Source organism: Rhizobacter sp. P5_C2 (genome assembly GCF_054049715.1).
This window is the reverse complement of record NZ_JBFULV010000004.1, coordinates 1-54,190: the sequence shown is the minus strand read 5'-3', so window position 1 is coordinate 54,190 and position 54,190 is coordinate 1. Positions and strand designations below refer to the sequence as shown.

Sequence of the window (54,190 nt, the reverse complement as noted above, 5' to 3'; positions counted from 1 at the left end):
GTCGGGTCGGCCGGGTTCGCGTACTTCGCCTTGCGCTCTTCGCCGGGGGCCGACGGCGTCTTGACGGCCTTCGCGGGCAGGTAGGGCTTCAGGGCCTCGATCCCTTCGGCGATGCTGAAGCCGCCCATCTGCAGCTTCTTGGCGTAGCCGTCGGCCAAGACCTTCAGCTCCTCGGTGCGCTTGCTCGCCAGGGCGGCTTCGGTTTCTTCCAGCAGAGCGCGGAGCTCGGCGTACGACATACCCTTCAATTCGGTCATCTCGGTGGTCCTGGACGTGGATCGGAAAAGCGATGACCGGTAGTCTATGTGCGGCGTGGCCGTTTTTGGGCGCGGAGCCTCAACGGCGTCCGCCGGCCGCAACGGCCCCCGGAATCGGGATTTCCCGGATCGTGCCGGGCCCGAACGTGACAAGGGTGTTTCGCGCCCGATCGAGCAAACGCGCGGTGAAACCTGGCAATGCGCTCACCTGCGCACGCGTCGCGATGTCCCACACCGTGGTTCCTGTTTCGGTGGCGACGAACAGGCGCGCAGCATCGCTGAACAGGTCGACCACCTTTTCCGTCTGGGCTTCCATCGGCCACAGCTCATTTGCCGATGATTCAGCCGCAGTCACATCGACGATGCGCACCCCGAGTCCTTGCCCTGCTTCCGCGAACTCGTGCACATCCCAATCGGCCAGGCCCCAGAGTGCAAGGCGATGCTCGCTGATCCAGCATGCCGGCTTCGTCCAATCCTCGGCCGCCACCAGATCCACGATCGACGGACCGTCTTCGCTCTCCCAAGGATTGGCATTCAACCAGCGGGTGACTGACCAGACCCGCGGGATCGAGAGCGGATGCCAGACCCACCCGTCGTCGAACAGCAGACCGCCCTCCGGGCTGGGCCGAAGCTGTCCGTGGAAGTAGTCCAGGTAGTGCTCAGGCGGCTCGCCGGCAGTCTTGTACGGCGCGATGGCACGCCGGGTCAGTGATTCGCCGGTGGCTGGGTCCGCGACATCGAGGCGGTTCCAGGCGGTGCGATGGACGAATACCTCGCGCCCTTCAAAGCGGAGAAAGCACGCGCTGAAGGGAACCGTTTCTTCGTGATAGTCGCCTCCATCGAGGCGCATCGTGACCGCGCCGGACCGGGTTTCGACGACCAACCCGTGGCGCCCTTTGTCGACGACGATGGCGGCATGCCGGCCGTCTGAAGAAGCGTGCAACCGATGCGCGGCCGCTCCGAAGAACGAGTTCGTATCAGCCGGCGCGAGTTCAGGAAGCTCGACGCTGCACAGCCACACGATCGACCTCACATCGACATCGACGCCGTGCAAGGCGCCGTCGGTCGTCAACACGAGCAAATGGCCGAAGTCGGCGCGAACGGCGCAAACATCCAGGATCGGAGCCCCGATCCAGTCGATGGTCCTCGTCATGGGAATTGGCGAATGACCTCGATGAGTCCGACGATGTTGTCGTTGAACTCTTCGAGCTCCTCGGCAGGCGCCCACCACTCGGTGTGCTCAGCCCCGCCCACCTTTTCCACCTTGAACCTCGCCATGTAGTCGGCACGCACCTGGAACCGCGTGACGAAGCCCTGCCCACTCGCACCGACATTCCAGTCGCGGGCGATCTGCACCGCATACGTTTCATTGGTGACGGGATAAAAAATGGGCTGCTCGGGCAGCCTTGGCGGCCAGCGTTTGAATCCGCTCTCACGGACCAACTCAAGTTCCTTCGGCCCTGTCGGGCGGTACATCGTGATGGTTTCGGTCATGGTGACGGAGCTTCATGCTGTCATTGCACCGACATTCTCCCCTGCGCGTGCGCTACGCGATCGACCGCCAGTGGCACCCGGCCTTCGGTATCGACAACCTGAAAACTGCCCCGACCGGAACTTCCGCTCGTACCGGCGCGGGTTTGATTTGCAGCCCGGATGCCAATCCGGGGGGGGCCGCTCCCGGATTGGCATCCGGGCTACGAGTTGCGGACGGAGCGCATCACCTTCATCGGCCGCTCCTGCGCGCCCAGGCCCAGCAGCGAGGCGGCCACCGTCGGCACGGTGATCGCATCCTGCAGCGTCATCGCATCGAGCTCCGCCATGAAGGCATCGACCGCCCGGGCCAGCCCGCGCTTCAGGTTGCAGGCCGGGAAGATCTGGCAGCCGTGCGGCACCGCAGCGTCGTGGCAGGCGACGACCGCGAAGTCCTTCTCGGCCATGCGCACGATGTCGCCGATCGAGATTTCGTTCGGCGGGCGCGCCAGCGTGGCACCACCGGCGCGGCCGCGCGTCGTCACGATGAAGCCGTTCAGCCCCAGCTCGTGGACGATCTTGGTCAGGTGGCTGCGCGAGATGCCGTAGGCGCCGGCAATCTCGTCGATGGTCGCGACGCGGCCCGTCGGCCACGCCACCGCGAGGTACATCATCGCGCGCAGCGTGTAGTCGGTGTAGACGGTCAGGCGCACGGGACGCTCCAGCAAACAGGCAGTGCGGAGTTTACTTTGGGGTGGGACAAAGTGGCATAGCTTCTTACTTGCCATGGTGCGATCGTCGGCATTAAGATGCATCATAAATACATCAATAAACCCACGCCATGTCCGCCCCCAGCGCCTCTTCGTTCCGCCCCATCCGCGTCGCCATCCCGTCGCCCCGGGCGAAGCCACCGGCGCCCCGCGGGTGGCCACTGCTGCGGCTGGGCTTCCGCCCGTTCTACCTGGGCGCGGCGAGCGCCGCGGTCGCGCTGATGGCCGCATGGTTCTTCGTCTTCACCGGCCGCCTCGCGCTGCCCGGCACGCTCGCCCCCGCGCTGTGGCATGCGCACGAGATGATCTTCGGCGTCGTCGGCGCGGTGGTCACCGGCTTCCTGCTGACCGCGGGCCGGCTGTGGACGCAACTGCCGACGCCGCGCGGCGGCCTGCTCGGTGCCTTGGCCACGCTGTGGCTGGCGGCCCGCGTGGCCGGGCTGTGCGCGCCCTACCCCGTGTTCTTCCTGCTCGACGTCATGCTGCTGCCACTCGTGGCCGCGCTGTTCGCCGACCTGATCATCCGCTCGCGCAACGTTCGCAACGCCGGCATCGCGCTGCTGCTCACGCTGCTGGGCCTGGCGAACCTGGGCTTCCACCTGGCGGCGAGCGGTGCGCTGCAGATCGATGCGATGGCACCGCTGCATGCCGGCCTCGCGCTGATCGTCGTGCTGGAGACCGTGATGGGTGGCCGCGTGATCCCCGCCTTCACGATGAACGCGACGCCCGGCTTGCAGGTGCGCGCGTCGCCGCTGCGCGACCGCATCGCGCTGGTCGCCACCGCCGGTGGGCTGGCGCTGTGGGTGATGGCTGCCGCACCGCGCCTGGCCGCCGCACTGCTGGCCGCTGCCGCCTTGCTGCACGCCTGGCGCGCGCTGTCGTGGGCGCCGTGGCGCACGCTGCGGCGGCCGCTGCTGTGGGTGCTGCACGGGGCCTATGCCTGGATCCCGATCGGGCTGGGCTTGCTGGCGGCCGCGCTCGCACTCGGCCAGTCGGCATCACCGGCCATCCACGCATTGGCGATCGGCGCCACCGGTGGCCTGGTGATCGGCATGATCACGCGCACCGCACGCGGCCACACCGGCCGGCCCCTGGAGCCGACGCGGCGCGAGGCCGTCGCCTATGCACTGGTGATGGTCGCGGCACTGCTGCGCGTCGGCGTGCCGCTGCTGTGGCCCGCCGCCTACGGACCGGCGCTGCTCATGGCCGGCGGCGCCTGGATCGCCGCCTTCACGCTCTACCTCAGCCTCTACCTGCCGTGGCTGTGCTCACCGCGCCTCGACGGCCAGGACGGTTGAATGAAACACTCACCGCCGATTGAAACAACAACATGCCGGAGGGGTTCCCCATGAGCACCGTCGCCATCCTGCTGTCCGCGTTCGTGCTGTCCGTGGTCGCGCTGCTGGTCTTCATCTGGAGCCAGCGCAGCGGCTTGCTGGACAAGAGCACCCGGGGCGCCGAAGTGATCTTCGCACCCGGCGAGATCGGCAAGCCCGAAGACCCGTCGTTGAGCGCCGCGCAGCGCGCACGCATCGACAACACCCCCACCGCCGACTCCGCACTGCCCGAGCTGGCCGACCGCCTGAAGGCCGATGCCTCGACCGCGCCGCTGGTGTTCTTCTTTTTCTGCTGCGCCTTTGCGTGGCTGCTGGTCGCGTCAGCCGCCGGCCTCACCGCATCGATCAAGCTGCACGAGCCCGACTGGCTGGTGTCGCAGGCCTGGCTCACCTTCGGCCGCATCCGCACCATCCACCTGAACGCGGTGGCCTATGGCTGGGCGCCGATGGCCGGCCTCGGCATCGCGCTGTTCGTGATCCCGCGGCTGCTGAAGACCGAGCTGGTCGGCGCGCGCTACGCCTTCCTCGGCGCGGCGCTGTGGAACGCCGCGCTGATCGCCGGCCTCGGCAGCATCGCGGTGGGTGTCAGCGACGGCCTCGAATGGCTCGAGATCCCGTGGCAGATCGACATGCTGTTCGTCGCCGGCGGCGCGCTGGTCGGCGTGCCGCTGGTGCTGACGCTGCTGCGCCGGCGCGTCGACCACCTGTACGTCTCGGTCTGGTACATGGGCTGCGCGCTGTTCTGGTTCCCGGTGCTGTTCTTCGTCGCCAACTTTCCCGGTCTGCACCATGGCGTCGAGCAGGCGACGATGAACTGGTGGTTCGGCCACAACGTGCTCGGGCTGTTCTACACACCGCTCGCGCTGGCCTCGGTGTACTACTTCCTGCCGAAGATCATCGGCCGGCCGGTGCAGTCGTACAACCTGTCGCTGCTGGGCTTCTGGGGCCTCGCATTCTTCTACGGCCAGGTCGGCGGCCACCACCTGATCGGCGGGCCGGTGCCGGGCTGGATGGTCACGCTGTCGATCGTGCAGAGCGTGATGATGGTGGTGCCGGTGGTGGCCTTCACCGTCAACCAGCACCAGACGCTGAAGGGCCACCTGCAGGCCCTGCGCTGGTCGCCGACGCTGCGCTTCATCGGCTTCGGCGGGCTGATGTACACCGCCAGCTCGATCCAGGGTTCGTACGAGGCGCTGCGCAGCATCAACGTCGTCACGCACTTCACGCACTACACGGTGGCGCATGCGCACCTCGGGCTGTACGGCTTCGTCACGATGGTGTTCTTCGGCGCGATCTACTTCATCGTGCCGCGCATCACCGCGAAGGAATGGCCGTCACCGGCGCTGATCGCGGCGCACTTCTGGCTGTCGGCGATCGGCATCACGGTGTACTTCGTGTCGCTCAGCATCGGCGGCTGGCTGCAGGGCAAGGCGATGCTCGACGCGAGCCGGCCGTTCATGGAATCGGTGGCACTGACGCTGCCTTACCTGAAGGGCCGCAGCATCGGCGGCGCGCTGATGGTGGCCGGCCACCTGGTGTTCGTGCTGCACTTCGTGAGGCTGCTGCTCGACCGGGCACCCCAGCGCGATGCGCCCCGCCTGAAGATCGTCTGACGCCGCCACCGAACTGCCGGGACCGACCATGAAGAACGAAATCAGTTTGCTCGCCGGCGGCATGACGATGCTCGGCATCGCGACCAGCGCGCTGGTGGTGATCCCGTACATGACGGTGCGCGACGCGCCGCCGATCGCCGGGCTGAAGCCCTACACCAGCGCGCAGCTGCGCGGCCGCGAGGAATACATCCGCAACGGCTGCGTCTACTGCCACTCGCAGCAGCCGCGCACCCGCGAGTTCGCGCCCGACTTCCAGCGCGGCTGGGGCCGCGCGACGGTGGCCGGCGACTACGCCTACGACGCGCCGCACCTGCTGGGCACGATGCGCACCGGCCCCGACCTGATGAACATCGGCGTGCGCCAGCCGAGCGACCAGTGGCACCTGGGGCACCTGTTCCAGCCGCGCGCCTACGTGAAGGGCAGCATCATGCCGAGCTACCCGTTCATGTTCGAGCTGAAGGAGAAGGCCGAGCCGGGCGATGTCGAGGTGCGCGTGCCGGCCGGCTACGCGCCGGGCGGCAAGGCGGTGATCGCGAGCAAGGAGGCACTCGACCTGGTGGCCTACCTGAAGTCGCTGGACCGCAGCTACCCGGTGCTCGCGGCGCAGGCGCCTGCGTCCGCACCGGCGACCACCCGCTGACGAGGAGGACAGCGCCATGGATTCGAACACCCCGAGCCAGCCCCCTCGTCAACAGCAACGCGAGAACCCCGACCCGCACGAAGAGCGCAACCCGATCCCGTGGCCGCTGCTGATCCTGGTCGCGCTGCTGGTCGGCTTCGGCATCGTCTACATCGCGTATGCCCACATCGACACGCCGTCGTCCTGGGGCGATGGCCGCAGCCGCGCCGACCTCGAAGGCGAGGTCAAGACCGCCGGCGCCGCGGTGGATGGCGGCGCGCTCTATGCCTCGCTGTGCGCCGCCTGCCACCAGCCGACCGGCCTCGGCCTGCCGGGCGTCTTCCCGCCGCTGGCCGGCAGCGAGTGGGTGGCCGGCAAGGAAACGACGGCCGCCGCCATCGTGCTGCACGGCATCACCGGCGCGGTCACGGTGAAGGGCACGGTCTACAACGGCGCGATGCCCGCCTTCAAGGCCCAGCTGAGCGACGAGCAGATCGCCGCGGTGCTGAGCCACGTGCGCAGCCAGTGGGGCAACAGCGCGCCGGCCGTGACGGCGGCCACCGTGGCCCAGGTGCGCGACCAGACGAAAGCCCGCAGCGAGAGCTTCGCGGGCGACAAGGAGCTGCCCCCGCATGAGTGAGCAAGTCACTGCCCCGGCCCTGGACCGCGCCGGCATCGAGACCTTGGTGCACGACTTCTACGCCGACGTGCGGCGCGACGACCTGCTCGCGCCCGTGTTCAACCGGGTCATCGGCGACGACTGGAGCGTGCACCTGGCACGGCTGGTCGAGTTCTGGAGCACCGTGATGCTGGGCACGCGCACCTTCCGCGGCAACGTGTACGGCAAGCACATGGTGATCGACGGCGTGCGCCCCGAGCACTTCCTGCGCTGGATCACGCTGTGGCATCGGCACACCGACCGGCTGTTCTCCGGCGAGGTCGCCGAGGAGTTCCAGCGCACCGCGCACGGCATCGGCCGCAACCTGTTCCACGGCTTCTTCGGCGAGTTCCCGCGCTTCGTGATGCGCAACGGCGTGGCCGTCGGGCATGAGCCGGACGTGTGGGTCGCGCCCTGAGCTGCCAGTGAACGGCGCCACCGCTTCCGCTGCTCCGCGCCGGCCGCTGTGGCCGACGCTGCTGTGCTGCAGCGTGCTGCTGGCCCTGTTCGCCGCAGCCGTCGCGCGCATCAGCAACGGCTTCGAGCTGTGGACCTTCGAATCGCTGCGGCGCGCGCAGGCGCAGCAGGGCCTGCTGCAGGCCTCGCCGCTCGCCGCGACGCTGAGCGACGGCAGCCGGCGCGTGCTGTGGGCGCAAGGCCCGACGCCGCGCGCCTTCCTCGTCGATTTCATCTACACGCGCTGCACCAGCGTGTGCCAGGCGCTCGGCTCGGAGTACCAGCGCATGCAGGCCGAGCTGGCGCGCAGTGCCGCACCGGTGCAACTGCTGTCGCTGTCGTTCGACCCCGCGCACGACGACGTGCCCGCGCTGGCCGGCTACGCCACGCTGCACCACGCCGCGCCTGCGCAGTGGTGGATCGCGGTGCCAGCCGCGGACGATTCGCAGCGCCTGCTCGGCGAGCTGGGCGTGGTCGCCGTGCCCGACGGCGTCGGCGGCTACGTGCACAACGGGGCGATCCACCTGATCGACGGCCAAGGCCGGCTGCGCGAGGTGTTCGACTACGACGACTGGCCGCAGGCGCTCGCGGCGGCGCGACGCCTGGCGGGAGCCGCACCGTGAAGCCTGCGCAGAAGCTCGTGCGCATCGCGGTGCTCGCCGTGGCCCTGCCGCTGCTGCTGGTGCCGCCACTGCGCCACCTGCTCGAAGCGAGCATGGCGCTGCACATGCTGGTGGAGTTCCCGCTGCTGCTCGCGGCAGGCTGGGCCGCGGCTTCGCTGTGGCCGCGGCCGGCCGGCGGCGATTCGTGCTGGGATGCCGAAGGCTTGTCGAGCGCGTTGCTGGTGATGCTCACCACCGCGTTCTGGATGCTGCCGGTGGCGCTCGACCTCGCGCTGCTGAGTCCTTGGATCGCCCTCGCGAAGGCGTTGAACTGGCTCGTGGCCGGCGCGGTGCTGGCGCGTGCACTGCAGCGCTGGCGCCGCGAGCTGCGGCTCTTCGTGCTGTTCAACCTGGCCTGGATGATGGCAACCGCCGGGCTGCTGTACCGCGAGAGCGAGAGCCGGCTGTGCGTGAACTACCTCGTCGACCAGCAAGCGTGGGCCGGCGCAGGCCTGCTGGGCCTCGCGCTGCTGCTCGGCGCGCTGGCGATCCGCATGGCGATGGACGAGCCGGTGAGCGCTGCGGACGCCGATCACCGCGGCACATCGCGAACGGCGTAACGAAGACGGAGCCAGGCGGCACAATGCCGCCGCATGAGTGAGCTTCCGACGAGCCAGGACCCCGAGCTGCTGCGCCGCCTGCTGCGCGCGAAGGACCGCATGGACGCCGCGTCGCACGAGGCCTGGCCGGTGGAGCGGCTGGCGCGCGTCAGCGAGGTCTCCGAAGCGCACTTCGCGCGCTCGTTCAAGCAGGCCTTCGGCACACCGCCGCACCGCTACCTGCTGACGCGGCGCATCGAGCGGGCGACCGCGCTGCTGCGCGAGACCGAGCTGCCGATCACCGAGATCGCGTTCCAGACCGGCTGGGAGAGCCTGGGCACCTTCGGGCGCACCTTCCGCGACATCACGGGCGAGAGCCCGAGCGCGGTGCGCTCGCGCGCGCGGGCGGCGCTGCAGGAGCCCGGCCGCGTGCCCGCCTGCGTGCTGGGTGCGGCGCATCGGCCGGACCTGACGATCGCAGTTTCGGAGAAGCGGCGGCGGGAGGTGGCCGCTATAAACGACGCCTTCAGCAACAGCTCCGGCAAGAAGGAGGTTCCATGACCCAAGGCATCGAAGTCGTCAGCCTGTACGTGCGCGACCAGGATGAAGCGCTCGCGTTCTATGTCGACAAGGTCGGCTTTCGCGTCCACACCGACGTGCGCAACGGCGACTACCGCTGGCTCACCGTGCAGCACCCGGACCAGCCGTCGTTCCAGCTGGGCTTGAGCGTGCCCGGCGCGCCGGTGCACGACGCCGAGACCGCGCAGGCGCTGCGCGCGATCGTCGCCAAGGGCGGCATGCCGCCGCTGGTGCTGAAGGTGGACGATTGCCGCGCCGCGCACGCGCGGATGCTGGCCCGCGGCGTGGAGTTCACGCAGGAGCCGACCGAGCGCTACTGCACGGTGGATGCGGGCTTTCGCGATCCGTCGGGGAACGGGTGGAAGATGATCGAGGCGCGGCACTGAGTGCTCATGGCGAGGTCCGGACACCGGGACGCTCGCGCGCTTCGATCACGGATACGGCGTGCCATCCTTGCGCACGAATCGGCCATCGGCATTCGAACTCTTCAGATCGATGTCCGAACAGGTCGTGAGGTCATCGGGCTGGCGTGAGCCCACTTCCAGGTAGACGGCCACGGCGGACGACAGGTTCTTCAGGTGATGGCCGTTGCCGCTGCCTTTGGGAAAGGCCGCGCACTCGCCTGCACACACCAAGGTCTGGCCATCGTCTTCGACGAGCGTCAGTTCGCCCTCGAGAACGAAGACGAATTCGTCCTCGTCGCTGTGCCAGTGACGCTGGCTGGACCAGCCGCCAGGGGGCAGCGTCATCAGGTTCACGCCGAAGTCTTGCAACCCACCCGCATCGCCCAGGCGGCGGCGGGTGCGCGCGGCGCAAGGCGCATCGAACGGCGACGGGTAGCCGGAGCCCGCATGCACGCGAACACCGGAGAGATCAATCTTGGGCATGCGTTGATCCTTTCGTGCAGTCCGCTTCGCGGCGCATGTCGACGACTTCGAAACGCATCTCGGAAGCACCGCGGACGAAGAACGATGAGTCGACAGCGATGAATCCGTGCTTCTCGTAGAAGCCCTGCGAGTTCCGGGTGGCCACGACGGTGAGTGGCCCTTCGTGGCCCGCCTCGGCACTTGCGACCGCGAGCGTGAACAGCCGGCTGCCCAAGCCGGAGCCGGCGGCTTCCGGACGAACGAACAACAGCGTGATCTCGCCTGGCACGAATCCAAAGAAACCAAGGACCCTGCCCTGCTGCTCGGCGAGCACGATCTGCCCGGACTCGATGGCCGGGTGGTGGATCTCGTGCGTGCGACCTTCAAACCAGGCCTCGAGTTGAACCGGCGTGTAGGCGCCTGAGCAGAGGTTCAGAACCGAGTCTTGGTGGGCGTCGAAGACCGCTGGCGAATCCTCCAGGACAGCGGGACGGATGGTGATCACGATGGCACGCCGCGGACCAGTTTGAGCCACGACTTGCCATCTTGCGAAACACCCGACGGGACGACCTTGAAAACCGCGTCTGACGCCAGGATCGGTTGCCGGCTCGCGACCGGCGTGAAGTCGCCGTTCAAGCGACGGTGCCTGGCATAGCGAACCACCTGCGTGCCGGAGACGAACGCCAGGCTCATGACGCCGTCGTCCATCGATTCGAAGGGAACGATGCGCTCGCACTGCCGGGCCTCGACACCCAAGACCTCGCAGATGTGTGCACGCGGCGCATACGGCCCGAACAGGTACACCTTCTCCCATTCGAAATCCGTGAGGGCTGCGATGCGGATCTCCAGCGCGTGCTTCTCGCGAACGGCGTCGCCGATGGCGGCCGACACGCGGTCATCGACCGATGAGCACGCCGAGGTGAGAAGCGCCATCACGATGGCAAGTGTCTGAGGTGTTTTCATGAGTCTCTGATGGCAATGAACCGTGCTCTCACCGTCCTTGCAAGATGCCGAACTCGACAGCCAGTTCGCTGAGCATGATGAATTCAGGCGTGGCGTTGGCGTCGTCTCCTTGTGGCAGCCCGGCGAGGGCCCGCGAGACCGCCAGCTCCCATTCACCGTGGGCGGACAAGGACTCGCAACTGCGAAGAACTTCAGGGCTGAGGACTGACTGCACGGATGACAGCGCCGAGGCGAGGCGCTCCTGGGGGTCGTAATCCGGCCCCTCCGCAAAACGGGCGACCACACCCGATGCGGCCAGTTCGACCACCAGCGCTCTCGCGGCGGCGGCCGACGGCAGCGACACCGTGGGGTACTGCTGGTCCAGCAGTGCGTCGGTGATGTCCTTGGCCGCTGCCAGCCCGAGACCGCAGTGAGCCTGCAATGTCTTCGTGCAGCTGACCTTCCTCATGCCGTTCTCGGCAGTGAGGAGTTCGACCACGGTCGGTTGCGGCATGAGCACGTGAACTGCTTTCGGTTGATCGTGGGAGCCGCGCATTTTCATTCGACCCGCATCGTGCCGATGAAGTCCACGAAGGCGCGCAACGGTGCCGGCAGATAGCGGCGGCTCGGATAGTAGAGGAAGGGCCCGGTGAACGAGGGCCACCACGCTTGCAGCACCGGCTCGAGCGCACCGCTGTCGAGCATCGGCCGCAGCCAGTCCTCGAACAGGTAGATCACGCCGGTGCCGGCCACCGCGGCATCGACGGCCAGGTCGACGGCCGCGCCCAGGCTCACGATCAGCGGCCCGGTCGGGTCCACCTTCACGACCTCGCCATCGCGTTCGAACTCCCAGGCCGGCATCGCGCCGCTGCTGAAGCGCCCGCGCAGGCACGCATGGTCGAGCAACTCGCGCGGATGATCGGGGCGGCCGTGGCGGTCGAGGTACGCGGGCGACGCCGCCGTCGCGAAGCGCTGCTCGCGCGGGCCGATCGGGATCGCGATCATGTCCTGCTCGAGCCGCTCGTCATAGCGGATGCCGGCATCGCAGCCCGCCGCGAGCATGTCGACGAAGCTGTCCTCGGCCACGATGTCGAGGCGGATGTCGGGATAGGCCGCCAGAAACGCCGGCACGATGTGCGGCAGCACCAGGCGCACCGCGCTGACCGGCACGTTGAGCCGCAAGGTGCCCGCGGGCCGGTCACGGAAACCGTTGACCACGTCGAGCGCGGCCTCCACCTCAACCAGCGCCGGCCCCAGCCGCTCGAGCAGCCGCGCACCGGCTTCGGTGGGCGCGACGCTGCGCGTGGTGCGGTGAAGCAGCCGCACGCCGAGCCGGGTTTCGAGCCGGCGGACGGCTTCGCTGAGGCTCGAGGCGCTGCCACCGGTGGCGCGCGCCGCATCGCGGAAGCCCCCTGCGCGCGCGACGGCGAGCAAGGCCGTGAGATCACCGAGGTCGACCGCCATTGTTCTAGATTCCGTACAGCCTGTGCCGATTGAGGCATCTTATCGTTGGAGTCGATGGCCGATAGATTCGTGGTCACACGACAGGAGCTCTCATGATCGACATCAACAAGGCAGGAACATTCAAGCTCGGCACGCGCACCGTCACCCGCCTGGGCTACGGCGCGATGCAGCTCGCCGGCAAGGGCGTCTTCGGTCCGCCGACCGACCGCGCCGGCGCGGTCGCGGTGCTGCGCGCCGCGGTGGACAGCGGTGTGAACCACATCGACACCAGCGACTTCTACGGCCCGCACATCACCAACCAGATCATTCGCGAGGCGCTGCACCCGTACCGCGACGACCTGGTCATCGTCACCAAGATCGGCGCGTTGCGCGGCGAAGACGGCTCGTGGAACAAGGCCTTCTCGCGCCAGCAGCTGACGCAGGCGGTGCACGACAACCTGCGCAACCTCGGCCTCGACGTGCTGGAGGTCGTCAACCTGCGGAGCATGTTCGACGTGCACGGGCCGGCCGAGGGCTCGCTCGAAGAGCCGCTCAGCGCGCTGGCCGAACTGCAGCACCAGGGCCTGGTGCGCCACATCGGCCTGAGCAACGTGACGCGGACGCAGGTGGCCGACGGCCGCCGGATCTGCCCGATCGTCTGCGTGCAGAACCTGTACAACCTCGCGCACCGCGACGACGACGCGCTGATCGACGAGCTCGCGCGGCACGGTACCGCCTACGTGCCGTTCTTCCCGCTCGGCGGCTTCAGCCCGCTGCAGTCGACGGCGCTGTCGGAGGTCGCGGACGCGCTTGGTGCAACGCCGATGCAGGTGGCGCTCGCGTGGCTGCTGCAACGCGCGCCGAACCTGTTGCTGATTCCCGGCACGTCGTCAGTGGGACACCTGCGCGAGAACCTGGCGGCCGCCGAACTGAGCCTGCCGAGCGATGCAGTGGCAACGCTCGACCGGATCGCGGCCGGGGCTTGAAGCGTCAGTAGAGTCGCACGACACGGTTCGGGTGCGTCATGCTGATGCCTTTGCCAGTGTGCGAACGACGGTCATCGCCGCGTCGAAGTCTTTCGCCTTGCCGGTGACGCGCGCCGAGACCAACGCGCCCTGGCAGGCCGCGAAAACGGCCGCCGCGAGGGCCGAGGCTTCGGCCGATGTGCGTTGCGTGTCCTGCGCCTTGAAGACGCGGGTGAGCCAGTCGATCTGGTCGGCGCGAAGCTTGCGCACCGCGGATTTCAACTCGTCGCCGACGCAATCCCAGCCCGCGGCGAACGAGCCGCCGGGGCACACCGCCTGGCCGGCGGACAGCGTGTTGCGGTACATCGCGACGAAGGCGTCCAGCGCGGCTCCGGGTGCCTCGGGTGCCGACTCGCGCCACTCCACGAAGCGCTGCGCCGCGGCGGCGAGCAGTTCGAGCCCCAGGGCTTCCTTCGACGGGAAGTGGTGGTGCAGGCTGGCCTTGCTGATGCCGATCTCCTGCGCGATGTCGTTGAAGCTGAACCCGAGGTAGGAACAGGTTCGAAGCATCCGGGCCGCGGCCTCGAACACCCGTTCCCGCGTCTCGCCGAGGCCTGCGATCGAAGCACCCATGGAGAATCCTTGTCTACCTACCAGTAGACAGTATCCCACATGGTGCCCTCAGCCGAACAGCCCTGCCGCGGTGTACGCCGCAATGACCTGGTCGAAGGACTTCAGGTCGGCGCGCCCTCGCGCGATCAACTGAGCGCCTTCGATGGCGGCGAAGATGGCCAGCGCCTGCGATTCCAGGGCCTTCGGCTTCATCTGCGGCCGGCGCTCGGCCAGCACTTCCATCAGCCAGCGCGTGTTGACCGCGGTGAACCGGTCGACCTGCACCCGCACTGCGGCCGGCAGGTCGTCGTACTCGGCCGACATGATCCCGCACAGGCACATGCGGTTGTCGTTCTCCAGCGCCCGGCGAAAGACTGCGGTGTAGGTCGCCATGCGCTGCGCGTGATCTTGCGTCGACGCGCGCAATGCGTCGAAGAACGCGGCGGCCTCGTCGGTGTACTGGCTCGCCAAGGCGGCGGCCAAGTCGCCCTTGGTCGGGAAGTGGTAATGCACGCTCGCGCTCTTGATGCCGACCTCTTTCGCGAGTTCACGAAAGCTCAGTGCGTTGTAGCCGTGTGACTGCACCGCGGCGCGGGCGGCCTGCATGATGGTTTCGCGCGTGTCTGTGCTCATCTGGCCACTCTAGCACACTAGCTATCGGTAGATCAGATTGACGGATTCGGCGAACTTCGCCTACAGTTCGCCACTTACCTATCGACCGATAGGTAATCAATCAACCTGATGTTCAACCTGAATCCGACCATGAAGATCCACGACCGCCCCGGCTTCCCCAACCCTGCCCGCATCCGCATCGTGCTGGCCGAGAAAGGGCTCGACTCGCAGGTCGAGTTCCTGCCGGTCGACCTGATCGGTGCCGAGCACAAGCAGCCTGCGTTTCTTGCCCTGAATCCGTCGGGCGTGCTGCCGGTGCTCGAGCTCGACGATGGCACTTTCATCTCGGAAAGCACCGCCATCACCGAGTACCTCGACAACCTCGACGGCAAGCCGACGCTGACCGGCCGCACCCCGCGCGAGAAGGCCTTGATCCACATGATGCAGCGGCGTGCCGAGGCGTACGTGCTGGACCCGGTGGGCGTCTACTTCCACCACGCCACGCCGGGGCTCGGCAGCGCATTGCAGGCCTTCAAAAGCCCCGACTGGCAGGGCCGTGCCGAGATGGGCCAGCGCGAAGGCGCGAAGGCCGTGGCCGGCATGAAGTATTTCAACGAGGTGCTGGAAGGCCAGCCCTTCGTGGCCGGCGACGCCTTCTCGATGGCCGACATCACCTTGTTCGCCGGGTTGATGTTCGCGGATGCCGCCGGGCTCGGGGTGGCCGCAGGGAACACCGCGCTGCTGCAATGGCGCGAGCGCGTCGCGCAGCTTCCCAGTGTGAAGAACCGCAGCGGCCAGGCCTTCCTGCCGGTCGACCTGAAGCGCATGGGGTTCTGAGCACCAACCGCCGCTGCCCTATCGCTTCGCTGGCCTGGTCAGCGTGATCCAAGCCGGCGCATGGTCGCTGGCCTTGGGCCATCCACGCAACTCGCGGTTCACCCCGACCGCCTTCAGGCGCTTTGCCGCCACAGCGTTCAGCAGCAGGTGATCGATCCGCAGCCCGGCGTTGCGCTGCCAGTGCTGGCGGAAGTAGTCCCAGAAGGTGTACAGCGGTTCCGGCGAACGCTTGCTGGCGAGCGCATCGCGCCAGCCCTGCTCCAGCAGGCGGCGGTACGCAGCGCGGCTTTCGGGCTGCAGCAGCGCGTCCTTCAGCCACGAGCGGGTGTTGTAGATGTCCTTCACATCGTCGGTGGGCACGACGTTGTAGTCGCCGGCGATGACCACCGGCTCCGGCCGATCGACCAGCGACGCGGCATGCCGGATCAGCCGCTCGAACCAGGCCAGCTTGTAGTCGAACTTCGGCCCGGGCTGCGGGTTGCCGTTCGGCAGGTAGAGGCAAGCCACCAGCACCCCGTTCACTGCTGCCTCGATGTAGCGGCTCTGCAGGTCCTTCGGGTCGCCCGGCAGGCCGCGTCGGATCTCGATCGGCTCGGCGCCCTTCGCGAGGATCGCCACACCGTTGTAGGCCTTCTCTCCGCTCCAGATCGCACCATAGCCGGCCGCTTCGATCTCGGCGCGCGGGAAGGTCGCCTGCGAGGTCTTCAGTTCCTGAAGGCAGACGACGTCCGGCTGGTCGGACGCCAGCCACGCCAGCAACGAACGGAGACGCCCGCGCACGCCGTTGATGTTGTAGGTGGCGATCTTCATCGTGGCAGTCTTGCGCGGCGTTCGGCCCGCGGCTGTCGGAGCACGGACCATCGGTCTGTCGGACGATGCCTGCCGACGATTGCGGCCCCGTCCGGCACAACGGAGCTTCATGCGTGCCGACCATGCAGGCAATGCTCAGGCACCCGGCTCGGGCAGATTCAGGAGAACACGATGGCTGACGACAAGAACAAGGCAGGCGGCCAGGACCGCACCCGCATCAACGTCAACGAAGACTACGAGCTCCGCGACTGGGCGAAGAAGTTCAACGTGAGCCCCGACCGGCTGAAGGCCGCGGTGAAGGAAGTCGGCACGGCTGCCAAGGATGTCGAGAAGCACCTGGGCACGAAGCCTCGCTGATCCCAGGGCGCACCGCCATGTCACAGCAGATCATGATCATTCGCCATGCCGAGAAGCCCAGGCCCGGCGGTGACGACATCGCGATCGACGGCCACGGCGTGGCCGATCCCGGCGGCCTGTCGGTGCGCGGCTGGCAACGCGCCGGCGCGCTGGTGCCCTACTTCGCGTCGAGAACGAGTTCGTCGCGGCAGCCCGGCATCAGCCCGCCGGCGTACATCTTTGCCGCGGCCTCGCACGGGCGCACCAAGCGCCCGGCGCTGACGGTCGCGCCGCTCGCAGCGGCGCTCCAGATCCAGGTGCAGGCCGAGCACCGCTCGGAAGGCGGTGAAGCCGAAGTGATCCGCCGCAGCCTCGCGGCCGCGGGGCCGGTGCTGATCTGCTGGCGGCATGAGCAGATCCCTGCGCTGGCAGCCGCGCTCGGCGTGGCCGAGGCGGCATCGCGCCGCTGGGATGAAGACTGCTTCGACGAGGTCTGGGTGTTCGCCCGCGAGGACGACCACGGCTGGCGCTGGTCGGTGCAGCATCAGTCGCTGCTCGCGGGCGACGCGTAGGCTAGCGGGCGGCGTTGCGCTTGCGCGTGGCGGCCGCCTTCTTCGCCGAGGCCGATCGCTCGGCTGCCGTGCGGCTGGCCGATGCCTGCCCGCCGATGCGGCCCCCCTTGCGCGACGGCTCGTGGTTCTCCGCCTTGCCGCGGCCGGAGCCGGACTTCTTGCCGCCACCCGTTTCCTTGTTCACCGTGGCCCAGGCCCGGCGTTCGGCCTCGTCCTTGGCGACACCCTGATGCTCGTAGCCCTTCTCGATGTGCTCGGCCTGGCGTTGCTGCTTGTCGGTGTACGACGACTTGTCACCTCTCGGCATGATCGCTCCTTGAAGTCCAGGGCCTGACGATGCCGCGAGCAAGCGACCTCGTCAGCCGGACAGCGGTGCAAGCGCATGTCAGTCGATTCGCACACGACTTTCGAGGCACGGCGCCCACCTCGGCCTCGCCTGCTCAGGCCTGCGTCGTGCCCGCCTGTGACTCGGTAGCCGGCACGGCGATGCCCAGGGCCAGCGCCGTGCTCAGGAACCACAGGATCTCGAAGGCCGAGAGCCGGCCCGCCGCGGCCGCTTCGCCAACGCCCATGGCGCGCTGCGTCCAGGCGGTCACCAGCCGCGGCGTGCTCGGGCGCGCGAGGGCCGCAGGCTCGGGCGACCGTGTGAGCTGGTAGCGGCCATTGATGGTGCGGGGCGAGACGCCCTGGTCGATGAGGACGTGCGTCAGGCCCCACAGCAAGGTCGACAGCCGCAAGGTGTGGGTCGCACCCGGCCACGAAACGGCGTCGGGCGCGCGTTGCGGGTCGGCCAGATGCAACGGCCGCACCAGCAGCTCGGCCTGCGGCAGCGAGCTCGTGATGTCACCCGTGCGGAAGTCGACGACCAGGCCGTGCCCGTCACCCACGCCGAACAGCGTTCGTCGACGCTCGCCGGCGAGCAGTGCCCCGACCAGCAGGTCCCGCAAGGCGTACAGCGCCATGCGGGCGTGCTCGCGCTGCACGGCGCCGCGCGCCAGCTCGTAGAGCGCTGCGGCGGCTTCGAGCACACCGGTCATCTCGCTGACCCGCAGCGGCGAGGCCACCGACAGGCCGCGCGGCGAGTCGGCCGGCGTCGCGCCGCGTGGCGTGAGCCGAACCAGCACCCGCGGTGGCGAGACGTACTGCGACCAGTCGTGCGGCACGAAGAGCGTGGTGCAGGCGGTGGCGTCTTCTACCCAGCGCAGGCGCAGGCCCGCCTGGCCGTCGAGCATGCGCGTCATCGAGACCAGCACGGCACGATCGCGTGCATCGAGGCCCAGTGCGGCGATGCCGAGCGCACGCCCCGGCGGCGATGTGCTCGCAGAGGCGGGGCCGGCAGCAGGGGGGCCGAGGTGTTCGGATGATTCAGGCATCGGGCGGGTCGAGTGCTCGCAGAGTGCACCGACGGTCAGTCTAGCGACTCAACAGATCGTCGAAGGCTGGCGGAGCCCTTCATAATCAAAACCTGACCCCCGCTTGTTCGAGATGCCGATCTTTCATCATGGATAAATTCTTGCTGCAGCAGCAAGTGCTGGAACGGCTCGCCGAAGACCTGCTGCAAGCCGAACAGGCAATGCGGGCGGCCCATGAAACGGCGACTCACGAAGAAAACGTCGCCGAAAACAAATACGACACATTGGGACTCGAAGCCGCCTACCTGGCCACCGGCCAAGCTCGTCGCGCCGAAGCCATCCGCCAGACGATGGCCCATTGGCGCCAATTCCGCCCGCGCCCCTACGACGCCAGCAAAGGCATACAGCTCGGCGCGCTGGTCTGCCTGGTCGATTCCGACGACAAGCAGCAACAGCTCTTTCTCGGCCCGGATGGAGGCAGCATGAAGTTGGTCAGCGGCGGTCAGCTCGTTCAGGTCATCAGCAGCGAAGCCCCTTTGGGCAGGGCCATGCTGGGCAAATGCGAGGGTGATGAGGTGTCGATACAGGTCGCTCCAATCCGACAGCAGTTTGAGGTGCTGCGGGTTCATTGAGCCGCTCCTGCGAGTTGCGCGTCACCTGCCCCAGAAACTGATCCTCGCTGACGCCTGCGGTGAGCCATCTGCGGGCGCGAGCCAACCGTGTCCATGGTGCCGGCGGCGGGACTTGAACCCGCATCTCCGTGAAGAGGAGGGATTTTAAGTCCCTTGCGTATACCGATTTCGCCACGCCGGCAGCGGGCACATCGAGCGGCGATTATCAATGCATGCGTCGAGGTCGGGCGGCCTCGGCCATGATCCATACCTCCCTCTTCCTCCGACACGCCCATGCCCGCGACCCGCCTCGAACACGACAGCCTCGGCGACATCGCCGTCCCCGCCGACGCCCTCTACGGCGCGCAGACCCAGCGCGCGGTGCTCAACTTCCCGGTCAGCGGCGGCCGGCTGCCGGCTGCCTTCATCCGCGCACTGATCCAGCTGAAGCTCGCCGCCGCCCGCGCCAATGCGCGCCTGGGCACGATCGAGCCCGACACCGCGCAGGCGATCGAGGCAGCCTGCCGCGAGCTGCTCGATGGCGACTTCATGCCGCACTTCCCGCTCGACGTGTTCCAGACCGGCTCGGGCACCAGCTCCAACATGAACGCCAACGAGGTGATCGCGACGCTCGCGACGCGCCGCCTCGGCCGCCCGGTCTCGGCGAATGACCACGTGAACCACGGCCAGAGCAGCAACGACGTGATCCCGAGCGCGATCCACGTCAGCGCCGGCGTCGTGCTCGCCGAACAGCTGCTGCCCGCGCTGCACCACCTGTCGAAGGTGACGCGCGACAAGGCCCGCAGCGTGCACGACCATGTGAAGACCGGCCGCACCCACCTGATGGACGCGATGCCGGTGCGGCTGAGCCAAGTGCTCGGCGGCTGGGCCTCGCAGGTCGACGCGCAGATCGCGCGGCTCGAGGCGCTGCGCGCCGACCTGGCCCAGCTCGCGCTCGGCGGCACCGCCGTCGGCACCGGCGTCAATGCGCACCCCGATTTCGCGCGGCTGGCCTGCGAAGAACTCACCGGCCTCACGCGCCAGGTGTTCCGCCCGGGCGACGACTACTTCGCGCTGATGGGTGCGCAGGACACCGCCGTCGCCGTCTCCGGCCAGCTCAAGGGCCTGGCCGCGAGCCTGATGAAGATCGCCAACGACTTGCGCTGGATGAACTCCGGCCCGCTGGCCGGCCTCGGCGAGATCGAGCTCCAGGCGCTGCAGCCCGGCTCGTCGATCATGCCCGGCAAGGTCAACCCGGTGATCCCGGAGGCGACCACGATGGTCGCCGCCCAGGTGATCGGCAACGACGCGGCCATCACCATCGCCGGCCAGTCCGGCAACTTCGAGCTGAACGTGATGCTGCCACTGGTCGCGCGCAACCTGGTCGAGAGCCTGGAGCTGCTGGCCAACGTCAGCCGCCTGCTGGCCGACAAGTCGATCGCCGGCTTCAAGGTACGGGGCGATCGTTTGCGCGATGCGTTGTCGCGCAACCCGATCCTGGTGACCGCGTTGAACCCGCTGATCGGCTATGCGCGCGCCGCCGAGATCGCGAAGCAGGCCTACCGCGAAGGCCGCCCGATCATTGATGTGGCCAACGAACAAACCGAGCTCGGCCGCGCCGAACTCGAGCGCTTGCTCGACCCGTCGCGCCTGGCCGATGGCGAGGGCGAAGGCGGGGGTGGCGGCTGAACGCGCCGAGGTCACACGAGGAAACACTCATGCAACTAAAAAGGCATGTCGTCCTACAAATTGAGGGTGCCGACAGCGTTAGAGTGCCGATCACGGAGCCGCAGTTACCTCCTCCCTCCTCCCAATGACACTGCGGCTTCTTCAGGCGGATGGTGCTTGCACCATCCGCTTTTTCTTTGGGGAGGCAGCTTCAACAATGCGCCAGCCGCGACGGCTCGGTGTGCGCGATCTCCCGACCCACCGACACCGCATACGACAGCGCAGCATTGCGCGAGATCCAGCGGTGGCCGCCGGCCAGGCAGGTGTCGCGATACACCTCGCAAGGGGTGTTCACCGCGCCGCGCACGCGGCTCACGACGACCGCGGCGGTGTAGCCGCGGCCCCGGCCGCTGTCTGCCGCGGCCACGTAGATCCGGAAATCACCCTCGTTGAACTGCTGATCGAACTGCATCTCGCACTCCACGCCGGCAACCGCTGCCGCGAGGCGAGACTATGTTCGATGCGTCCCGGCGAATCCATCCACCTGATTGATGCCCTCTTCCGGGGGCGGTGTCGGATCGCGGCTTCAGGTCAAAGCGACTGCAGGATCTCCTTGCGCTTCTGCTTGTACTCGTCGTCGGTGATCAGGCCCTTGTCGCGCAGCTGCTTCAGCGCGTTCAGGCGGCGTTCGATCTCGTCGGCCTTGGCATCGGCCGGCTGGACGATCGGCGCGGCCGGTGCCGGCACCGGTGCCGCGACCACCGGCGGCGCGGCCGGCGGTGTCGCAAACGTGGTGGCGGCCGCAGGCGGCGGGGCCACCAGCACCATCGGCGGCGGGGGCGGCTGCACCGGTGCGGTGGTGGCCTGGGTCAGCGACACCGTCAGCCAATCGGCGCGGCGGTTGCTCGCGCCGGCACTGGCCAGCTTCACATCCGACGCCTTGCCGCGCGTGCCGTAGATGAAGTTCGGCGACATGCTGGTCGAGCGCACGATGTGCACGAAATCGAAGCCGGTGTCGTGGGCGATGAAGTTCAGGTTGCCGCCTTCGATGAACAGCCGGGCAGTGACGGCCGTCGGAGGCGCCAGGAAGCCCTCGCGCCGCGCGCTCGACACCAGCAGCACGTCATCGCCGGGCTCGGCGTTGGCGAAGGCCTGGGCGATCGGCTCGCTGATCTCGACCAGCTCTTCGGCATCGAACAGCGCCTGCTGCTTGCCGCGCATGTCGACCGACTTGAACTGGCCCAGCGCCAGCCGCAGCGCGTCGACGTTCAGCTTCACCGGGTGCTGGTTCTCCGGGGCACCCGCCTCACGGGCCAGCAGTTGCACGGTGCTGAATTCGCGGATGCGCCAGATGCGCCGCTTGGCCTGCGCACCGTTCGAATCGGCCTGCGCAGCCTCGCGGCCCCGGATCGACTCGAACAGGCCGGCGGCCTGTGCCGATCCCACATTGCTTGCGACGATGGCTGACACGACACCCAGCTTCAGCCAGAGAGATGCTCGTTTCACGGTAGGTCGGTCCTCGGAATGCGGGGGAAATCGGCGCGTTGCCGGCGTGTTGCACCAGCGACGCGGGTCGCATTGTAGTTTTGCAACACGGCCCCGCACCTACGCGTTTGTCCGCGTCCCCGCCAGGGATTCCAGCGACTGCAGCCGCCGCTGCGCCCGCCCGTCCGCATCGAACACGTGCAGCGCCTGCGCCGGCGCGCGCCAGGCGGCCCGGTCGCCGGGTCGGGCGCGGCTCAGCGCGCTGCCGCGCATCACCAGCTCTTCGCCGCCATCGGTGCGCATGTAGACCAGGTGCGATTCGCCGAGCTGCTCCACCAGCACCACGTCACCCTCGAAGCGCACGCCGTCGCCGTCCTGCGCGGCAGCGGCCATCGCATTGGGCACGACGCTCGTGAAGTGCTCCGGCCGGATGCCGATTTCCACCGCCTGGCCGATGCGCAGCGCCGCGGCATCGACCTGCGCCCTCGCCTGCGCGCCGCGCGCCAGCGCCAGCACCAGGCCGTCGTCGCCGCTGGCCGACACCGTCGCCGGCAGCAGGTTGATCGACGGCGAGCCGATGAAGGTCGCGACGAAGCGGTTCGCCGGCTGCTCGTACAGCTCGACCGGCGTGCCGGCCTGCTGCACCCGGCCTTCGTGCATCACGACGATCTTGTCGCCCAGCGTCATCGCCTCGACCTGGTCGTGCGTCACGTAGACCATCGTCGCCTTCAGCTCGCGGTGCAGCCGTGCCAGCTCGACGCGCGTCTTCACGCGCAGCGAGGCATCGAGGTTCGACAGCGGTTCGTCGAACAGGAAGAGCTTCGGGTTGCGCACGATCGCGCGGCCGATCGCCACGCGCTGGCGCTGCCCGCCCGAGAGTTCGCGCGGCAGCCGCTGCAGCAGGTGGTCGATGTGCAGCGCCTTGGCGGCCGCCTCGATGCGCCGCTTGCGCTCGGCCCGGTCGGCGCCGTGCAGCTTCAGGCCGAAGGCCATGTTGTCGAACACGCTCATGTGCGGGTACAGCGCGTAGCTCTGGAACACCATCGCGATGCCGCGCTGCGCCGGCGGCAGGTGGTTGACGACCACGCCGTCGATCGACAGCTCGCCGCCGGTGATCTCCTCCAGCCCGCACATCATGCGCAGCAGCGTGGTCTTGCCGCAGCCGCTCGGGCCCACCAGCACGACGAACTCGCCGTCGGCGATCTGGAGGTTCACGCCCTGCAGCACGACGGTGTCGCCATAGGACTTCGAGACGTTGGTCAGCGTGACTTGGGTCATGGGAACTTCAGGTTCATTTCAACGCGCCGGCCGTGATGCCGCGGATCAGCTGCCGCGACAGCAGCGCATACACCACCAGCACCGGCAGCACCGCCAGCGACAGCGCGGCCAGCACGGCGTTCCAGTCGGTCGCGAACTGGCCGATGAACTGCTGCACGCCGAGCGTCAGCGTCTGCGTGCCTTCCGACGGCGCGAGGATCAGCGGGAACCACAGGTCGTTCCAGATCGGCACCATCGTGAACACGCCGACCGTCGCGACCGCCGGCCGCACCAGCGGCAGCACGATGCGCAGGAAGATCACGTACTCGCTGACGCCGTCGCAGCGCGCCGCGTCCTTCAGCTCGCCAGGCACCTGGCGGATGAACTCCGACAGGATCAGGATCGCCAGCGGCAGCCCCTGCGCCACGTACACCAGCACCAGCGCGGTCAGCGTGTTGACGAGGTCCAGCGCCACCATGGTCTGCAGGATCGACACCGAACCGAGCCGGATCGGCACCATGATCCCGAACGCGAGGAACAGCGCCAGCAGCCGGTTGCCGGGAAAGCGGTACTCGGTCAGCGCCCACGCGGCCATCGCGCCGAACAACAGGATCAGCCCCAGCGAGCAGCCGGTCACGATGACGCTGTTGGCGAACATGCTGCCGATGGCAGCATTGCCCAGCACCTTGCCGTAGCCCACGACGCTCAGCGTCGCGGCGGTCGGCAGCCCGAGCGGGTCGTCGAAGATCGCGCGCCGCGTCTTGAACGAGTTGACCAGCACGATCACGATCGGGAACAGCACCAGCAGCGCGTAGCCGCCGAGCGTCAGGTGCACGAAGAGCGAGCGCAGCAGGCGACTCACAGCGCATACCTCCGCAGCCGCCGCTGCACGATGAACAGGTACAGCGCCACGCCGGCCAGGATCACCAGGAACATCAGCGTGGCCAGGGCCGCGCCCATCGTCGCGCTGCCGGGCTGCGACTGGTAGCCGAAGAAGGTGCGGTAGAACAGCGTGCCCAGCAGGTCGGTGGAAAAATTGGGCCCGGCCGAAGCGCCTTTCACCGCATAGATGAGGTCAAAGGCATTGAAGTTGCCGACGAAGGTGAGGATGTTCACCAGCCCGAGCGTCGGCAGGATCAGCGGCAGCCGGATCGCCCAGAAGATGCGCCACGGCCCGGYGCCCTCGACGGTGGCGGCCTCGACGATGTCCTCCGGGATCGCGATCAAGGCCGCGTAGATCAGCATCATCGGGATGCCGACGAACTGCCACACCGACATCAGCGTCAGCGTCGGCAACGCGGTTTCTTCCATGCCGAGCCAGGGCTCGAACCAGTGCTGCAGCCCGACGAAGCCGAGCAGCTTCTCGCTGACGCCCCACAGCGGCGACAGGATCAGCTGCCAGCTGAAGCCGATGATCACCACCGACAGCAGCGTCGGCAGGAACAGCACCGTGCGATAGGCGGCTGCCCCGCGCACGCCGCGCAGCGACAGCAGCGCCGCCAGCACCAGCGCGACCGGGTTCTGCACCAGCGAGTGGATGACGAAGAACTTGACGTTGTTCAGCAGCGCGTTGCGAAAGCTCTCGAACCACTGCGCATCGAACAGCAGCGTGCGGAAGTTGGCCAGGCCGACGTAGCTGACCACGCCGTCGGCATCGGTGCCGTAGGCGCTGAGGCGCAGCGTGTCGACCAGCGGCCAGGCGCTGAACGCGGTGTAGACCAGCACGGCCGGTGCGAGGAACACCAGCACATGCCAGGGGAAGCGAGACCTCATCGAATCACTTCTGGGGTGCGTACCACTTGGCGAAACCGGATTGGATGCGCTGCGCGGCATCCTTCGGCGCGAGCTTGCCGTTGATGACCTGCGAGTTCACCGTCCACAGCTCGTTCTCCATGCTCGGCTCGCCACGGCTCATCACCTGCGCGTTCAGCCGGATGGTCGACTTGCATTGCGCGCGCCAACCGATCATCTGCCGCGCCACCGGGTCCTTCACGTCGACCGCGTGCTTGGCCAGCGAGAAGAAGCCGGTCGCCTTGTTGGTGTACAGCTCGGCGAACTCCTTCGACGCGAGCCAGGTCAGGAACACCTTGGCATCCGCGGGGTTCTTGCCGGCCTTGTTGATGCCCATGCCGATGTCGGTGTGGTCCGAGATGTAGCAGGCGTCGCCGGCCTTGCGCACTGGCGGCGGGAAGGCGCCGAACTCGAAACCGGGCTCCTTCTCGAAGTACGCGATGTCCCACGAGCCGGTCGGGTAGATCGCGGCCTTGCCGGACGCGAACAGGTTCTGCGAATCGCCGTAGGTCTCGGCCTGGTAGCCCTTGGGCAGGTAGGCCGCCCACTTGGCCATCGTGGCCCACACGTCGACGAACTCGGGGTCGGTGAACTTCTTCTTGCCGGCGATCAACGCGCGCCGGCCTTCTTCGCCCTTCCAGTAGTTCGGACCGATCCCGGTGAAGACGATCTGGCTGGTCTCCCACTGGTCGGCGGTGCCGAGCGCGATCGGCGCGACCTTGCCTTGTGCCTTGATCTTGTCGAGCACCGCGAAGAACTCGGCCTCGGTGGCAGGTGGCGTGACGCCGGCGTCCGCGAAGATCTTCTTGTTGTAGAAGAAGCCGTGGATCACCGAGGCCATCGGCATGCAGTAGGTGTCCTTGCCGTCGTCGGTCTGCCACGCGACCTTGGCCGAATCGGGGAAGTTCGCGAGGCCGGGCTCGCCGTCGAGCTTCGCGAGGCGGCCCTTCTTGTACAGGTCGAGCGCCACGTCGAACGGGCGGCAGGTGATCAGGTCGCCGGCGCTGCCGGCCGAGAGGCGCGCGCTCAGCACCGAGTTGTATTCCGGCGGTGCGGTCGGCGAGAACTTCACCGTGATGCCGGGGTGGGCCTTCGTGAAGGCCGGCAGCAGCACCTCGTCCCACAGCGCCTTGTCGTCGGTGCGCCAGCTTTCGATGACGAGCGAGCCGGCCTGGGCGCTCGCGGTCAGGGCAAGTGCGGCGCAAGCCAGTGCGGTGCGAACGGGGTGGTTCATGGGCGGTCTCCTTCGGTAGGTGGGCGGGGCGCAAGGTACCATCGGCCGCCGTGTGACACGAGGCCTGCACAAGGGTCCGCGCCCGGCCGGGCCATACGCGGCCAAGTGCTTGTCATTCCAGGGATTTCCGACCATGAGGCGACCGGCCCCACTCACCGTTCCTTACGCTGCCCTGCGCGCCCGCGCAGGTGCCGCGAAGGAACGTGCCGCGGCCCTCGCCTTACACAACATTGCAATTCGCAGGGATTCGAAAGACGCGTGGCGCGGGTTTGCCCTGGGTCTCCTGCTGGCCGGCGCGGCGGTCGGCGCGCCAGCGCAGACGCTCGACGTGCTGCACTGGTGGACCTCGGCCGGCGAGCGCCGTGCGGTCGAGCAGCTGGTGCTGCAGCTGGAGAAGCGCGGCATCGGCTGGAACGACGCCGCGATCCCCGGCGGCGGCGGTGGCGGCGCGATGAAGGTGCTGAACAGCCGCGTGCTGGCGCGCGACCCGCCCGACGCCGCGCAGGTGATCGGCCGCACGCTGGCCGACTGGTCGGACCTCGGCCTGGTGCTGCCGCTCGACGAGGTGGCGCAGCGCAACCGCTGGGCCCAGTCGCTGTTCCCGGTGGTGCAGCGCGTGATCACGCACCGCGGCCGCATCGTCGCAGCGCCGCTCGGCGTGCACCGCATCAACACGCTGTTCTACAACCAGCGGGTGTGGTTGCGGCTGAAGCTCAATGCCCCGAAGACCTGGAGCGACGTCGAGCAGGCGGCCGCGACCTTGCGCGGTGCCGGCATCGCACCGTTCGCATGGAGCGACGAGCCGTGGCAGATCGCGACCGTGTTCGAGACGCTGCTGCTCTCCGAGGCCGGGCCGGCGCTGTATGCCGAGCTGGCCGCCACGCAGCGCTGGCAGGCCTGGCAGGATCCGCGCGTCGCGAAGGCGCTGGAGCGGCTGCGCTGGCTGCGGCGGCTGAACGGCGAGACGGCCATCGAGCAACGCTGGACCGCGTCGGCGCGCCAGCTCTTCACCGGCGACGCCGGCATGCTGATCATGGGCGACTGGACGGGGGGCGAGCTGACGGCCTGGGGCGCGCAGGCCGGCCGCGACTACGGCTGCGCGCCGGTGCCCGGCACGGCCGGCATGCACCTGTACAGCATCGACACGCTGGCGATGCTGGTCGGCACGAAGAAGCGCGAGGCCGAGCAGGAGCGCATGGCCGAGGTGGTGGTGTCGCCGGCAGCGCAGCTCGCGTACAACCAGGCCAAGGGCTCGGTGCCGGTGCGCGACGACATCGACCCCACGCAGCTCGACGAGTGCGCGCGCGATTCGTGGCAGACGCTGAAGCGCACCGACAGCCCGCAGCTGCCGAGCATCGCGCACCGGATGGCGGCCGACGAGGCCACCAAGGATGCGCTGGCCGATGCGCTGCACCGCTACGTGAAGGACCCTGCCGTCACGCCCGGCCGGGCGCAGGAGCGCTTGGTGGCGCTGATCCGCAGCGCGGCCCGGTCGACCAGCTCTCCATGAATCTCTCGCCATGACCCTCGCCCGCAAGCGCACCATCCTCGCCGTCGACGACGACCAGAAGACCCGTCAGCTGCTGAAGCTGTACCTGGAGAAGCACCAGTACGTGGTGCAACTCGCGGCCGACGGCGCGAGCTTTCGCAGCGGCTTCGAGCGCTACCGCGACGACCTCAGTTTGGTGATCCTCGATGTGATGCTGCCCGACACCGACGGCTTCGCGCTGTGCCAGATGGTGCGGCAGCGCGCGCCGACGCTGCCGATCATCATGCTGACCGCGAGCGCGGACGACACCGAGCGCATCGTCGGCCTGGAGCTCGGTGCCGACGACTACATCGGCAAGCCCTACAACCCGCGCGAGCTGCTGGCGCGCATCAAGGCGATCCACCGGCGCGCCGGGCAGACCGAGGGCGGCGCGACGGCGCGCTACCTGCGCTTCGCCGGGTTCCGGCTCGATCGGCTGGAGCGCACGGTGACCGGGCCGGACGGCCAGCCGCTGGCGCTGACCGCGATGGATTTCGACCTGCTGCGTTTGCTGGCCGAGCATGCCGGCGAGGTGATGGAGCGGGCGCGCTTGATGGAGCAGACGCGCGGCCGCGACCTCGGCCCGGCCGACCGCTCGCTCGACGTGCAGGTGAGCCGGCTGCGGCAGCGGCTGGGCGACGACGGCAAGCAGCCGGCGCTGATCAAGACGGTGCGCAGCAGCGGCTACGTGTTCTCGGTCGAGGTGCTGGCGTCGCATGATTGACTGGCGAGCTTCGTCGCAGCGGCTGCTGCCGCGCACGCTGCGCGGCCGGATCATGCTGATGATGGTGGCCGGCGTGCTGCTGAGCCAGTTGCTGGGCACCGCGATCTGGGCCTGGCAGCTGCGCGCGAACGCGTTGCGCGATGCACGCGATGCGGCGCAGCAGACCGCGCAGAGCGCGGCCGGCGCGATCCGCTTCTTTCGCGATTTGCCGCCGCAATACCGGCCGCTGCTGATCGAGCAGTTGCGCACGATGGGCGGCACGCGCTTCTTCGTCAACGTGAACCATGCGCGCGTGCCGACCGGTGCGTTCGCGCCGTCGCGGCTGTCGGAGACGGTGGTGCGCGGCGTGCGCGAGCGGCTGCTGGCGCAGGTGGGCGACACCACCTCGTTCGAGGCCTCCTTCGCCTGGCCCGACACGCTGGTGGTGGCCGATGACGGCCGCACGCTGCGCGAGCTGCCGGAGAGCTGGGTCGAAGCCTCGCTGCTGCTGCGTCCGCGGCCGGCGCCGCTGCTGGTGATCCAGGCCGAGATCGAGGCGGGCGGCTGGCTGTTGCTGGCGACGACCCTGCCCGATCCCTACTTCCTCGACAACGCGAACCCGCTGAGCAGCGACCGGCTGCTGCTGCAGGGCGCGACGCTGGTGACGGTGCTGTTGCTGGTGCTGCTGGTGGCGCGCAGCCTGACGCGGCCGTTGTCGCGGCTGGCGCAGGCGGCGAGCGAGTTCGGCAACGCGATGCACCCGAACCAGGTGCCCGAGACCGGCACGGTGGAGCTGCAGCGCACGGCGCGCGCCTTCAACGAGATGCAGGCGCGCATCCAGCGTTTCGTCGAGGACCGGGAGCGGCTGTTCGGCAGCATCTCGCACGATCTGAAGACGCCGATCATGCGATTGAAGCTGCGCACCGAGCTGCTGGACGACGATGCGGTGCGGGCCGATTTCCATGAAGACCTGGACGAGCTGGACATGATGGTCAAGGGCGCGTTGCAGAGCGTGAAGGACAGCGACGTGCACGAGAACCTGGCCGAGGTGCGGCTGGACCGGCTGGTCGAGCGGCTGACCTCGGCGGCGCTGGCCTCGGGCGCGAAGATCACCGTGTCATTGCCGCCGATCGCGGTGACGGGCCGGCCGCTGGCGCTGAAGCGTGCGTTGGGCAACCTGATCGACAACGGCCTGCGCTACGGCCGCGAGATCGAGGTCGGTGCCGAGCTGGGCGACGGCAAGTGCTCGGTGCTGGTGCGCGACCACGGGCCGGGGCTGCCGGAGGATTCGCTCGAGGAGATCTTCGAGCCCTATGTGCGGCTCGAGCATGGTCGGCAGATGCATGCCGACGGGTCCGGGCTCGGGCTGTCGATCGCGCGCCGCATTGCGCGCGAGCATGGCGGGGATGTGCGGCTGCGCAATCATCCGGATGGCGGGCTGGTGGCAGCGTTGAGCTTGCCGGCTTGAGCCGCGAACACTGGCATCATGCCGATCCCATGAACCGCCCATCGATCGCCACAGACACGCGCCCCCTGTGGCGCATCTTCCTCGCCTTCCTCGGCCCGATGATCGTCGGCAACGTGCTGCAGGGCCTGTCGGGCACCTTCAACGCGGTGTTCGTCGGCCAGATGCTCGGCACACGTGCCTTGGCTGCCACAGCCGCCGTCTTCCCGATCGTGTTCTTCTTCATCACGTTGGTGATCGGCATCGGCGCCGGCGGCTCGGTGCTGATCGGCCAGGCCTGGGGCGCGAAGGAGACGCACAAGGTCAAGGCGATCGCCGGCACGGCCATCACGCTCGGCTTCGGGGTGGGCCTCGTGATCGCGCTGTTCGGCGGCGTGTTCACCGAGCACCTGCTGCATGCGCTCGGCACGCCCGCCGACGTGGTCGACGATGCCATCGGCTATGCCCGGCTGATGATGCTCGCGATGCCCGGGCTGATGGTGTTCATCCTGATCACGCAGCTGCTGCGCGGCGTCGGCGATACCGTCACGCCGCTCTACGCCTTGCTGCTGTCGACCATCGTTTCGTGCGTGATGACGCCCGCGTTCATCCGCGGCTGGGGTGGCCTGCCGCAGCTCGGCGTCACCAGCGCGGCGGCGGCCTCCATCGTGTCGTTCATCGCCGCGCTGCTCTACCTCGGCGTGCACCTGAAGCGCGCAAAGCACCCGCTGTCGCCCGACCGCGAACTGCTGCGCTCGCTGCGCATCCAGCCGCAACTGCTCAGGCTGGTGCTGAAGATCGGCATGCCCACCGGCATCCAGATGGTCGTCATCTCGCTGGCCGAGATCGCGCTGCTGGCCCTCGTCAACCGCTTCGGCTCGGACGCCACCGCGGCCTATGGTGCCGTCAACCAGGTCGTCAACTACGTGCAGTTTCCGGCGCTGTCGATCGCGATCACCGCGTCGATCCTCGGTGCCCAGGCCATCGGCGCCGGCCGCACCGACAAGCTCGGCGCGATCACCCGCACCGGCATCATCCTCAACCTCGTGATCACCGGCACGCTGGTCGTCATCGGCTACCTGTTCTCGCGCCACCTGATCGCGCTCTTCATCACCAGCCAGCCGGTCATCGAACTCGCGCAGACGCTGCTGCACATCATGCTGTGGAGCAGCGTCGTGTTCGGCTGCGCGTCGGTCGTCAGCGGCGTGATGCGCGCCTCGGGCACCGTGCTCGTGCCGATGTCGATCTCGATCTTCTGCATCGTCGCGATCGAGGTACCGGCCGCCTACGGGCTGTCGCAACGCATCGGCCTCGAAGGCGTCTGGTGGTCGTACCCGATCGCGTTCGTCTCGATGCTGGTGCTGCAGTCGGCGTTCTACCGGCTGGTGTGGCGCAAGACGAAGATCGAGCGGCTGGTCTAGGGCCGGTTCGCCACGCGCTTCGCGATCGACTGCACCATCGGGTGCGCGTCGAAATGCGCGAGCAGGCGCGACTTCTGCAAGCTCGTCAGCGCCGACGCCTCGATCAGGCCGCGCCACTGCCCGACTGCCGCACGCACCGCCTCGCGGATCGCGGTGGCCGCCGGCTTCTCCGGGATGCGCAACGCCGCGCAGAACGCCCGCACCACCGCCGGCGACAGCTGCTGCTGCCGCAGCCGTCCCGCCACAGGGGCTAGCGCCGCCGGCAGCAAGGCCAGCGCGTGGCCCTGGTGGCGGCTGTAGGCGGCATAGGCCACCACGTCGTAGGCCGGCGCGAAACGCGGCGCCACGCCATCCGGATAGACCAGGCCCATGTTCTTCAGGTGCATGTCGGGGTTGCCCAGCATCTCGTTGACGACCAGCCGGCGCAGCAGTTCGTGCACCGCCGACTCGCCCAGGCTGTCGAAGCCCAGCAGCACGGCCGCGACATCGACATAGCTGCGCGCCGCATCACCCGCCACACCGCCGTACTTGTCCTCCGGCATCACGCCCAGCACCTGCGCGAAATCCTCGTTGTGGACGCGGCCCGCCGGGCTGCGGTCGAAACGGCGCACGGCCAGGAAGCGCGTCTGCGCATCGCTGTCGCCGAGGTCGTAGCCATGCAGGATGGACAGCTTGGCCAAGGGCTCCAGCCAGGCCTCGCACACCTCGACGCCCGCTGCCGCCGCCAGGCGCAGCGACAGATCCTCCACCTCCGGCAGCCGCGGCTGCGCCACCACCGGCAGCTTCGCGATGATGTGGGTGTCATGGTCGCGCGTGCGGGCGACGTAGCGCTCGCCGTCGCGGATCGCGCCCACCTTCGGTTGCACGCCCGACAGCGACACCCCGTCTTCCAGCGGGTCGGCGGTGACCGACATCTCCAGCGCGTCCTGGTGCTGCGTCACGTAGCGGGCCAGCTCGTCGCGCGACAGCGCCACCGGCAGTGCATACAGGTTGCCCGGCAGGTCGCGGCCGCATGCCGCCAGCATCTCGAAGTGATCATGCGGATCGCAGCCGCGCAGCTCGGCCACGCGGTCGCGGAACACGCCCTCGGGCAGCAGGTTCTGGAAGAAGGCCGGCAGCAGCCAGCCGTTGCGGCTGGAGTGGCGGCCGTTGAAGGCCACCGAGCGCACGTCGCGCCACAAGGCCTGCTGCTGCAGCGGCGATTCGGCCAGCCAAGCAGCCGACACCGTCGGCTGCGGCATCGACTGCACGAAGGCCTCGTCGGCCACGAAGCGCGTCACGACCGTGTCGGCCGCGAGTTCGTAGCGGAACAGCACGCCGATGCGGCGCCGTTCGCCCAGCAGGATCGCCAGCGCCTCAACGTTCATCGCCGTCGCGCGGGCGCACCGCCTCCAGCGCCGCCACCACGCGCGACCGGACCTGCGGCGGCGCCGTCTGCCCGGCGTCGACCGCGGCCGCCGCGCCCTTGGGCACCAGCAGCAGCTCCAGGCCCAGCCGGTCGGCCAGGGCCAGCAAAGTGCTGAGCTTGAAGTCCTCGGTGCCGCTGAGCACGTTGGTCAAGGTGCGCTGCGACACGCCGGCCTGGGCCCGCAGTTCGGCCTGCGTCAAGCCGGCAAGCGCCAGCGACGAGCGCAGCAGGCCGGCGACTTCCTTCGTGGTGTTCATGGCAATGAAGTGCTATTGATGGTCAATAGACTACTTCATTGCCATTCGATGGGCAAGAAAAATGGCACCAAAGTGCCATTTTTCTGGTTTACGCTACTTTGTTGCCATCAGCGCTGGTACACCCGCACGTAGTCCACGTCCATGCGCTGCGGGAAGGTCGTGGCGCCGTTCGGCGCGCCCGGCCAGTTGCCGCCGACCGCGACGTTCAGCAGGATGTGGAAGCGCTTGTCGAACGGTGCCGGGAACGCGCCGCCACTCGACCACCACTGCGTCTGCGTGTTGTACAGCGTGCCGTCGACGTAATGGCGGATGACACCCGGCTCCCACTCCACCGCGTAGGTGTGGAAGTCGTTGAGGATGCTGCTCGCCGGCACGAAGGGCTTGCCCGAGTTGGTGTTGTTCGGCCAGGTGCCGCCGTAGTGCAGCGTGCCGTAGACGGTGTTGCCGCCCGCCGCGCCGGCGTTCACCGCTTCCATGATGTCGATCTCGCCGCTGGCCGCCCAGCCGCCATAGACCGAATCGGACGGCAGCATCCAGAAGGCCGGCCACAGGCCCTGCCCGCCCGGCAGCTTGATGCGGGCTTCCATGCGGCCGTACAGCCAGTCGCCCTTGTTCAGCGTGCGCAGCCGTGCCGAGGTGTAGTCGCGGCAGCCGTCGGTCGAGCAGAAGCGCTCCTTCAGCGCCTTGATGCTCAGCACGCCGTTGGCGACCGATGCGTTCTCGGCCCGCGCGGTGTAGTACTGCAGCTCGTTGTTGCCGCCGCCACCGCCGTTCACCTCGAAGCCCCACTTGTTGCCGTCGATCGCGCTGCCGTTGAACTCGTCCTGCCACACCAGGCGCCAGCCCGCGGGCGGCTGGGTCGGCGGCTGGGTCGGTGTCGTCGTGTCGCCGCTGCCGGCCGAGAAGGCCCAGCGCTGGTTGGCCTGCGTGCCGGTGCAATCCCATTGCTGCAGCTTGCCGCCCGACGCGGTGCTCCACTCGGCGACGTCCAGGCACTTGCCGCTGTGACGCGCGACGACCTGGTAGCCGTCGGGCGTCGCGTTGACGAGGAAGCGCTGGTTGTCGCCGGCGGTGTCGGCCCACTGGGTCAGCAGCGCGCCGCTGGCAGTCGAGACTCCGGCGATGTCGAGCGACTGGTGCGTCTGCGCGTTCGAGAAACGGTAGGCGCCGCCTTGCTCCGGCAGCACGTCGAACTTCTGCGTCTGCGCGCTGCTGCAGGTGGCCTGCACCGCGGGCGCACCGGCGGCCGCGCTGCCGCCCTGGATGTCGACGCACAGGTGCGAGTGGTTCGAACTGATCGTGTACTGCCCGACCGGCAGCGTGCCGCGGCCGGTCGCCGTCAGCGGGTAGAAGTGGTACTGCTGCGCGCCGCTGCCGTTGCAGCTCCATTGCTGGATGTTGGCGCCGTCATTGAGCGACGCGCTCGCGACGTCGACGCACTTGCTGCTGTTGACGTTGGTCAGCACGTAGCGGTTGCCCTGCACGCGCTCGATGCGAAAGCGCTGCGCGTTGGTGCCGTTGTCGGCCCACTGCTGCATGTTCGCGCCGTCGCCGGTGCCGGCCGACGCGACATCGACCGCCTTGCCGCTGCCGACGTTGATCAGCTTGTAGACGCCAGCCGACGGCTGCGAGACGTCGAAGGCCTGCGCCATGTTGGCGTTGCAGGTGGCCTGCTGGATGTTGCCGCCGTCGGCGGTGCTGGCCGCGGCCACGTCGACGCACTTGCCGCTGAGCGCATTGACGATCACGTAGCGGCCGACCGGCAGCGTCGCGGTGGACATGCCCGCCGCGGCCTCGCGGCCAGCGCCTTGCGCGGCGGCGTTGGCATTGGCGGACGACGACGCGCTGTCATCCCCGCTGCCGCAGGCCGCGACAAGCGCCGCCGCGGCGATCGCCAGCGGCAGCAACGAGATGTGGCCCGCCGTGCGGGCCGTGCTGTGAATTGTCATGAACGTGCTCTCCCCCTGTGAATGCAGGCGGATTCTGGAGGGGCACCGCACGAGCGCGAACGGGGTCATTGCAACAAGCCGAAACCCGCTTGTGCCGACCGAAGGCGCACCGTTCCAGCAGGCGATCGATGTCCGGGTGCGTCGCGTCGATTGCGCCGTGTTACGTAACAGCCCGGGGAAACTGGAAACGCTTTCAGTCAGTCGAGAAAACGCCGGTGCCAAGCCCGCGTGGCCTCTTGGTCGGCCGTGATGCCGTCAGCTTCGAAGAAGTAGGCCAGCTCCGGCATCTGGAGTTGCGGCGCGAGAAGCCTCGCCACGTCGCGGTAGGGTTGCAGGCGATCCTGCCGATTGACGTCGCCGACCAACGGCTCGCTGCTCATCCGGAGTTCGACCTTGCCCTGCGCCAGGCTCGTCACCGACGCGACGTGCGGCAACACGGCGGCAAGCCCCGGAGCAGCCGCCATCTTCTCCGCGAGTTCGCGGCCGAGGTACGACAGCCAGTAGACACCGGCCATTCGGTCGCCAATGCCGGTCGCCGCGGCTCCCGGCTTCAGAACGTCGAATCCCGGGTACCGCCGTGCCACGCGCGCCGCCGGCGTGGCGTCGTGAAGGTAGGCCACGCAAGGGCTCGCGTAGGCGAAGGAAAAGGGGACCCCCTCGGCCAGCGTGCGCACGAATACGGACACGGCTTCGGTGCCCCGCTGCTCGAAGATCTCGCGCGACAGGCGGAAGCTGAAGACGTTGCGCCAGTCCGGTCGTGTCTCGCTCGGCTTGGCCTGCCCGTAGTAGTAAAGGTCGCGGCCGGTCACGTCGACATCGTCACCGATCAGGCTGATGCCGCCCTCGCCTTCCCCGGCCGATTCACGCAGCGTGGCCACCAGCGATTGCAGGCCGGTACCCGTCACGGGCAGCGTGTCGCCGTCGTCGTCCACCTGGTACCGAAACGCCGCCGGCCCCGCGAACGCCACCACCTGCTCGACGGCATCCGCGATGCGGCCGGCGCAGGCCTCGTGCACCTCGTCGACGAAGAACACCACGGTGAACGCATCGACCGCGATGACACGGCCTTCGTCGTCACGAACTTCAAGGGGCGGCCACATCATCGGTCCTTCGCATCAGCTTGGCTTGTATCAGGCATTCGCATCATGGATAGACCAGCACCGGCTCGACCTTGAACATCTCGCGGTACTTCTCGGCCTGACCCTTGCTCCACTGTCCGGTCTTCTTCTGCTCGGATGGACAGGGAAACTTCAGGTCGACGACCCCGGTGACCTTGCTCCTGTCGACCACTCCGGTGGCCGTGTCCACGCAGCCCTCGCTCGTCAGCAGCAAGTCCGGCCGCGACCCGCCCTTGACGGGGTGCGATTTCGAATTGCCGTCTTTGTCGAAGTTCTGCTGCCAGAGCATGTAGTCGTTCGCCGGGGTGTTGGCCTGCACGCAATCTTCCTTCAGCGATCCGAGCTTGACCTGCACCGGCTTGTCGACTTCCTTGCCGAGCCTGGAGTCCCACATGCTTTCGCCGGAAGAGGCCCAGCAGTCGTCATGCTTCGGCCCATCGGGATGCTCTTCGTCCCATTGGTCGTTGACGGCCAGGTCACAAGCCTGCGCGATCACCTTCAACGCCGCGATCGCGGTCGCCATCTCGACGTCGCCCATCGCGTCGACCGTGTTCTTGTGGTTGTGGAACTTCTTGTCGGTCAATCGACAGACGTTCGCGCCGTCCATCTTCACGTCGAACGAGTAGGTGATCCAGTCAGTTTCCTTCTTGAAGGTGTTCGAGGTCACGCCACCCAGCGTGCCCGGCTCGTCGCCGGTCGACATCTGGTAGTGCGAGCCCTTGATCGCGATCATGTTGCCGCCATCGGCCTTCACGGTGACCGTCCCGTCGGCGAGGTCGCCCGAGCGCGCAACGTTGGGATACGGCATCGGCACCGGCCCGCCCGGCGTGGGGGTCTTGCACACGTCGGGCAAGGTGGCAACGGAGAAGCCGTTGCTGCCCTTGTGCGACACGGACAGCCCGTTGGCATTGACGGTCACGGCCATGGCGGCTACTCCTCGTGGATACGCAGTCGATCGCAGACGGTCAGCGCGGAGCGCGGGCCGCCGTCGGAAGAAGCCGACAGCAGGCTCATCGGTCCGGCGGCATAGTTCTTCGCGGCGGCCATTTCGGCCGCAGCCAGCAACAGCGGGCCGGTCGCCGCACCGACGTCGCCCCACGAATCCGCCGGCGTGACGATGTCGACCGACTCCGCCAGGTGCTCTCGCGTGCGAGCGACCGTCAATGCAATCTCGTCGCCGCGATAGGGTTCGCTGTTGAGGTCGCACCAGACCTGGTCGACGCGCCGCTTCGCTTGCACAGCCCCCTCGAGAGCACCTCGCCAGGCCGCACTCAGTCCCTCGCCGATGCACACGCTGCGCTCGCGGATGCGTTGCCGCTCGATGGCATGGCCGGCACCCAGCAGCACCAGGCGCGAGGCGGGCGGCGCCTCGCAGCACAGCAAGCAGAACGCGGCGGCCTCACCCGGACAGAACCCCCACGGCATTGCATCGGAATGCAGGGCCTCGATGGCATCGAGCCACTCAAGGGTCTCGGACACCAGCCAGCTGTCGACGCCGCCGACGAGCACCGCCCGATCCGGGCGCTCACGCAACAGCTCGACCGCCCGGCCCATCAGCGCCAGCCCGCCCGCATGGCCGCGCGCCAGTACCTTGACCTTGCCGCCGGCCGTGACTTCGCGAAAGGCTTCGGCAAAGCGGGTTCCCACCTCGACGGCGAACCCCTCCGGCAGGCCAGGACGGGGCTCCGGCAGCGCCAACATGACGTCGATGGCCATGGGGCCGTCGACACCCGCCACAGCGTCCTGGGCAGCCTGGACGGCCAGATCGACAAGCCGCTCGATGACCGGCCCGTCCGTCTCGCCCCAGGGCACGGCGGCGACGCGCATCGGCTCGCCCTGACGATCAAGAAATTGCGCGTGCTCGCCCTGTCCGGAAATACCGGCACGCTGTGCCGCCATCGTCGAGTGTGCACACAGGCCGATTGCCGTGATCGCACCGATGCCCGCCACGGCGACGATGGTCATGACGCTTCTCCGGCGTGGTGCTGGCGCAGTCGCACCGGACCGCTCAATCCGATCTGCGTGACGCGCAGGCGCTGGATGTCGTGATGACAGGCCAGCTCGCTGACCCACACCATCGCCAGCCGCGCACGCTCGGTGTCGAGCGTGACGCTCGTGATCCGGCCGGCATGCTCGACGCTGGCCCGGCCCCGGAAGAGCGTGCGAAAGGTCGGACGCACCACGGGCAGCCGGAAGGCACACATCGCGGCCCGCGAATGGAGGTGCACCAACCTGACCTCCTCGCCACCCTCGAGAAAACCGTCCACCTGCTGCAGAACGGGCGCGGCGCGTTGGTAGCGCAGGTCGAAGTCGTCTGGCAGCAGCGGCCTGCGTTCGCGCTGCCAAATGGCGTCATAGGTGCCTGCGTAGCGTGCGCGCGGCTGCCAGTGCCGCGCCACCGGACCGAAACCGACGGGCGCCGGATGATCACGCACGCTGTCGATCAAGTGCGCCGGATCTTCGATGTTCGGCAAGGCCGAGCCGCTCAGGCTGCCATTTGCGCCTGCAAGTCCGCGTCCGACCGGATTGCGCGGCTCCCAGCTCGTTGGGACCGATGCAGGACCGCTGCCGCCGAAGGCGCGCTCCCAGGTCAATGGCATCGAAGAAAACGCCATCGGCTCGCCGGGATGCAGCGTGCCGAGCAGCCCGCGTTCCCAGACCCTGTCGCCGATGACGGTTGCGGTGCGCTGCACCGGCCCGACCCGGAATCCCACCTGCAGACGCTGAACCGGTCCGGCCGGCGCATGCGCGCACCCGCGAACGAAGACATCGGTGCCCGGCCGCGCCCAGACGATGTCAGCCTCATGTGCGAGGCTGGAGGTCGACGGGTCGCCGAAGAAGGCCGGCGCCAGTGCTACCTGATCCTGCTTGTCGGCGATGCCGAGCGAGCCGTCGGGGTGGATGTCGAAGCTGGCCTTCAATGCGACCAGCCACACCTCTGAGCCATCGCGATCTCGAACGCCGCACCGCTCGACCCCGAAGGGTGTCCGGTTCTCGGTTTGCCACATGGGAAGCAGCCTCTCTGCACGGCCGCGGGCCCCGCCGGGGAGCCCGTCACCGCCTGCCCTGGTGCGTTGAACTGCGAATGAACCCGCGGAAATCTTAGCCCGATTGCGGACGCTCGTCGATGCAGGCGAGGCCTGTCAGTCCGGCGCAGCGAACCGGGCGGCCGCGGCTTGAACAGCATCGAACACGCCGTCGGGCACACGGTTCTGGAACTGCTTTCGTCGATGGTTCGAGACCTTGCCACCGTTGTCCAGCGCGCTCAGCACCAGCGTTGCGAGATCGCTGCCCCGCAGGTCGAAGCGCTCACCGACGGTTCGAACGATGGCGTCGTAGCGCGCGAGAAACTCCGTCTCCTGGCGCAGTTCGACTTCCAGCGCCTGCTCGGCCATCCGGTAACCGAACTCGACGCAGGCGGTGGCGTCCCAGTAGCGGTAGAGCGAATCGTCGCCGCGGAACTGCAGGTCGTACTGCCCTTCGTCGATCCAGCGCACGCCCCAGAACTCGCGCACTGGCCGCGAATAGCGCTGCAGCACCGCGAGGTAGTCGTCTTCATGCCGCTTCATCGCCACCGACACCGGCAGCAGCGTTCCCTTCGGAAGCCGCCCGGAGCGACACAGCGCCTGGTGGAACAGGAAGCGCGACAGCCGGCCATTGCCGTCCATGAAGGGATGGATGAACACGAAGCCGAACGAGACGATCGCCGCGGCGACGATCGGATCGATGACGGTGGGCGCGGCATTCGCGAACGCCACCAGTTCGTCCATCAGCTCGGGCACGAGATCGGGCGGCGGCGGCACATAGGTCACGCCGGCAGCGCCGCGCGCCGGGCCGCGCAACCAGTTCTGCTCGCGGCGGAACTGCACCGCCTTCACGTGCAGGCTGCTCACCGCCGCGTTCTGCAGTTCGACGAGGTGGTCTTCGCTCAACGCGGGACCGTCATGCGCCTGGTGCAGCAGCGCGATGAAGCGGCGAGCCTTGTCTTCGCTCGGTGCCTCGCGCTCGATCGCGAACGAGTCTTCGGTTTCGTGCAGGTAGGCCCAGCGCAACGCACGGTCGGTCATGCCGGCGCCGAGCGAATCGATGAACTCGCGGGTGCGGTCGAGCACACCCGAGGCCATCGCCTTGTCGAGCCAGGGCGTGCGCTCGACGGTCGCGCAATAGCGCAGCGAACCCAGGCCGTTGAAGGACACCCGCCAGCGGGGATCGCGACGCTCGGGGCCGGTGAGGTAGCGCGCCGGATCGAACACCGGCACGGTCTGGCCGCCGATCGCCGGCAGGTCGGCCAGCTCCCGACCGGTGAAGCGCTCCCACAGGCAGCAGGCCAGGCGGATGTAGGCACCGCTCGGCGATTGCCTGAGCTGGTTCATCAACGCGGCGGGGTCCACGCGCGGCAAGGCCTGCGAGAGAATCTGCAGGTTGACGCCCTCGTGCTTCAGCGCGAAGAGCAGGTGCGCCAGCGGCTGCGTCGTGTCGGGTGCAACACTGCGCGGAACGGACAGGAAGGTTTCACCCGGCTCGATGCGCGTGACCGGCTTCAGCCATGCCGGCTTGGCCGGCGCAAGCGCCGGGAGCGACAGGGACTGGCGCAGGTGCTCGTACCCGACAGGCCTCATTTTTCTTGTCCGCTTCGAAGTTTTTTTGGATTCTAGGGATATCGGCCCATTTTTTTGAAATTTGCTCATGCCCTCCAACCCGCTGACCCCCGAACAACGCCAGCAGCTGCGCCGCCAATGCACGCTGATCGTCCCCGACTTCGCCACGCTGACGCCGGCCGAGGAGTTCGCCCGCATGGCGGCCTGGTGCGAGACCCATGGCATTGAGCACGACCACTATGGCAACGGCGCGCTGGCCGCCGACTTCGAACGCAAGATCGCCGCGTTGCTCGGCAAGCCGGCCGCGGTCTTCATGCCCAGCGGCGTGATGGCGCAGCTCGCCGCGCTGCGCATCCACACCGAGGCGGCACGGTTGCCGCGCTTCGGGCTGCACCCGACCTCGCACCTCGCGCTGCACGAGGAGGAGGCCTTCAGCGCGCTGCTGCAGTGCCATGCGGTGCCGATCGGCGACCGGTTGCGGCCGATGCTCGCGTCGGACCTGGAAGCGGTGCGCCAGCCGCTCGCCTGCGCGATCGTCGAGCTGCCGATCCGCGAAGCCGGCGGCCAGCTGCCCTCGTGGGACGAATTGCTCGCGCTGCACGCCGTCGCGCGCGCACGCACCCTGCCGCTGCACCTCGACGGCGCCCGGCTGTGGGAATGCGCGGCGTTCTACCAGCGCAGCCCGGCCGAGATCGCCGCCGGCTTCGAGTCGGTCTACGTGTCGCTGTACAAGGGCATCGGCGCCGTCTCGGGCGCGATGCTGGCCGGCAGCGACGACTTCATCGCGCAGGCCCGGCTGTGGCGCCGGCGCCTGGGCGGAACGCTCTACCACCTGAGCCCGATGCTGGTGTCGGCCGCGATGCGCTTCGACGAACGCCTCGCGCTGATGCCGGCGCTGTACGAGCGCGCGGTCTCGTTGACCGCCGGCCTGAACGCGATCCCCGGCCTGCGCGTGAACCCGCGCGTGCCGCAGACCAACCTGCTGCACCTGTTCTTCGATGCGCCACCGGATGCGGTGCTCGATGCGCGCGACGCGCTCGCCGCGCAAGACCGCGGCTGGCTCTTCGGCCATGTGCGGGCCGCCGAGGTGCCGGGCTGGAGCGCGACCGAGCTCTACGTCGGCGACCGCCTGCTGCAGGCCGACGATGCGGCCGTGCTCCCGCTGTTCGCGAAGCTGGCGGCCGCGATCAGGGCTTGATGAAGGTCACGTCGTAGCTGAAGCTCTTCGCGACGCCGCCGATCTTGACGTTCGACACCGTCACGCCGAGCCTGGTGTCGGCCGGCGCCCGCGACCACGGCTGCCCGCTGCCGCCGATCGACCAGGCCATCGTGTTCTCGGCATAGTTCTTGTCGAGCTCGGCCACGCCGGTCACCGGCACGGCCGCGCCGGCGTCATCGGTCATCGTCACGGTGGCGGCCGAGAAATCCGCGCCGGGGTACGAGAACGACCAGCGCATCGCCGGCTCGGCGATCTTGTTGTCCCAGGGCACGTAGCCGCGCGGCGGCCAGGGCATGCCGTTCGGCACGGCCGGTGCCGCATGCGTGTTGCCCAGCACCCACAGCGCGTTGCCCTGCGGCGTGTCGCCGGTGCCGACCTCGCCGAGCACCAGGCTGAAGACCCAGCGCCGGTGGCCGAGCGACGCCACGCCGCCGTCCATCACGTACAGCGGGATCGAGCCGATGCCCGAGCTGTTGGCGCTGGCGCTGTTGAGGTTCGTGCCCAAGGCGATGTTGGACTTGCCGGCGGCCGTGGCGCCGTCGGCGGTGTAGCAGGTCCAGGTGGTCGGCGGCGTGTGGCTGAGCTGGTCGTTCGCGTCGAACATCAGCGCTGCCTTCTGGGCCTGCGCCGATTTGGTCAGCGACAGCGTCACGTCGCCCGGCAGGCCGGCCATCGCGCGGTAGTAGTTGACCAGCTTGACGACCGCGTTCTTGTACGCGAGCGGCGTGTCGCCGGCCGCGCAGCCTGCCACATTGCCGGTCCAGCTGAACGTGGTCTTGCGCAGCGCGACGAAGCCGTCCTGGTAGCGCGCGAGCACCTCGGCGCGGTTGCTGGTGTCGATGGCGCCGAAGGCCGTGGCACTCGCGGGTGCGGGTGCGGGTGCGGGTGCGGGTGCGGGTGCGGGTGCGGGTGCGGGCGCAGGCGCAGGCGATGGGGCCGGCGATGGCGCGGGTGAAGGCGCAGGGGACGGTGCGGGGCTGGGCGCCGGCGCAGGCGCCGGGCTCGGCGCATTGCCGGTCGGCGGGTTCTGGCTGACCTCGCTGCTGTCGCCGCCGCTGCCGCAGGCGGCCAGCATGAACAGGCTCAACAGCCCGGCCGAGGATCCGATGGAATGACGATGAGAGGGCATGCCCCTCGGCAAGCAAGCACGGGACCACGCGGCACAGGCCGGCCCAGGCCCGCTGCGAGCCCGTTATCCGGCACGATCCGCACACAGGGTGTTGCAAGGCCGACGCCTGGCGTCACACCCTCCGCTGTTGCGTCAGCTGGGCCGCCAGACCGGCGACTCGGCAATCACGACCCGGCGCGGCAGCACCCGCGCCCGCGTGAAGGCGTCGGCGATGCGCTGCTGCTCGCCCAGCGCCTCGGCGTCGACGGCCTGCACCTTGTAGCTGCGCCGCAGGTTGGCCGCGGCCACCGTCGCGGCATCGAGGCCGATCACCGGCGCATGCCATTCGGCCGCCGGGCCGGGGTTCTTCTTGATCCAGTCGCCGGCACGCTGCAGCTCGGTGAACACCGTGCCGAGCACGTCCGGGCGCCGCTGCGCATACGGCGTCGCGGCGAGGTAGAAGCGCCGGTAGCTCGACAGCGAACCACCGTCGAGCAGGATGCGCGCGCCGGCCTGGCGCTGCACCGCAGCGAGGAACGGGTCCCAGATCACCCAGGCGGCCACGCTGCCGTTCTCGAACGCCGCGCGTGCATCGGCCGGGCTCAGGTAGGCCGGCTCGATGTCGCCGATAGCCAGCCCGGCCTTCGCGAGCGCCTCCAGCAGCAGGTAGTGCGCGCCGGCGCCCTTCGCGAAGGCGACCTTGCGGCCCTTCAGCTGCGCGACGTCGGTGATCGGGGACTCCTTGGGCACGACGATCGCCTGGGCCTGCGGCGACGGCGTCTCGATCGCGCAGTAGGTGAGCTTCGCGCCGGCCGCCAGCGCGAACGGCGGCACCGCATCGGCCACGTCGGCGCTCAGCTCGATCGCGCCGATGTTCAGCGCCTCCAGCAGCGGCAGCCCCGAGGTGAACTCGTGCCAGGTGACGTGCACCTTCAGCGGCGCCAGCGCCTGTTCCAGCGTGCCGCGCGACTTCAGGAAGATCATCAGCGTGGACGATTTCTGGAACCCGATGCGCAGCGTCTCGGCGTCGGCCGCGCGGGTAGCCGGCACGAGGCTCGCGGCCAGCGCGGCCGCGATGAAGCGGCGGCGTGGATGGGCCGGAGCGGCGTCGGGAAGATCGGGGGACTGCATCGAAGGCTCTCGGGGTGGCGGAGCCCGCGACGCTAAGCGCCGCCCCACACGCCGGCAACGACGCAATGCGCAGATCCTTATGCGCCGACGGATGCGACGTTCAGGCGCTTTCGACCCGGCTGCGGTCCCGGATCACCGAGCGCCCAGCCGTCATCGCGTAGTGCAGCGCCGATTCGGGGTCGGTCCAGCAGCGGCCGTCGCACATGGCCTCGTCGCGGAACACCTCGCAGGGCGCACCGTTGCCGTGCACCTGTTTCACCACCACCGCGGCCACGTAGCCGCCGTGCGCCACCTCGATCGCGCCGGCATAGATCTTGAAATCACCGACTGTCTGCTCCTGGAAATGCATGCTCTGCTCCACGCCGGCCCCGTACCGGAAGGGGCGAACTGTGAACGCATTCGATCGCAAATTCCATCGACAAGATTGGCGCCCCCGTTTGGGGGGTGGCCCTGCTTTGCGGTCCTGCTTTGCGGTCCTATTTCGCCCGGCACTGCGCGTACAGGCGCATGTACGAGGCCGCGGCCACGTCCCACGAGAACTCCTGCGCCATCGCGCGGCGCATCAGCTGCTGCCACAGCGCCGGCTGGCCGTAGGCGTGCAGCAACCGGTCGACCGTGACCTCCAGCGCCATCGAGCTGGCCGGCTCGAACGAGAAGCCGGTCGCGCGGTCGGTGCGGATCGTCTCGTCGGTCGTGTCAACCACCGTGTCGACCAGCCCGCCGACGCGCCGCACCACCGGCAGCGTGCCGTAGCGCAGCGCATACAGCTGCGTCAGCCCGCAGGGCTCGAAGCGCGACGGCATCAGCAGCGCGTCGCTGCCGGCGATGATGCGGTGCGCGAGCGCCTCGTCGTACACGGTGCGCACCGCCACCTGCGCCGGGTGGGCGCGCGCGGCGCCCTCAAACGCCGCCTCCAGCGCGCGGTCGCCATTGCCCTGCAGCGCGAACTGCCCGCCGCGCTGCAGGATACCGGGCAGCGCCGCCAGCACCAGGTCGAGCCCCTTCTGCGAGGTGAGCCGGCTGACAACGCCGAACAGCGGCGAATCGGCGCGCCGCTCCAGCCCCAGTTCGTTCTGCAGCGCGAGCTTGCAGACCGCCTTGCCGACCAGCGAATCGGCCTGGTAGCGCTTGGCGATGCCGGCATCGGTGGCTGGGTTCCAGACCTCCGGGTCGACGCCGTTCAGGATGCCACAGACATCGCCGCCGCGGCCGCGGATCACGCCGTCGAGCCCGCAGCCGTACTCGTGCGTCGCGATCTCGCGCGCGTAGGTCGGGCTGACGGTCGTCACGCGGTCAGCGAACTTCAGCCCCGCCTTCATGAACGACAGCTGGCTGTGGTACTCGACGCCCGAGGCCGCCATGTAGCGCGCCGGCAGGCCCAGCAGGTTGAAGTCGCCCGCCGGAAACAGCCCCTGGTAGGCCAGGTTGTGCACCGTGAAGACCCGCGCCGCGCGCGTCGGCGCATGGGCATGCGCATAGGCGCAGGCCATCGCGGCATGCCAGTCGTGCGTGTGCAGCACCTCGGGCACCCAGTCGGGGTCGAACTCGCCGGCGGCGATGTGGGCCGCGACCCAGCCGAGCAACGCGAAGCGCTGCGCGTTGTCGGGCCATTCGTTGCCGTCGGGCGCCTGGTAGGGGCTGCCGCCGCGCCGGTACAGGTAGGGCGCATCGACCACGTAGACCGGCAGGTGGCTGTACGGCATCGTGCCGAGCGTCAGCCGCACGCGCGCCGCGCCGAAGGCCGCGCCGATCTCGCAGACGGTCTTCTGGTGCAGCACCGCGTCGGCGATGGCCGGCAGGCCGGGCAGCACCAGCCGCACGTCGGCGCCGGCGCGCACCAGCGCCTGGGGCAAGGCACCGGCCACGTCGGCCAAGCCGCCGGTCTTGACCAGCGGGAAGATTTCAGCGGCAACCTGGAGTACTTTCATGCAGTGATCAGGCGGTGAGTTTGGCGAGCATGTCGCGCGTGACGAGGGTGATGCCGTTCTCGGAACGGTGGAAGCGCTGGGCATCGAGTTCGGCATCCTCGCCGATCACCATGCCGTCGGGGATCACGCAGGCGCGGTCGACGATCACCCGCATGAGCCGCGCGCCGCGGCCGATCTGCGCACCCGGCAGCAGCACCGACCAGGCGACGACCGCGTGCGAATGCACCCGCACGCTCGAGAACAGCACGGTGCGCGTGACCGAGCCCGAGACGATGCAGCCGCCCGACACCAGCGACTCGACCGCCATGCCGCGGCGCTCGTCCTGGTTGTGCACGAACTTGGCCGGCGGCAGCTGCTCCTGGTAGGTCCAGATCGGCCAGCGCTTGTCGTACAGGTTCAGCAGCGGGTCGGTGGCGGTCAGGTCGATGTTGGCGTCCCAGTAGGCGTCGATGGTGCCGACGTCGCGCCAGTACGGTGCCTCGCCGTGCCGCGTGCTGACGCAGCTCAGCTCGAACGGGTGCGCCGAGGCCTGGCCGTTGCGCACCGCGCGCGGGATGATGTCCTTGCCGAAGTCGTGGCTCGAATCGGCGTCGTTCATGTCGCGCTCGAGCTCCTTGTAGAGGTAGCGCGCATTGAAGATGTAGATGCCCATGCTCGCGAGCGCCATGTCGGGGTGGCCCGGCATCGGCGGCGGGTCGGCCGGCTTCTCGACGAAATCGACGATGTGGTTGTCGCGGTCGACCGCCATCACGCCGAAGGCCACCGCCTCGTGGCGCGGCACCGCGATGCAGCCCACCGTGCACTCGCGCCCCTTGGCCACGTGGTCGGCCAGCATCAGCGCGTAGTTCATCTTGTAGATGTGGTCGCCGGCCAGCACCACCACGTAGTCGGCGCCGTAGCTCGCGAGGATGTCCTGGTTCTGGTAGACGGCGTCCGCGGTGCCGCGGTACCAGCTCTCGTCGTCGTTGCGCTGCTGGGCCGGCAGCAGGTCGACGAACTCGTTCATCTCGCTCTTCAGGAAGGCCCAGCCGCGCTGCAGGTGGCGCAGCAGGCTGTGCGACTTGTACTGCGTGATCACGCCGATGCGCCGGATGCCGGAGTTCAGGCAGTTCGACAGCGCGAAATCGATGATGCGGAACTTGCCGCCGAAGTAGACGGCCGGTTTGGCGCGGCGGTCGGTCAGGTTCTTCAGCCGGCTGCCCCGGCCACCGGCCAGCACCAGCGCGACGGCGCGCTTGGGCAGGTCGAGGCTCAACGCAAGATCGATGGGTTGCATGATGTCTCCAGGAGGGGTCGCGGCGCGCACCGATTGTGCACGGCCCGCACCGCATTGAAGCACTGCCCCCGCGCTTGCGCACGCCGGGACAAACGAGCAAAGTCTGGCCCACACTGCAGGACCCCCGCCGATGACTTCCCCGTACATGACACCCCAGACCCCCCCCCAGCAGATGCAGGCCGCCCTCGACGAGCAACTGCTGAAGACCGTCGGCGTCGCGCCGCCCGCCGCCACCCCGGTCGACGTGATGCACGGCGTGGCCCAGATCGCGCGCCAGCAGCTCTCCGAACGCTGGGTCCAGACCCAGGCCATCGAGCGCGCCGCCAAGGCCCGCCGGGTCTGCTACCTGTCGATGGAATTCCTGATCGGCCGCACGCTGTCGAACGCGCTCGCGGCGCTCGACCTGCGCGAGCCGGCCGCCGCCGCGGTCGCGCTGCATGCGCAGACGCTCGAAGACGTGGCCGACCACGAGCCCGATGCGGCGCTCGGCAACGGCGGCCTCGGCCGGCTGGCCGCCTGCTTCCTCGACTCGATGGCCACGCTCGGCCTGCCGTCGTTCGGCTACGGCATCCGCTACGAATACGGCATGTTCGCGCAGGGCATCGCGCACGGCCGCCAGGTCGAGCACCCCGATCCGTGGCTGGCCGACGGCACGCCGTGGGAGTTTCCGCGGCCCGGCATCAGCTACCCGGTGCGCTTCGGCGGCCATGTCGAGCAGCACATGCATGCCGACGGCAAGGCCCACGCGGTGTGGCGCCCTGCCGGCTCGGTCGAGGCCAAGGCCTACGACATGGTGATCCCCGGCCACGGCACGCAGAAGGTCAGCACGCTGCGCCTCTGGAAGGCCGCCGCACCGGCCCACATCGACCTGAACGCCTTCAACACCGGCGACTACGCCCGCGCGGCCAGCGTCAAGAACGAGTACGAGAACATCTCGTGGGTGCTGTACCCGAACGACAGCACGCCGGCCGGCCGCGAGCTGCGGTTGCGCCAGGAGTATTTCTTCACCAGCGCGTCGATCCAGGACATCGTCTCGCGCCACCTGGACGAGCATGACAGCCTGCACAACCTGGCCGACCAGGTCGCGATCCACCTGAACGACACGCACCCGGCGATCGGCGTGGCCGAGCTGATGCGCGTGCTGTGCGACGACCACACGATGCCGTGGGCCGACGCCTGGGCGATCACGCAGAAGACCTTCTCGTACACCAACCACACGCTGATGCCCGAGGCGCTCGAGACCTGGGCGGTGGCGCTGATGCAGCAGGTGCTGCCGCGCCACCTGGAGATCATCTTCCGCATCAACCAGGAGTTCCTCGACCTGGCCGCGAAGCAGCGCCCCGGCGACGACGGCTTCCTGCGCCGCCTGTCGCTGATCGACGAATCGGGCGAGCGCCGCGTGCGCATGGCCAACCTGTCGATCGTCGGCAGCCACAAGGTGAACGGCGTCTCGGCGCTGCACTCCGAGCTGCTGACCAAGACCATTTTCTCGGACTTCGCGTCGATCTACCCGACCCGCTTCACGAACATGACCAACGGGGTCACGCCGCGGCGCTGGCTGGCGCAGGCCAACCCCGGCCTCGCGCACCTGCTCGACCAGACGCTCGGCCGCGGCTGGCGGCTCGACCTCGACCAGCTCGCGCAGCTGAAGGAACACGCCGGCAACGAGGCCTTCCGCAGCAAGTTCGCCGCGATCAAGCTCAACAACAAGAAGCGCCTGGCCGAGCACATCCAGCGCCACACCGGCATCCACGTCGACCCGGGCAGCCTGTTCGACGTGCAGGTCAAGCGCATCCACGAGTACAAGCGCCAGCTGCTGAACGTGCTGCACGTCGTGACGCGCTACCTGGCCATCATCGCCAACCCGACGCTCGACTGGGTGCCGCGCACCGTGATCTTCGCCGGCAAGGCGGCGTCGTCGTACCAGACGGCCAAGTCGATCATCCGGCTGATCCACGACGTGGGCACGGTGGTCAACGCCGACCCGCGCGTCGGCGGCAAGCTGCGCGTGGTGTTCATCCCGAACTACGGCGTCTCGGTGGCCGAGGTGATCATGCCGGGCGCCGACCTGTCGGAGCAGATCTCGACCGCCGGCACCGAAGCGTCGGGCACCGGCAACATGAAGCTCGCGCTGAACGGCGCGCTGACGATCGGCACCGACGACGGCGCGAACATCGAGATCCGCCAGAGCGTCGGCGACGACAACATCTTCATCTTCGGGCTCAAGACGCCCGAGGTGCAGGCGCTGAAGGCCTCGGGCTACCACCCGATGCGCCACTACGAGGGCAACCCGGCGCTGAAGGCGGTGCTCGACGCGATCTCCGGCGGCCTGTTCTCGCCCGACGAGCGCGACCGCTACCGCCCGCTGATCGATTCGCTGCTGTGGGGCGGCGACCACTACCTGCTGCTGGCCGACTACGACGCCTACGTGCAGACGCAGCAGCGCGTCGACACGCTGTTCGGCCACCGCGAGGCCTGGATCGCGCGCGCGATCGCCAACGTGGCCGGCATGGGCGTGTTCTCGTCCGACCGCACGATCCGCGAGTACGCACGCGACATCTGGAACATCGACCCCGAGCTGAAGGCCGGCGCAGCGCTACGATCGGTGGCATGACCCGCTGCTGCCGCCCATGCTGACCCCCGCCGAGATCGAGGACATCCGCCACGCCCGCCACGGCGATCCGTTCTCGGTGCTGGGCGCCCATGCCGATGCGAGCGGGCAGCGCTGGCTGCGCTGCTTCCAGCCCGGTGCGCGCGCGGCACTGGCGGTCGACGCCGACAACGGGCAGCCGCTGTCGGTGCTGACGCAGCTGCACCCCGACGGCGTCTTCGAAGGCATGCTCGGCAGTACCGCCGGCGCCTGGCGGCTGCAGTTCACCTGGGCCGACGGCAGCAGCGCCACCGTCGACGACCCCTACCGTTTCCCGCCGGTGCTCGGCGAGCTCGACGTGTGGCTGCTGGCCGAAGGCACGCACCTGCGACCTTACGAAACGCTGGGCGCGCAGATCCGCGTGATGGAGGGCATCAGCGGCGCGAGCTTCGCGGTGTGGGCGCCGAACGCGTCGCGCGTCAGCGTGGTCGGCGACTTCAACCACTGGGACGGCCGCATCCACCCGATGCGACTGCGCCGCGAGTGCGGTGTGTGGGAGATCTTCCTGCCCGGCATCGCCGAGGGCACGCGCTACAAGTACGAGATCCGCACCGCCGACGGCCATGTGCTGCCGCAGAAGGCCGACCCGTACGCGCTGCAGTCCGAGCTGCGGCCGGCCACCGCGAGCGTGGTGTCGCACATGCCGCGGCTCGCGCCGGCCTCGGCGCAGCGCCAGCAGTCGAACGCGCTCGATGCGCCGGTCAGCATCTACGAGGTGCACCTCGGCTCATGGCGGCGCAAGCCCGAGGAAGGCGACCGCTGGCTGAGCTGGGACGAACTCGCCGACACGCTGGTGCCGTATGCGCAGGACATGGGCTTCACCCACCTCGAGCTGATGCCGGTCAGCGAGCACCCGTTCGACGGCTCCTGGGGCTACCAGCCGGTCGGGCTGTACTCGCCGACCGCGCGCTTCGGCGACGGCCCGGGCTTCCGGCGCTTCGTCGACCGCTGCCATTCGGCCGGCCTCGGCGTGCTGCTCGACTGGGTGCCGGCGCATTTCCCGAGCGACGTGCACGGCCTCGCGCAGTTCGACGGCACGCACCTGTACGAATACGCCGACCCGCGCGAAGGCTTCCACAACGACTGGAACACGCTGATCTACAACCTCGGCCGCACCGAGGTGCGCAACTTCCTGGTCGGCAATGCGCTGTACTGGCTGGAGCGCTACGACGTCGACGGGCTGCGCGTCGATGCGGTCGCGTCGATGCTGTACCGCGACTACAGCCGCGAGCCCGGCGAGTGGATCCCGAACGTGCACGGCGGGCGCGAGAACCTGGAGGCCATCGCGTTCCTGAAGCGCATGAACGAGGTGGTGGGCATCGAGCGGGCGCAGGCCGTGACGCTGGCCGAGGAATCGACCGCGTTCCCGGCGGTGTCGCGGCCCACCTTCGCCGGCGGGCTGGGCTTTCACTACAAGTGGAACATGGGCTGGATGCACGACACGCTGAAGTACATGGCGCGCGACCCGGTGCACCGCAAGCACCACCACGGCGAGATGACCTTCGGGCTGGTGTATGCCTTCAACGAGAACTTCGTGCTGCCGCTCTCGCACGACGAGGTGGTGCATGGCAAGGGCTCGCTGATCGCGAAGATGCCGGGCGACCGCTGGCAGAAGTTCGCGAACCTGCGCGCCTACTACGGCTTCATGTTCGGGCACCCGGGCAAGAAGCTGCTGTTCATGGGCGGCGAGTTCGCGCAGGAGCGCGAATGGGACCATGACCAGAGCCTCGACTGGCATTTGCTGTCTGATGGTTTGCACGAGGGCGTGCAGCGGCTGGTGCGCGACCTGAACCGCTTCTACCGCGCCACGCCGGCGCTGTACGAGCAGGATTTCGTCCCGGCCGGCTTCGAGTGGATCGACCACCAGGATGCCGAGCATTCGGTGATCAGCTTCGTGCGGCAGGGCCGCCATGACGGCGCGACGGTGCTGGTCGTCTCGAACCTGACGCCGACGGTGCGCTCGGGCTTCCGCGTCGGCGTGCCGCGGCCGGGCGAGTACCGCGAGCGCATCAACACCGATTCGGCGCACTACGGCGGCAGCAATGTCGGCACGCCGCTCGGGGCCGCGCGCTCGGAAGACGTGCCGTGGCAGGGCCGTGCGCAGTCGGTGATGCTGACGCTGCCGCCGCTGGCCACCGTGTTCCTGGAGTGGGAGGCTTGACGCCGCTGCAGCCGGGACGCCCGTGGCCGCTGGGCGCGCACTGGGACGGCCAGGGCATCAACTTCGCGGTGTTCTCCGACCACGCGCAGGGCATAGCCCTGTGCCTGTTCGACGACGCCGGCACGCAGCAGCAATCGTGCACCGCGCTGCCGGGGCGCACGCAGCAGGTGTGGCACGGCTACCTGCCGGGCGCGCAGCCGGGGCTGGTGTACGGCCTGCGCGCGCACGGCCCGTGGCAGCCGGAGCGCGGGCAGCGCTTCAACCCGAACAAGCTGCTGCTCGACCCGTATGCGCGCGAGATCGTCGGCCGCTTCGACTGGAACGACCCGCACTTCGGCGGCGACCGCCAGCGCCCGCTCGAGATGGACCTTCGCGACAACGGCGCGCAGGCGCTGAAGGCGCGTGTCGTGCACGATAGCTTCGACTGGGGCGGCGATGCGCCGCCCTGCACACCGCTGGCCGACGCGGTGCTGTACGAGGTGCACGTGAAGGGCTTCACCCGCCTGCACCCCGGCGTGCCCGAGACACAGCGCGGCACCTATGCGGGCCTGGCGAGCGACGCCGCCATCGCCCATCTGCGGCTGCTCGGCATCACCGCCGTCAGCCTGCTGCCGGTGCATCAGGCGCTCGACGAAGAACGGCTGGTGCGCATGGGCCTGCGCAACTATTGGGGCTACAACACGGTCGGTTTCTTCTGCCCGAGCCCGGTGCTCGCCGCGGTGGGCGCGTCCGGCGCCGCGGTGCGCGACGAATTCCGCACGATGGTCAAGCGGCTGCATGCGGCCGGCCTCGAGGTGATCCTCGACGTGGTCTACAACCACAGCGCCGAGACCGACGAGCAGGGGCCCACGATCCACTTCCGCGGCCTCGACAACGCCGCCTGGTACCGGCTGCGGCCCGACGACCCTGCCCTCTACGTCAACGACACCGGCACCGGCAACACGCTGAACCTGGGTCACCCGCGGGTGCTGCAGCTGGTGATGGATTCGCTGCGCTTCTGGGTCAGCGAGATGCACGTCGACGGCTTCCGCTTCGACCTCGCGCCGGTGCTCGGCCGCGGCGCGACGGCTGGCGGCTTCGACACCGGTGCCGCGTTCTTCCACGCGATCGCGCAGGACCCGCTGCTGTCCACCGTGAAGCTGATCGCCGAGCCCTGGGACATCGGCCTCGGCGGCTACCAGCTCGGCCAGTTCCCGCCCGGCTGGGCCGAGTGGAACGACCGCTTCCGCGACACGGTGCGCAGCTTCTGGCTGCGCGGCGAGACCAGCCGCGGCGAGCTGGCGCAGCGGCTGTGCGCCTCGTCCGACGTGTTCCAGGCGCGCGGACGGATGCCGGCCGAATCGGTGAACTTCATCGTCGCGCACGACGGCTTCACGCTGGCCGACCTGGTCAGCCACGACCGCAAGCACAACGAGGCGAACGGCGAAGGCAACCGCGACGGCCACGACCAGAACCACAGCTGGAACGCCGGCGTCGAAGGGCCGAGCGACGACCCGGTGATCCGGGCGCTGCGCGGGCGGCTGCAACGCGCGCTGCTGGCCACGCTGCTGCTGTCGCAGGGCACGCCGATGCTGTGCGCCGGCGACGAGCTCGGGCATTCGCAGGGCGGCAACAACAACGCCTACTGCCAGGACAACGCGACCAGCTGGATCGACTGGTCGCGCGCCGACGACGCGCTGGTCGCGTTCACCGCGCAGGTGCTGGCGCTGCGCCGCACGCACCGGCCGCTGCTCGACCGCTGGTACAGCGGCCTCGCCGATGCGCAGGGCCGCGTCGACCTCGGCTGGCTGCAGGCCGACGGCACGCCGCTCGCGGATGCGGACTGGCGCGACCCGGCGCAGCGCGCGCTGGGCGCGGCCATCGGCGCGCCGGGGCCGTCCGGCCAGGCCTTGCTGATGCTGATGAACGCCGGCGACACCGATGTGCCGCGATGTGCCG

At 68.8% G+C, this 54,190-nt stretch carries 56 protein-coding genes and 1 tRNA gene (1 of these 57 cut by a window edge); 23 read left to right on the top strand and 34 right to left on the bottom strand.

Annotated features, from left to right (window positions below):
* The 4 genes from ACXJLU_RS02250 to ACXJLU_RS02235 form a co-directional block, all read right to left on the bottom strand.
* On the bottom strand, window positions 1-257 hold the 5' portion of the coding sequence (locus ACXJLU_RS02250) for an H-NS histone family protein (RefSeq protein WP_457328880.1). It extends 91 nt beyond the left edge of the window; 257 of the gene's 348 nt are visible here — the first part of the coding sequence; its start codon is at window positions 255-257; its stop codon lies beyond the left edge, outside the window.
* Between the two features lie 79 nt (window positions 258-336).
* Window positions 337-1,410 (bottom strand): hypothetical protein, encoded by a 1,074-nt coding sequence (locus tag ACXJLU_RS02245; protein ID WP_457328879.1) that lies wholly within the window; start codon window positions 1,408-1,410, stop codon window positions 337-339.
* Window positions 1,407-1,751, bottom strand: coding sequence for a hypothetical protein (locus ACXJLU_RS02240; RefSeq protein WP_457328878.1), 345 nt, complete (start codon window positions 1,749-1,751; stop codon window positions 1,407-1,409). Before ACXJLU_RS02240 ends, ACXJLU_RS02245 begins: the two co-directional genes overlap by 4 nt.
* 200 nt (window positions 1,752-1,951) lie before the next feature.
* The gene (locus tag ACXJLU_RS02235) at window positions 1,952-2,440 is read right to left on the bottom strand and encodes an RrF2 family transcriptional regulator (RefSeq protein ID WP_457328877.1); all 489 of its coding nucleotides are present in this window, start codon (window positions 2,438-2,440) and stop codon (window positions 1,952-1,954) included.
* A 128-nt stretch (window positions 2,441-2,568) separates the two neighbouring features.
* Here ACXJLU_RS02235 and ACXJLU_RS02230 point away from each other — a divergent pair, with 128 nt between their 5' ends.
* Genes ACXJLU_RS02230 through ACXJLU_RS02190 form a run of 9 tightly spaced genes read left to right on the top strand, consistent with a single transcriptional unit; the run spans window position 2,569 to window position 9,346 of the window.
* Window positions 2,569-3,795 (top strand): NnrS family protein, encoded by a 1,227-nt coding sequence (locus ACXJLU_RS02230; RefSeq protein ID WP_457328876.1) that lies wholly within the window; start codon window positions 2,569-2,571, stop codon window positions 3,793-3,795.
* Window positions 3,796-3,845: 50 nt separating this feature from the next.
* Window positions 3,846-5,447, top strand: coding sequence for a cbb3-type cytochrome c oxidase subunit I (locus tag ACXJLU_RS02225; RefSeq protein ID WP_457328875.1), 1,602 nt, complete (start codon window positions 3,846-3,848; stop codon window positions 5,445-5,447).
* A gap of 28 nt (window positions 5,448-5,475) precedes the next feature.
* Complete coding sequence (locus ACXJLU_RS02220; RefSeq protein ID WP_457328874.1) at window positions 5,476-6,087, top strand: cbb3-type cytochrome c oxidase subunit II; 612 nt, start codon at window positions 5,476-5,478, stop codon at window positions 6,085-6,087.
* 16 nt (window positions 6,088-6,103) lie between these two features.
* Window positions 6,104-6,706 carry a c-type cytochrome gene (locus ACXJLU_RS02215; protein ID WP_457328873.1) on the top strand — a complete coding sequence of 201 codons (603 nt, stop codon included), beginning with the start codon at window positions 6,104-6,106 and terminating at the stop codon, window positions 6,704-6,706.
* Entirely contained in the window at window positions 6,699-7,142 is a 444-nt protein-coding gene (locus tag ACXJLU_RS02210) for a group III truncated hemoglobin (RefSeq protein ID WP_457328872.1), read from the top strand. Before ACXJLU_RS02215 ends, ACXJLU_RS02210 begins: the two co-directional genes overlap by 8 nt.
* Window positions 7,143-7,149: 7 nt before the next feature.
* Window positions 7,150-7,803: an SCO family protein gene (locus ACXJLU_RS02205; RefSeq protein ID WP_457328871.1), complete on the top strand. Its 654-nt coding sequence runs from the start codon at window positions 7,150-7,152 to the stop codon at window positions 7,801-7,803.
* Window positions 7,800-8,402: a hypothetical protein gene (locus tag ACXJLU_RS02200; protein WP_457328870.1), complete on the top strand. Its 603-nt coding sequence runs from the start codon at window positions 7,800-7,802 to the stop codon at window positions 8,400-8,402. Before ACXJLU_RS02205 ends, ACXJLU_RS02200 begins: the two co-directional genes overlap by 4 nt.
* 33 nt (window positions 8,403-8,435) lie before the next feature.
* Entirely contained in the window at window positions 8,436-8,942 is a 507-nt protein-coding gene (locus ACXJLU_RS02195; RefSeq protein ID WP_457328869.1) for a helix-turn-helix domain-containing protein, read from the top strand.
* Window positions 8,939-9,346, top strand: coding sequence for a VOC family protein (locus ACXJLU_RS02190; RefSeq protein WP_457328867.1), 408 nt, complete (start codon window positions 8,939-8,941; stop codon window positions 9,344-9,346). The genes ACXJLU_RS02195 and ACXJLU_RS02190 overlap by 4 nt, the downstream gene beginning before the upstream one ends.
* Before the next feature lie 45 nt (window positions 9,347-9,391).
* On the opposite strand, the gene ACXJLU_RS02185 is transcribed toward ACXJLU_RS02190, so the two are convergent.
* The 5 genes from ACXJLU_RS02185 to ACXJLU_RS02165 are packed head-to-tail and all read right to left on the bottom strand — an operon-like array spanning window position 9,392 to window position 12,232.
* Window positions 9,392-9,847, bottom strand: coding sequence for a cupin domain-containing protein (locus ACXJLU_RS02185; RefSeq protein WP_457328865.1), 456 nt, complete (start codon window positions 9,845-9,847; stop codon window positions 9,392-9,394).
* On the bottom strand, window positions 9,834-10,331 hold the full coding sequence (locus tag ACXJLU_RS02180; protein ID WP_457328864.1) for a GNAT family N-acetyltransferase: 498 nt from the start codon (window positions 10,329-10,331) through the stop codon (window positions 9,834-9,836). The genes ACXJLU_RS02185 and ACXJLU_RS02180 overlap by 14 nt, the downstream gene beginning before the upstream one ends.
* Window positions 10,328-10,762: a hypothetical protein gene (locus ACXJLU_RS02175; protein ID WP_457328863.1), complete on the bottom strand. Its 435-nt coding sequence runs from the start codon at window positions 10,760-10,762 to the stop codon at window positions 10,328-10,330. Before ACXJLU_RS02175 ends, ACXJLU_RS02180 begins: the two co-directional genes overlap by 4 nt.
* Window positions 10,763-10,817: 55 nt before the next feature.
* Window positions 10,818-11,330: a hypothetical protein gene (locus tag ACXJLU_RS02170; protein ID WP_457328862.1), complete on the bottom strand. Its 513-nt coding sequence runs from the start codon at window positions 11,328-11,330 to the stop codon at window positions 10,818-10,820.
* Window positions 11,327-12,232: a LysR family transcriptional regulator gene (locus ACXJLU_RS02165; protein WP_457328861.1), complete on the bottom strand. Its 906-nt coding sequence runs from the start codon at window positions 12,230-12,232 to the stop codon at window positions 11,327-11,329. The genes ACXJLU_RS02170 and ACXJLU_RS02165 overlap by 4 nt, the downstream gene beginning before the upstream one ends.
* Window positions 12,233-12,324: 92 nt before the next feature.
* Between ACXJLU_RS02165 and ACXJLU_RS02160 the strand changes: the two genes are divergently transcribed.
* On the top strand, window positions 12,325-13,197 hold the full coding sequence (locus tag ACXJLU_RS02160) for an aldo/keto reductase family oxidoreductase (RefSeq protein WP_457328860.1): 873 nt from the start codon (window positions 12,325-12,327) through the stop codon (window positions 13,195-13,197).
* Window positions 13,198-13,233: 36 nt separating this feature from the next.
* Here ACXJLU_RS02160 and ACXJLU_RS02155 read toward each other — a convergent pair whose 3' ends face one another.
* A complete protein-coding gene (locus ACXJLU_RS02155; protein ID WP_457328859.1) occupies window positions 13,234-13,809 on the bottom strand; it encodes a TetR/AcrR family transcriptional regulator in 576 nt (191 codons plus the stop codon).
* Between the two features lie 48 nt (window positions 13,810-13,857).
* Window positions 13,858-14,421 (bottom strand): TetR/AcrR family transcriptional regulator, encoded by a 564-nt coding sequence (locus ACXJLU_RS02150; protein ID WP_457328858.1) that lies wholly within the window; start codon window positions 14,419-14,421, stop codon window positions 13,858-13,860.
* 129 nt (window positions 14,422-14,550) lie between these two features.
* Here ACXJLU_RS02150 and ACXJLU_RS02145 point away from each other — a divergent pair, with 129 nt between their 5' ends.
* Window positions 14,551-15,237: a glutathione S-transferase family protein gene (locus tag ACXJLU_RS02145; protein WP_457328857.1), complete on the top strand. Its 687-nt coding sequence runs from the start codon at window positions 14,551-14,553 to the stop codon at window positions 15,235-15,237.
* A gap of 18 nt (window positions 15,238-15,255) precedes the next feature.
* Here ACXJLU_RS02145 and xth read toward each other — a convergent pair whose 3' ends face one another.
* Window positions 15,256-16,047, bottom strand: coding sequence for an exodeoxyribonuclease III (gene xth, locus ACXJLU_RS02140; RefSeq protein WP_457328856.1), 792 nt, complete (start codon window positions 16,045-16,047; stop codon window positions 15,256-15,258).
* 171 nt (window positions 16,048-16,218) lie between these two features.
* Between xth and ACXJLU_RS02135 the strand changes: the two genes are divergently transcribed.
* Both ACXJLU_RS02135 and ACXJLU_RS02130 read left to right on the top strand, forming a co-directional pair.
* Entirely contained in the window at window positions 16,219-16,404 is a 186-nt protein-coding gene (locus tag ACXJLU_RS02135; RefSeq protein ID WP_457328855.1) for a DUF3606 domain-containing protein, read from the top strand.
* Between the two features lie 17 nt (window positions 16,405-16,421).
* Window positions 16,422-16,955 carry a phosphoglycerate mutase family protein gene (locus ACXJLU_RS02130; protein WP_457328854.1) on the top strand — a complete coding sequence of 178 codons (534 nt, stop codon included), beginning with the start codon at window positions 16,422-16,424 and terminating at the stop codon, window positions 16,953-16,955.
* 1 nt (window position 16,956) lies between these two features.
* Here the strand turns inward: ACXJLU_RS02130 and ACXJLU_RS02125 are convergent, their stop codons facing one another.
* Both ACXJLU_RS02125 and ACXJLU_RS02120 read right to left on the bottom strand, forming a co-directional pair.
* A complete protein-coding gene (locus ACXJLU_RS02125) occupies window positions 16,957-17,262 on the bottom strand; it encodes a plasmid stabilization protein (protein ID WP_073464009.1) in 306 nt (101 codons plus the stop codon).
* Between the two features lie 133 nt (window positions 17,263-17,395).
* Window positions 17,396-18,328, bottom strand: coding sequence for a hypothetical protein (locus ACXJLU_RS02120; RefSeq protein WP_457328853.1), 933 nt, complete (start codon window positions 18,326-18,328; stop codon window positions 17,396-17,398).
* A 128-nt stretch (window positions 18,329-18,456) separates the two neighbouring features.
* On the opposite strand from ACXJLU_RS02120, the gene ACXJLU_RS02115 reads away from it, so the two are divergent.
* Window positions 18,457-18,939, top strand: a complete 483-nt coding sequence (locus tag ACXJLU_RS02115; RefSeq protein WP_457328852.1) for a GreA/GreB family elongation factor — start codon at window positions 18,457-18,459, stop codon at window positions 18,937-18,939.
* Between the two features lie 94 nt (window positions 18,940-19,033).
* Here the strand turns inward: ACXJLU_RS02115 and ACXJLU_RS02110 are convergent.
* Window positions 19,034-19,120: transfer RNA gene (locus tag ACXJLU_RS02110), tRNA-Leu, on the bottom strand.
* 92 nt (window positions 19,121-19,212) lie between these two features.
* Between ACXJLU_RS02110 and ACXJLU_RS02105 the strand changes: the two genes are divergently transcribed.
* A complete protein-coding gene (locus ACXJLU_RS02105; RefSeq protein ID WP_457328851.1) occupies window positions 19,213-20,607 on the top strand; it encodes a class II fumarate hydratase in 1,395 nt (464 codons plus the stop codon).
* Window positions 20,608-20,797: 190 nt separating this feature from the next.
* Here the strand turns inward: ACXJLU_RS02105 and ACXJLU_RS02100 are convergent, their stop codons facing one another.
* The 6 genes from ACXJLU_RS02100 to ACXJLU_RS02075 all read right to left on the bottom strand — a co-directional run bounded on the left by ACXJLU_RS02100 (window position 20,798) and on the right by ACXJLU_RS02075 (window position 26,353).
* Window positions 20,798-21,058 (bottom strand): hypothetical protein, encoded by a 261-nt coding sequence (locus ACXJLU_RS02100; protein ID WP_073464119.1) that lies wholly within the window; start codon window positions 21,056-21,058, stop codon window positions 20,798-20,800.
* A gap of 119 nt (window positions 21,059-21,177) precedes the next feature.
* A complete protein-coding gene (locus ACXJLU_RS02095) occupies window positions 21,178-22,092 on the bottom strand; it encodes an SHOCT domain-containing protein (protein ID WP_457328850.1) in 915 nt (304 codons plus the stop codon).
* 99 nt (window positions 22,093-22,191) lie between these two features.
* Entirely contained in the window at window positions 22,192-23,349 is a 1,158-nt protein-coding gene (locus ACXJLU_RS02090; protein WP_457328849.1) for an ABC transporter ATP-binding protein, read from the bottom strand.
* A gap of 13 nt (window positions 23,350-23,362) precedes the next feature.
* Window positions 23,363-24,190 (bottom strand): carbohydrate ABC transporter permease, encoded by an 828-nt coding sequence (locus tag ACXJLU_RS02085; protein WP_457328848.1) that lies wholly within the window; start codon window positions 24,188-24,190, stop codon window positions 23,363-23,365.
* Window positions 24,187-25,101, bottom strand: a complete 915-nt coding sequence (locus ACXJLU_RS02080; RefSeq protein WP_457328847.1) for a carbohydrate ABC transporter permease — start codon at window positions 25,099-25,101, stop codon at window positions 24,187-24,189. The genes ACXJLU_RS02085 and ACXJLU_RS02080 overlap by 4 nt, the downstream gene beginning before the upstream one ends.
* Window positions 25,102-25,105: 4 nt before the next feature.
* On the bottom strand, window positions 25,106-26,353 hold the full coding sequence (locus ACXJLU_RS02075) for an ABC transporter substrate-binding protein (protein WP_457328846.1): 1,248 nt from the start codon (window positions 26,351-26,353) through the stop codon (window positions 25,106-25,108).
* Between the two features lie 133 nt (window positions 26,354-26,486).
* Between ACXJLU_RS02075 and ACXJLU_RS02070 the strand changes: the two genes are divergently transcribed.
* The 4 genes from ACXJLU_RS02070 to ACXJLU_RS02055 are packed head-to-tail and all read left to right on the top strand — an operon-like array spanning window position 26,487 to window position 31,449.
* Window positions 26,487-27,863, top strand: a complete 1,377-nt coding sequence (locus ACXJLU_RS02070; RefSeq protein ID WP_457328845.1) for an ABC transporter substrate-binding protein — start codon at window positions 26,487-26,489, stop codon at window positions 27,861-27,863.
* A gap of 10 nt (window positions 27,864-27,873) precedes the next feature.
* Entirely contained in the window at window positions 27,874-28,605 is a 732-nt protein-coding gene (locus ACXJLU_RS02065; protein ID WP_073463999.1) for a response regulator, read from the top strand.
* A complete protein-coding gene (locus ACXJLU_RS02060; RefSeq protein ID WP_457328844.1) occupies window positions 28,598-30,052 on the top strand; it encodes an ATP-binding protein in 1,455 nt (484 codons plus the stop codon). The genes ACXJLU_RS02065 and ACXJLU_RS02060 overlap by 8 nt, the downstream gene beginning before the upstream one ends.
* Window positions 30,053-30,081: 29 nt before the next feature.
* Complete coding sequence (locus tag ACXJLU_RS02055; protein ID WP_457328843.1) at window positions 30,082-31,449, top strand: MATE family efflux transporter; 1,368 nt, start codon at window positions 30,082-30,084, stop codon at window positions 31,447-31,449.
* On the opposite strand, the gene ACXJLU_RS02050 is transcribed toward ACXJLU_RS02055, so the two are convergent.
* From ACXJLU_RS02050 to ACXJLU_RS02015, 8 genes are all read right to left on the bottom strand, one after another.
* Entirely contained in the window at window positions 31,446-32,816 is a 1,371-nt protein-coding gene (locus tag ACXJLU_RS02050) for a type II toxin-antitoxin system HipA family toxin (protein WP_457328842.1), read from the bottom strand. The two genes, ACXJLU_RS02055 and ACXJLU_RS02050, sit on opposite strands and share 4 nt — an antisense overlap.
* Complete coding sequence (locus tag ACXJLU_RS02045; RefSeq protein ID WP_457328841.1) at window positions 32,806-33,114, bottom strand: helix-turn-helix transcriptional regulator; 309 nt, start codon at window positions 33,112-33,114, stop codon at window positions 32,806-32,808. The genes ACXJLU_RS02050 and ACXJLU_RS02045 overlap by 11 nt, the downstream gene beginning before the upstream one ends.
* A gap of 107 nt (window positions 33,115-33,221) precedes the next feature.
* Window positions 33,222-35,063 (bottom strand): RICIN domain-containing protein, encoded by a 1,842-nt coding sequence (locus tag ACXJLU_RS02040; RefSeq protein ID WP_457328839.1) that lies wholly within the window; start codon window positions 35,061-35,063, stop codon window positions 33,222-33,224.
* A 197-nt stretch (window positions 35,064-35,260) separates the two neighbouring features.
* Entirely contained in the window at window positions 35,261-36,163 is a 903-nt protein-coding gene (locus tag ACXJLU_RS02035) for a type VI immunity family protein (RefSeq protein ID WP_457328838.1), read from the bottom strand.
* A 43-nt stretch (window positions 36,164-36,206) separates the two neighbouring features.
* Window positions 36,207-37,106, bottom strand: coding sequence for a DUF4150 domain-containing protein (locus tag ACXJLU_RS02030; protein WP_457328837.1), 900 nt, complete (start codon window positions 37,104-37,106; stop codon window positions 36,207-36,209).
* A 5-nt stretch (window positions 37,107-37,111) separates the two neighbouring features.
* Entirely contained in the window at window positions 37,112-38,146 is a 1,035-nt protein-coding gene (locus ACXJLU_RS02025; protein WP_457328836.1) for a hypothetical protein, read from the bottom strand.
* On the bottom strand, window positions 38,143-39,189 hold the full coding sequence (locus ACXJLU_RS02020) for a DUF2169 family type VI secretion system accessory protein (protein WP_457328835.1): 1,047 nt from the start codon (window positions 39,187-39,189) through the stop codon (window positions 38,143-38,145). Before ACXJLU_RS02020 ends, ACXJLU_RS02025 begins: the two co-directional genes overlap by 4 nt.
* A 135-nt stretch (window positions 39,190-39,324) precedes the next feature.
* Complete coding sequence (locus ACXJLU_RS02015) at window positions 39,325-40,800, bottom strand: Fic family protein (protein ID WP_457328834.1); 1,476 nt, start codon at window positions 40,798-40,800, stop codon at window positions 39,325-39,327.
* 67 nt (window positions 40,801-40,867) lie between these two features.
* Between ACXJLU_RS02015 and ACXJLU_RS02010 the strand changes: the two genes are divergently transcribed.
* Window positions 40,868-41,977: a threonine aldolase family protein gene (locus ACXJLU_RS02010; protein WP_457328833.1), complete on the top strand. Its 1,110-nt coding sequence runs from the start codon at window positions 40,868-40,870 to the stop codon at window positions 41,975-41,977.
* Here ACXJLU_RS02010 and ACXJLU_RS02005 read toward each other — a convergent pair.
* The 5 genes from ACXJLU_RS02005 to glgC form a co-directional block, all read right to left on the bottom strand.
* A complete protein-coding gene (locus ACXJLU_RS02005; RefSeq protein WP_457328832.1) occupies window positions 41,967-43,127 on the bottom strand; it encodes a CAP domain-containing protein in 1,161 nt (386 codons plus the stop codon). The genes ACXJLU_RS02010 and ACXJLU_RS02005 overlap by 11 nt on opposite strands.
* Before the next feature lie 132 nt (window positions 43,128-43,259).
* Window positions 43,260-44,237: an aliphatic sulfonate ABC transporter substrate-binding protein gene (locus ACXJLU_RS02000; RefSeq protein ID WP_457328831.1), complete on the bottom strand. Its 978-nt coding sequence runs from the start codon at window positions 44,235-44,237 to the stop codon at window positions 43,260-43,262.
* Window positions 44,238-44,337: 100 nt separating this feature from the next.
* On the bottom strand, window positions 44,338-44,586 hold the full coding sequence (locus ACXJLU_RS01995; RefSeq protein ID WP_073464118.1) for a hypothetical protein: 249 nt from the start codon (window positions 44,584-44,586) through the stop codon (window positions 44,338-44,340).
* Window positions 44,587-44,713: 127 nt separating this feature from the next.
* Complete coding sequence (gene glgA / locus ACXJLU_RS01990; protein WP_457328829.1) at window positions 44,714-46,165, bottom strand: glycogen synthase GlgA; 1,452 nt, start codon at window positions 46,163-46,165, stop codon at window positions 44,714-44,716.
* Between the two features lie 7 nt (window positions 46,166-46,172).
* On the bottom strand, window positions 46,173-47,441 hold the full coding sequence (gene glgC, locus ACXJLU_RS01985) for a glucose-1-phosphate adenylyltransferase (RefSeq protein WP_457328828.1): 1,269 nt from the start codon (window positions 47,439-47,441) through the stop codon (window positions 46,173-46,175).
* Window positions 47,442-47,586: 145 nt separating this feature from the next.
* Here glgC and ACXJLU_RS01980 point away from each other — a divergent pair, with 145 nt between their 5' ends.
* From ACXJLU_RS01980 to glgX, 3 genes are all read left to right on the top strand, one after another.
* The gene (locus ACXJLU_RS01980) at window positions 47,587-50,055 is read left to right on the top strand and encodes a glycogen/starch/alpha-glucan phosphorylase (protein ID WP_457328827.1); all 2,469 of its coding nucleotides are present in this window, start codon (window positions 47,587-47,589) and stop codon (window positions 50,053-50,055) included.
* Window positions 50,056-50,071: 16 nt separating this feature from the next.
* On the top strand, window positions 50,072-52,252 hold the full coding sequence (gene glgB / locus ACXJLU_RS01975; protein WP_457328826.1) for a 1,4-alpha-glucan branching protein GlgB: 2,181 nt from the start codon (window positions 50,072-50,074) through the stop codon (window positions 52,250-52,252).
* A partial coding sequence (gene glgX / locus ACXJLU_RS01970) for a glycogen debranching protein GlgX (protein ID WP_457328825.1) occupies window positions 52,249-54,190 on the top strand: 1,942 nt, incomplete at its 3' end. The genes glgB and glgX, both read left to right, overlap by 4 nt.

What these genes read in the sequence shown, in the direction of transcription:
- ACXJLU_RS02245 (WP_457328879.1), bottom strand. Translation starts at nt 1,410, where the DNA reads ATGACGAGGACCATCGACTGGATCGGGGCTCCGATCCTGGATGTTTGC.
- ACXJLU_RS02240 (WP_457328878.1), bottom strand. Translation starts at nt 1,751, where the DNA reads ATGACCGAAACCATCACGATGTACCGCCCGACAGGGCCGAAGGAACTT.
- ACXJLU_RS02230 (WP_457328876.1), top strand. Translation starts at nt 2,569, where the DNA reads ATGTCCGCCCCCAGCGCCTCTTCGTTCCGCCCCATCCGCGTCGCCATC.
- ACXJLU_RS02225 (WP_457328875.1), top strand. Translation starts at nt 3,846, where the DNA reads ATGAGCACCGTCGCCATCCTGCTGTCCGCGTTCGTGCTGTCCGTGGTC.
- ACXJLU_RS02220 (WP_457328874.1), top strand. Translation starts at nt 5,476, where the DNA reads ATGAAGAACGAAATCAGTTTGCTCGCCGGCGGCATGACGATGCTCGGC.
- ACXJLU_RS02215 (WP_457328873.1), top strand. Translation starts at nt 6,104, where the DNA reads ATGGATTCGAACACCCCGAGCCAGCCCCCTCGTCAACAGCAACGCGAG.
- ACXJLU_RS02210 (WP_457328872.1), top strand. Translation starts at nt 6,699, where the DNA reads ATGAGTGAGCAAGTCACTGCCCCGGCCCTGGACCGCGCCGGCATCGAG.
- ACXJLU_RS02195 (WP_457328869.1), top strand. Translation starts at nt 8,436, where the DNA reads ATGAGTGAGCTTCCGACGAGCCAGGACCCCGAGCTGCTGCGCCGCCTG.
- ACXJLU_RS02190 (WP_457328867.1), top strand. Translation starts at nt 8,939, where the DNA reads ATGACCCAAGGCATCGAAGTCGTCAGCCTGTACGTGCGCGACCAGGAT.
- ACXJLU_RS02185 (WP_457328865.1), bottom strand. Translation starts at nt 9,847, where the DNA reads ATGCCCAAGATTGATCTCTCCGGTGTTCGCGTGCATGCGGGCTCCGGC.
- ACXJLU_RS02170 (WP_457328862.1), bottom strand. Translation starts at nt 11,330, where the DNA reads ATGAAAATGCGCGGCTCCCACGATCAACCGAAAGCAGTTCACGTGCTC.
- ACXJLU_RS02165 (WP_457328861.1), bottom strand. Translation starts at nt 12,232, where the DNA reads ATGGCGGTCGACCTCGGTGATCTCACGGCCTTGCTCGCCGTCGCGCGC.
- ACXJLU_RS02160 (WP_457328860.1), top strand. Translation starts at nt 12,325, where the DNA reads ATGATCGACATCAACAAGGCAGGAACATTCAAGCTCGGCACGCGCACC.
- ACXJLU_RS02155 (WP_457328859.1), bottom strand. Translation starts at nt 13,809, where the DNA reads ATGGGTGCTTCGATCGCAGGCCTCGGCGAGACGCGGGAACGGGTGTTC.
- ACXJLU_RS02150 (WP_457328858.1), bottom strand. Translation starts at nt 14,421, where the DNA reads ATGAGCACAGACACGCGCGAAACCATCATGCAGGCCGCCCGCGCCGCG.
- ACXJLU_RS02145 (WP_457328857.1), top strand. Translation starts at nt 14,551, where the DNA reads ATGAAGATCCACGACCGCCCCGGCTTCCCCAACCCTGCCCGCATCCGC.
- xth (WP_457328856.1), bottom strand. Translation starts at nt 16,047, where the DNA reads ATGAAGATCGCCACCTACAACATCAACGGCGTGCGCGGGCGTCTCCGT.
- ACXJLU_RS02135 (WP_457328855.1), top strand. Translation starts at nt 16,219, where the DNA reads ATGGCTGACGACAAGAACAAGGCAGGCGGCCAGGACCGCACCCGCATC.
- ACXJLU_RS02130 (WP_457328854.1), top strand. Translation starts at nt 16,422, where the DNA reads ATGTCACAGCAGATCATGATCATTCGCCATGCCGAGAAGCCCAGGCCC.
- ACXJLU_RS02125 (WP_073464009.1), bottom strand. Translation starts at nt 17,262, where the DNA reads ATGCCGAGAGGTGACAAGTCGTCGTACACCGACAAGCAGCAACGCCAG.
- ACXJLU_RS02120 (WP_457328853.1), bottom strand. Translation starts at nt 18,328, where the DNA reads ATGCCTGAATCATCCGAACACCTCGGCCCCCCTGCTGCCGGCCCCGCC.
- ACXJLU_RS02115 (WP_457328852.1), top strand. Translation starts at nt 18,457, where the DNA reads ATGGATAAATTCTTGCTGCAGCAGCAAGTGCTGGAACGGCTCGCCGAA.
- ACXJLU_RS02105 (WP_457328851.1), top strand. Translation starts at nt 19,213, where the DNA reads ATGCCCGCGACCCGCCTCGAACACGACAGCCTCGGCGACATCGCCGTC.
- ACXJLU_RS02100 (WP_073464119.1), bottom strand. Translation starts at nt 21,058, where the DNA reads ATGCAGTTCGATCAGCAGTTCAACGAGGGTGATTTCCGGATCTACGTG.
- ACXJLU_RS02090 (WP_457328849.1), bottom strand. Translation starts at nt 23,349, where the DNA reads ATGACCCAAGTCACGCTGACCAACGTCTCGAAGTCCTATGGCGACACC.
- ACXJLU_RS02075 (WP_457328846.1), bottom strand. Translation starts at nt 26,353, where the DNA reads ATGAACCACCCCGTTCGCACCGCACTGGCTTGCGCCGCACTTGCCCTG.
- ACXJLU_RS02070 (WP_457328845.1), top strand. Translation starts at nt 26,487, where the DNA reads ATGAGGCGACCGGCCCCACTCACCGTTCCTTACGCTGCCCTGCGCGCC.
- ACXJLU_RS02065 (WP_073463999.1), top strand. Translation starts at nt 27,874, where the DNA reads ATGACCCTCGCCCGCAAGCGCACCATCCTCGCCGTCGACGACGACCAG.
- ACXJLU_RS02060 (WP_457328844.1), top strand. Translation starts at nt 28,598, where the DNA reads ATGATTGACTGGCGAGCTTCGTCGCAGCGGCTGCTGCCGCGCACGCTG.
- ACXJLU_RS02055 (WP_457328843.1), top strand. Translation starts at nt 30,082, where the DNA reads ATGAACCGCCCATCGATCGCCACAGACACGCGCCCCCTGTGGCGCATC.
- ACXJLU_RS02050 (WP_457328842.1), bottom strand. Translation starts at nt 32,816, where the DNA reads ATGAACGTTGAGGCGCTGGCGATCCTGCTGGGCGAACGGCGCCGCATC.
- ACXJLU_RS02045 (WP_457328841.1), bottom strand. Translation starts at nt 33,114, where the DNA reads ATGAACACCACGAAGGAAGTCGCCGGCCTGCTGCGCTCGTCGCTGGCG.
- ACXJLU_RS02040 (WP_457328839.1), bottom strand. Translation starts at nt 35,063, where the DNA reads ATGACAATTCACAGCACGGCCCGCACGGCGGGCCACATCTCGTTGCTG.
- ACXJLU_RS02035 (WP_457328838.1), bottom strand. Translation starts at nt 36,163, where the DNA reads ATGTGGCCGCCCCTTGAAGTTCGTGACGACGAAGGCCGTGTCATCGCG.
- ACXJLU_RS02030 (WP_457328837.1), bottom strand. Translation starts at nt 37,106, where the DNA reads ATGGCCGTGACCGTCAATGCCAACGGGCTGTCCGTGTCGCACAAGGGC.
- ACXJLU_RS02025 (WP_457328836.1), bottom strand. Translation starts at nt 38,146, where the DNA reads ATGACCATCGTCGCCGTGGCGGGCATCGGTGCGATCACGGCAATCGGC.
- ACXJLU_RS02020 (WP_457328835.1), bottom strand. Translation starts at nt 39,189, where the DNA reads ATGTGGCAAACCGAGAACCGGACACCCTTCGGGGTCGAGCGGTGCGGC.
- ACXJLU_RS02015 (WP_457328834.1), bottom strand. Translation starts at nt 40,800, where the DNA reads ATGAGGCCTGTCGGGTACGAGCACCTGCGCCAGTCCCTGTCGCTCCCG.
- ACXJLU_RS02010 (WP_457328833.1), top strand. Translation starts at nt 40,868, where the DNA reads ATGCCCTCCAACCCGCTGACCCCCGAACAACGCCAGCAGCTGCGCCGC.
- ACXJLU_RS02005 (WP_457328832.1), bottom strand. Translation starts at nt 43,127, where the DNA reads ATGCCCTCTCATCGTCATTCCATCGGATCCTCGGCCGGGCTGTTGAGC.
- ACXJLU_RS02000 (WP_457328831.1), bottom strand. Translation starts at nt 44,237, where the DNA reads ATGCAGTCCCCCGATCTTCCCGACGCCGCTCCGGCCCATCCACGCCGC.
- ACXJLU_RS01995 (WP_073464118.1), bottom strand. Translation starts at nt 44,586, where the DNA reads ATGCATTTCCAGGAGCAGACAGTCGGTGATTTCAAGATCTATGCCGGC.
- glgA (WP_457328829.1), bottom strand. Translation starts at nt 46,165, where the DNA reads ATGAAAGTACTCCAGGTTGCCGCTGAAATCTTCCCGCTGGTCAAGACC.
- glgC (WP_457328828.1), bottom strand. Translation starts at nt 47,441, where the DNA reads ATGCAACCCATCGATCTTGCGTTGAGCCTCGACCTGCCCAAGCGCGCC.
- ACXJLU_RS01980 (WP_457328827.1), top strand. Translation starts at nt 47,587, where the DNA reads ATGACACCCCAGACCCCCCCCCAGCAGATGCAGGCCGCCCTCGACGAG.
- glgB (WP_457328826.1), top strand. Translation starts at nt 50,072, where the DNA reads ATGCTGACCCCCGCCGAGATCGAGGACATCCGCCACGCCCGCCACGGC.